General features: G+C 62.8%; 52 protein-coding genes (1 of these 52 running past the window's edge). 4 read left to right on the forward strand and 48 right to left on the reverse strand.

Annotated features, from left to right (window positions below):
• Positions 1–22: 22 nt before the first annotated feature.
• Complete coding sequence (locus EPO61_07215) at positions 23–712, forward strand: sensor histidine kinase (protein TAJ08695.1); 690 nt, start codon at positions 23–25, stop codon at positions 710–712.
• On the forward strand, positions 700–1,662 hold the full coding sequence (locus tag EPO61_07220) for a diguanylate cyclase (GenBank protein TAJ08696.1): 963 nt from the start codon (positions 700–702) through the stop codon (positions 1,660–1,662). The genes EPO61_07215 and EPO61_07220 overlap by 13 nt, the downstream gene beginning before the upstream one ends.
• A gap of 109 nt (positions 1,663–1,771) precedes the next feature.
• Here the strand turns inward: EPO61_07220 and EPO61_07225 are convergent, their stop codons facing one another.
• The 48 genes from EPO61_07225 to EPO61_07460 all read right to left on the reverse strand — a co-directional run bounded on the left by EPO61_07225 (position 1,772) and on the right by EPO61_07460 (position 53,404).
• Positions 1,772–2,212 carry a flagellar assembly protein FliW gene (locus EPO61_07225; protein ID TAJ08697.1) on the reverse strand — a complete coding sequence of 147 codons (441 nt, stop codon included), beginning with the start codon at positions 2,210–2,212 and terminating at the stop codon, positions 1,772–1,774.
• 48 nt (positions 2,213–2,260) lie between these two features.
• The gene (gene csrA / locus EPO61_07230; protein TAJ08698.1) at positions 2,261–2,512 is read right to left on the reverse strand and encodes a carbon storage regulator; all 252 of its coding nucleotides are present in this window, start codon (positions 2,510–2,512) and stop codon (positions 2,261–2,263) included.
• An 83-nt stretch (positions 2,513–2,595) separates the two neighbouring features.
• Positions 2,596–4,359 (reverse strand): hypothetical protein, encoded by a 1,764-nt coding sequence (locus EPO61_07235; GenBank protein TAJ08699.1) that lies wholly within the window; start codon positions 4,357–4,359, stop codon positions 2,596–2,598.
• A 6-nt stretch (positions 4,360–4,365) separates the two neighbouring features.
• Positions 4,366–6,375 (reverse strand): flagellar hook-associated protein FlgK, encoded by a 2,010-nt coding sequence (gene flgK, locus EPO61_07240; GenBank protein TAJ08700.1) that lies wholly within the window; start codon positions 6,373–6,375, stop codon positions 4,366–4,368.
• A gap of 3 nt (positions 6,376–6,378) precedes the next feature.
• Entirely contained in the window at positions 6,379–6,888 is a 510-nt protein-coding gene (locus EPO61_07245) for a flagellar protein FlgN (GenBank protein TAJ08701.1), read from the reverse strand.
• 111 nt (positions 6,889–6,999) lie between these two features.
• Positions 7,000–7,302 carry a flagellar biosynthesis anti-sigma factor FlgM gene (gene flgM, locus EPO61_07250; protein TAJ08702.1) on the reverse strand — a complete coding sequence of 101 codons (303 nt, stop codon included), beginning with the start codon at positions 7,300–7,302 and terminating at the stop codon, positions 7,000–7,002.
• 66 nt (positions 7,303–7,368) lie between these two features.
• Entirely contained in the window at positions 7,369–7,773 is a 405-nt protein-coding gene (locus EPO61_07255; GenBank protein ID TAJ08703.1) for a hypothetical protein, read from the reverse strand.
• A gap of 43 nt (positions 7,774–7,816) precedes the next feature.
• Positions 7,817–8,956: a flagellar basal body P-ring protein FlgI gene (locus EPO61_07260; GenBank protein TAJ08996.1), complete on the reverse strand. Its 1,140-nt coding sequence runs from the start codon at positions 8,954–8,956 to the stop codon at positions 7,817–7,819.
• A 72-nt stretch (positions 8,957–9,028) separates the two neighbouring features.
• Positions 9,029–9,787 carry a flagellar basal body L-ring protein FlgH gene (locus EPO61_07265; GenBank protein ID TAJ08704.1) on the reverse strand — a complete coding sequence of 253 codons (759 nt, stop codon included), beginning with the start codon at positions 9,785–9,787 and terminating at the stop codon, positions 9,029–9,031.
• A 41-nt stretch (positions 9,788–9,828) separates the two neighbouring features.
• Complete coding sequence (flgA, locus tag EPO61_07270) at positions 9,829–10,659, reverse strand: flagellar basal body P-ring formation protein FlgA (protein TAJ08705.1); 831 nt, start codon at positions 10,657–10,659, stop codon at positions 9,829–9,831.
• Positions 10,660–10,671: 12 nt separating this feature from the next.
• Positions 10,672–11,463 (reverse strand): flagellar basal-body rod protein FlgG, encoded by a 792-nt coding sequence (gene flgG, locus EPO61_07275; GenBank protein ID TAJ08706.1) that lies wholly within the window; start codon positions 11,461–11,463, stop codon positions 10,672–10,674.
• 92 nt (positions 11,464–11,555) lie between these two features.
• Positions 11,556–12,386: a flagellar basal-body rod protein FlgF gene (gene flgF, locus EPO61_07280; GenBank protein ID TAJ08707.1), complete on the reverse strand. Its 831-nt coding sequence runs from the start codon at positions 12,384–12,386 to the stop codon at positions 11,556–11,558.
• 208 nt (positions 12,387–12,594) lie between these two features.
• A complete protein-coding gene (locus EPO61_07285; protein TAJ08708.1) occupies positions 12,595–15,024 on the reverse strand; it encodes an EAL domain-containing protein in 2,430 nt (809 codons plus the stop codon).
• A gap of 314 nt (positions 15,025–15,338) precedes the next feature.
• On the reverse strand, positions 15,339–16,085 hold the full coding sequence (locus EPO61_07290) for a FliA/WhiG family RNA polymerase sigma factor (protein ID TAJ08709.1): 747 nt from the start codon (positions 16,083–16,085) through the stop codon (positions 15,339–15,341).
• 44 nt (positions 16,086–16,129) lie between these two features.
• Positions 16,130–17,026 (reverse strand): MinD/ParA family protein, encoded by an 897-nt coding sequence (locus EPO61_07295; protein ID TAJ08710.1) that lies wholly within the window; start codon positions 17,024–17,026, stop codon positions 16,130–16,132.
• A 77-nt stretch (positions 17,027–17,103) separates the two neighbouring features.
• Positions 17,104–18,591, reverse strand: coding sequence for a flagellar biosynthesis protein FlhF (gene flhF, locus EPO61_07300; protein ID TAJ08711.1), 1,488 nt, complete (start codon positions 18,589–18,591; stop codon positions 17,104–17,106).
• A 158-nt stretch (positions 18,592–18,749) separates the two neighbouring features.
• Positions 18,750–20,846 (reverse strand): flagellar biosynthesis protein FlhA, encoded by a 2,097-nt coding sequence (gene flhA / locus EPO61_07305; GenBank protein TAJ08712.1) that lies wholly within the window; start codon positions 20,844–20,846, stop codon positions 18,750–18,752.
• 31 nt (positions 20,847–20,877) lie between these two features.
• Positions 20,878–21,957 (reverse strand): flagellar biosynthesis protein FlhB, encoded by a 1,080-nt coding sequence (gene flhB, locus EPO61_07310; GenBank protein TAJ08713.1) that lies wholly within the window; start codon positions 21,955–21,957, stop codon positions 20,878–20,880.
• The gene (fliR, locus tag EPO61_07315) at positions 21,950–22,735 is read right to left on the reverse strand and encodes a flagellar biosynthetic protein FliR (protein TAJ08714.1); all 786 of its coding nucleotides are present in this window, start codon (positions 22,733–22,735) and stop codon (positions 21,950–21,952) included. The genes flhB and fliR overlap by 8 nt, the downstream gene beginning before the upstream one ends.
• Before the next feature lie 87 nt (positions 22,736–22,822).
• Positions 22,823–23,092, reverse strand: coding sequence for a flagellar biosynthesis protein FliQ (fliQ, locus tag EPO61_07320; GenBank protein TAJ08715.1), 270 nt, complete (start codon positions 23,090–23,092; stop codon positions 22,823–22,825).
• Positions 23,093–23,193: 101 nt separating this feature from the next.
• Positions 23,194–23,805 (reverse strand): flagellar biosynthesis protein FliP, encoded by a 612-nt coding sequence (gene fliP / locus EPO61_07325; protein ID TAJ08997.1) that lies wholly within the window; start codon positions 23,803–23,805, stop codon positions 23,194–23,196.
• A 158-nt stretch (positions 23,806–23,963) separates the two neighbouring features.
• Positions 23,964–24,353, reverse strand: a complete 390-nt coding sequence (locus tag EPO61_07330) for a hypothetical protein (protein TAJ08716.1) — start codon at positions 24,351–24,353, stop codon at positions 23,964–23,966.
• Between the two features lie 31 nt (positions 24,354–24,384).
• A complete protein-coding gene (fliN, locus tag EPO61_07335) occupies positions 24,385–24,723 on the reverse strand; it encodes a flagellar motor switch protein FliN (GenBank protein ID TAJ08717.1) in 339 nt (112 codons plus the stop codon).
• Positions 24,724–24,824: 101 nt separating this feature from the next.
• Positions 24,825–25,796: a flagellar motor switch protein FliM gene (gene fliM, locus EPO61_07340; GenBank protein ID TAJ08718.1), complete on the reverse strand. Its 972-nt coding sequence runs from the start codon at positions 25,794–25,796 to the stop codon at positions 24,825–24,827.
• Between the two features lie 64 nt (positions 25,797–25,860).
• Positions 25,861–26,436 carry a flagellar basal body-associated FliL family protein gene (locus tag EPO61_07345; protein TAJ08719.1) on the reverse strand — a complete coding sequence of 192 codons (576 nt, stop codon included), beginning with the start codon at positions 26,434–26,436 and terminating at the stop codon, positions 25,861–25,863.
• Between the two features lie 328 nt (positions 26,437–26,764).
• Positions 26,765–28,138, reverse strand: a complete 1,374-nt coding sequence (locus EPO61_07350; protein ID TAJ08720.1) for a flagellar hook protein FlgE — start codon at positions 28,136–28,138, stop codon at positions 26,765–26,767.
• Between the two features lie 66 nt (positions 28,139–28,204).
• Positions 28,205–29,503, reverse strand: a complete 1,299-nt coding sequence (locus EPO61_07355) for a flagellar hook protein FlgE (protein ID TAJ08721.1) — start codon at positions 29,501–29,503, stop codon at positions 28,205–28,207.
• Between the two features lie 28 nt (positions 29,504–29,531).
• Positions 29,532–30,248 (reverse strand): hypothetical protein, encoded by a 717-nt coding sequence (locus EPO61_07360; GenBank protein TAJ08722.1) that lies wholly within the window; start codon positions 30,246–30,248, stop codon positions 29,532–29,534.
• A gap of 24 nt (positions 30,249–30,272) precedes the next feature.
• On the reverse strand, positions 30,273–31,841 hold the full coding sequence (locus EPO61_07365) for a flagellar hook-length control protein FliK (GenBank protein ID TAJ08723.1): 1,569 nt from the start codon (positions 31,839–31,841) through the stop codon (positions 30,273–30,275).
• A gap of 458 nt (positions 31,842–32,299) precedes the next feature.
• Positions 32,300–32,875, reverse strand: coding sequence for a hypothetical protein (locus tag EPO61_07370; GenBank protein ID TAJ08724.1), 576 nt, complete (start codon positions 32,873–32,875; stop codon positions 32,300–32,302).
• 28 nt (positions 32,876–32,903) lie between these two features.
• The gene (locus EPO61_07375) at positions 32,904–33,380 is read right to left on the reverse strand and encodes a hypothetical protein (GenBank protein ID TAJ08998.1); all 477 of its coding nucleotides are present in this window, start codon (positions 33,378–33,380) and stop codon (positions 32,904–32,906) included.
• A complete protein-coding gene (locus EPO61_07380) occupies positions 33,338–34,657 on the reverse strand; it encodes a FliI/YscN family ATPase (GenBank protein TAJ08725.1) in 1,320 nt (439 codons plus the stop codon). Before EPO61_07380 ends, EPO61_07375 begins: the two co-directional genes overlap by 43 nt.
• 91 nt (positions 34,658–34,748) lie before the next feature.
• A complete protein-coding gene (locus tag EPO61_07385; GenBank protein ID TAJ08726.1) occupies positions 34,749–35,420 on the reverse strand; it encodes a hypothetical protein in 672 nt (223 codons plus the stop codon).
• Positions 35,357–36,361, reverse strand: a complete 1,005-nt coding sequence (gene fliG, locus EPO61_07390) for a flagellar motor switch protein FliG (protein ID TAJ08727.1) — start codon at positions 36,359–36,361, stop codon at positions 35,357–35,359. The genes EPO61_07385 and fliG overlap by 64 nt, the downstream gene beginning before the upstream one ends.
• Positions 36,358–37,962, reverse strand: coding sequence for a flagellar M-ring protein FliF (fliF, locus tag EPO61_07395; protein TAJ08728.1), 1,605 nt, complete (start codon positions 37,960–37,962; stop codon positions 36,358–36,360). The genes fliG and fliF overlap by 4 nt, the downstream gene beginning before the upstream one ends.
• 76 nt (positions 37,963–38,038) lie before the next feature.
• On the reverse strand, positions 38,039–38,341 hold the full coding sequence (gene fliE, locus EPO61_07400) for a flagellar hook-basal body complex protein FliE (protein ID TAJ08729.1): 303 nt from the start codon (positions 38,339–38,341) through the stop codon (positions 38,039–38,041).
• A gap of 105 nt (positions 38,342–38,446) precedes the next feature.
• On the reverse strand, positions 38,447–38,896 hold the full coding sequence (gene flgC, locus EPO61_07405; protein ID TAJ08730.1) for a flagellar basal body rod protein FlgC: 450 nt from the start codon (positions 38,894–38,896) through the stop codon (positions 38,447–38,449).
• 40 nt (positions 38,897–38,936) lie between these two features.
• Positions 38,937–39,137 (reverse strand): hypothetical protein, encoded by a 201-nt coding sequence (locus tag EPO61_07410; protein TAJ08731.1) that lies wholly within the window; start codon positions 39,135–39,137, stop codon positions 38,937–38,939.
• A 135-nt stretch (positions 39,138–39,272) separates the two neighbouring features.
• Positions 39,273–39,680 (reverse strand): flagellar basal body rod protein FlgB, encoded by a 408-nt coding sequence (gene flgB, locus EPO61_07415; GenBank protein ID TAJ08732.1) that lies wholly within the window; start codon positions 39,678–39,680, stop codon positions 39,273–39,275.
• 78 nt (positions 39,681–39,758) lie between these two features.
• Positions 39,759–41,327 (reverse strand): sigma-54-dependent Fis family transcriptional regulator, encoded by a 1,569-nt coding sequence (locus EPO61_07420; GenBank protein TAJ08733.1) that lies wholly within the window; start codon positions 41,325–41,327, stop codon positions 39,759–39,761.
• Positions 41,328–41,355: 28 nt separating this feature from the next.
• On the reverse strand, positions 41,356–42,684 hold the full coding sequence (locus EPO61_07425) for a PAS domain-containing protein (protein ID TAJ08734.1): 1,329 nt from the start codon (positions 42,682–42,684) through the stop codon (positions 41,356–41,358).
• A complete protein-coding gene (locus EPO61_07430; GenBank protein TAJ08735.1) occupies positions 42,614–44,731 on the reverse strand; it encodes a tetratricopeptide repeat protein in 2,118 nt (705 codons plus the stop codon). The genes EPO61_07425 and EPO61_07430 overlap by 71 nt, the downstream gene beginning before the upstream one ends.
• 457 nt (positions 44,732–45,188) lie before the next feature.
• Positions 45,189–46,604, reverse strand: a complete 1,416-nt coding sequence (locus EPO61_07435) for a sigma-54-dependent Fis family transcriptional regulator (GenBank protein TAJ08736.1) — start codon at positions 46,602–46,604, stop codon at positions 45,189–45,191.
• 636 nt (positions 46,605–47,240) lie between these two features.
• Positions 47,241–49,277 (reverse strand): hypothetical protein, encoded by a 2,037-nt coding sequence (locus EPO61_07440; protein ID TAJ08737.1) that lies wholly within the window; start codon positions 49,275–49,277, stop codon positions 47,241–47,243.
• Entirely contained in the window at positions 49,154–49,468 is a 315-nt protein-coding gene (locus EPO61_07445; protein ID TAJ08738.1) for a hypothetical protein, read from the reverse strand. The genes EPO61_07440 and EPO61_07445 overlap by 124 nt, the downstream gene beginning before the upstream one ends.
• Positions 49,469–49,493: 25 nt before the next feature.
• Complete coding sequence (locus EPO61_07450) at positions 49,494–51,308, reverse strand: flagellar hook-length control protein FliK (GenBank protein ID TAJ08739.1); 1,815 nt, start codon at positions 51,306–51,308, stop codon at positions 49,494–49,496.
• Positions 51,309–51,444: 136 nt separating this feature from the next.
• Positions 51,445–51,720 carry a hypothetical protein gene (locus tag EPO61_07455; protein ID TAJ08740.1) on the reverse strand — a complete coding sequence of 92 codons (276 nt, stop codon included), beginning with the start codon at positions 51,718–51,720 and terminating at the stop codon, positions 51,445–51,447.
• Positions 51,721–52,033: 313 nt separating this feature from the next.
• Positions 52,034–53,404: a caspase family protein gene (locus EPO61_07460; protein TAJ08999.1), complete on the reverse strand. Its 1,371-nt coding sequence runs from the start codon at positions 53,402–53,404 to the stop codon at positions 52,034–52,036.
• A gap of 604 nt (positions 53,405–54,008) precedes the next feature.
• On the opposite strand from EPO61_07460, the gene EPO61_07465 reads away from it, so the two are divergent.
• Both EPO61_07465 and EPO61_07470 read left to right on the forward strand, forming a co-directional pair.
• The gene (locus EPO61_07465) at positions 54,009–57,227 is read left to right on the forward strand and encodes an efflux RND transporter permease subunit (GenBank protein TAJ08741.1); all 3,219 of its coding nucleotides are present in this window, start codon (positions 54,009–54,011) and stop codon (positions 57,225–57,227) included.
• On the forward strand, positions 57,227–57,671 hold the start of the coding sequence (locus EPO61_07470; GenBank protein TAJ08742.1) for an efflux RND transporter periplasmic adaptor subunit. The gene runs 767 nt beyond the window's last position; 445 of the gene's 1,212 nt are visible here — the first part of the coding sequence; the start codon lies at positions 57,227–57,229; its stop codon lies beyond the right edge, outside the window. The genes EPO61_07465 and EPO61_07470 overlap by 1 nt, the downstream gene beginning before the upstream one ends.

A 57,671-nucleotide genomic window follows, 5' to 3' on the forward strand; every position in this document is an offset into this window, starting at 1 on the left:
ACGTGAAACATGTGAATGGGAAATGGCGAATCGCGAAGCGCAAGCCGGTTCGGACTCTGCGAACCGGTCCGGCTCACCGTTCACCGTTCACCGTTCACGGATTCCGATCATCGCCATGACCGCCAACAGCCTGCCGGGAGACCGGGAACGGTGCCTGGACGCAGGCATGGACGAGTACATGGCCAAACCCGTGACCCTCGACGGCCTGCGCACCCTCCTCGCGCGATGGCTCCCGCCGGAAGCCCCGGCGCACGACGCATCCGATGCGCACCTCGTCTCTCGTGACGCGCAGAACACTGGGCCTGCATCTTCGGACGTTTCACACAATACGCGTCACGAAAGCCGCGCGCCTGAGGGGCCGGTCTTCGATCGGGACGAAGCGCTGGCACGACTGGGCAATGACGCCGTGTTGCTCCAGGAAATGGCCCGCTTGTTCTTGCGACATTATCCCCGGACGATCACCGATCTCCAAGCCGCGCTGGCCAAGCCGGATTACGAGCAGGTGGCCAGGATCGCGCACCGGGTAAAAGGCATGGTCGGCAACTTTTGCGCCTGGCGCGCGTCCGGCCAGGCGGCGCAGGTCGAGGACCGGGGACGACAACAGGACCAAGAGGCGGCCGTACTGGCCTGCCGGGAGCTGGCCGATGAACTGATCGCGCTTGCCCGAGCCCTCACCGCGTTTCTTCAGGAGGCCGTCCCCTGCAAGTCCTGATCGCCGAAGACGATCCGATCTCGCGCCTGGCGCTCGACACCAAGCTCACGCAGTGGGGCTATCAGGTGGTCGGCTGCGCCGACGGCGAGGAGGCCGTCCGCGCCCTCCAGGGACCGTCTGCCCCGGAACTGGCGATCCTGGACTGGGACATGCCCGGCTTGAGCGGGCCGGATGTCTGCCGGGAAGTTCGGAAGCGACAACAGGAACCCTATCTTTATCTCATTATACTGACGGCGAAGGACGAGAAAGAAGATCTGATCGCCGCCCTGGAAGCCGGCGCGGACGAATACCTGCGCAAACCATTCGACCCGCAGGAACTGAAGGCGCGTCTTCGGACCGGCCAACGGATTCTGAATTTGCAACGGGAACTAATCGCCTCGCGGGAGACCCTCCGCGTCCAAGCCTCTCATGATGCCCTCACGGGCCTCTGGAACCGAGGCGCCATCCAGCGCATCCTGGAGCAGGAGTTCGACCGCGCGCAACGCACGGAGGCGCCGCTGGGGCTCGTACTGGGCGACCTGGATCTGTTCAAGCAAGTCAACGATACCTACGGGCACCTGGCCGGAGACACCGTGTTGCGGCAGGTGGCCGCCGCGTTGCAACAGTCCATGCGCGGGTACGACGCGGTGGGACGTTACGGGGGGGAGGAGTTCCTCGTCCTGCTGCCCGGCTGCGATCTTTCAAATGCCCGCCTGGCCGCGGAGCGGCTCAGAGCCTGCATCGAAGACCTGCCGATCGTGATCGAAGCGAGACCCGGCCGAAGTCAAACGATCCGCGTCACCATGAGTCTCGGCCTGGCAGTCTCGGCCCCGTCGCACCGGCCTGCCGATTCGGACGCCTTGATCTACGAAGCCGATTCCGCCCTCTACCGGCTGAAGGGGACCGACAGACGCAACCGAGTCGAGCTGTTTCTGCCGGAACTCACCGACAGTCCCTTGGCGAATCAATAAGCTGACACGTTGTCGCGAGTTAAAAAGTCTATAAAGTCGGAAAGTCTATCAAGTCTTGGGTCAAAGAACTTTTGGACTTTCAGACTTTCCAACTTTGCGACTCTTACGCTTAGGGGCAGGCCACCGGTTGGGCAAAGAGCGGGTAACGGGTTGGCAGTTCGTCGTGCAGGATGACTTGTTTGGCCTTCCGCGTCGGCTCATGAACGACGACCGGCGCCCTCAGGTTGGCCGTAATGTGGTCCGGATCGCCCGGCGGGACCGTCAACAACACGAACAAGATCAAGTCCTCGTCGGCCGGCGTCCCCAGGTCGGCCAGAGCGGCCGGTTCCATCGTCGCCTGGTAGTCCGGCTTGAACAAGCGCGGATCCATAATCACGAAGGCCAGGTCGCCTTCGTCCACCGACTGCAGCCACTTGAACGGCGCCTCCCGGTCGTGGTCCAGAATGATGTAGCGGGTGGACCGGGGAAATCCGATGATGCCGGACGGGAACCGAATGAGCACGTCCTCCCGGCATTCAAGCTCGCCGAACCGACTGGTCGTGATCTTCATGCGATGTCCAGTTGAGGCGGTGTGGACCTCAGGGGCCGGCACAAGGGTTCACACATGGTTTGTCTCCGCTCGGGCGGGAACGTTGAGCCGCTTCAAGGCCTCGGTCAAGACCGGCTGCGCCCGGGCGGCCTGTTTGTTCTCTTCGAGAATCTTCGCGTAGATTTCGTCGCGATGGACTTGGACGGCGCTGGGCGCCTCGATCCCCAGCCGAACCTGGCCGGCCTTCACTTCCAGCACCACCACCCGGATATCGGACCCGATGGTGATGCCTTCCCCTAACTTCCGTGTCAGGACCAGCATGGTCGCCCTCCTTGGCTCCCCGGTCTACGGTACACCAGCGTTATCGGTCGATCGGCGCCAAACTTGACCCCCTTGTCGCCTCGCTATTGAAGAAATTTGAGCAGTGAATTCTGGAAAATCAGACTGGCGATTTGCGACGTCGCCTGCAGCGACAGTTGCTGCTGCTGCAACTCGGAGAGCGCTTGCACCAAGTCGGTGTCCTGCTTGTCGGACAGAGACTTGGTGAGCAAATCTTTGAACTGCCCCAGGCTCGCGTTGGTCGCGTCCAGCCGATTCGTCAGCGCACCGATCTCCCCTTGCGCCTTCACCACTTGGGATGTCGCGGTCTCCGCGTCGGCATTACCCTGCTCGATGCCGCCCCTATAGCTCCCGTTCAACGCCGAGACCAGATTCTTGATGGAGGCAAACAGATCGATCGAGGCTCCCGTAAAGACCTGATTCCCCGGCAGGTTGGTCTTGACCGTCTGGTTGTCCCCGACCTCGATCGCCTGCAGCCCGGATGTCCCCTGGTACTGGACCCCGGTCTGGATGCGGAAGAGGTCGCCGGCGGCCGGCGCCGCCGAACCGTCCGTGATTTTAAGCTGCAATCCGTCGAACGTGATGGCACTGCCCGAGGTATAGGTCTGGCTCGCCAAGACGGTCTCGAAATTCGGCGCAACGGTGAACTTGTCGCCGCTCTTGGGGACCCCGCCGGACCCGTCCTTCAGCACCACGCGCAGTCCTTTGAAGTCGATATTGGCCCCGCTCGTGTAGGTGTTGCCGGCGGACAGGACGACACTCGTCGTCGTGTCCGTGATCTTATACTGGGTGTCGGAGGTGAACTCGATCTCGAAGGAGTCCGGGGTGACGGCCGAGGAATCCACGACACCGGCATCGGCCTTGACCGCGCCGCCGGTGTTCGCGCTGTTGGCCGACACGGCGATCGGCGCGGACACATTGTAGACATCGAAGGCCGTGGCCGACGTGAACTTGATCACGTAATCGTCGAGCGTGACCGCATTGGCGTCGCGCACGACTCCTTGTCCGATCAGCGCGCCGCCCGTGTTGCCGGTCGCCGCACTCGTCAGGGCCCGCAGCGCGAAGGGGGCCGCGCCGGTCGTCGTACTCCCCCCGTTGAACCCGAGCGCGCGCTGCCCCAACCCGCCGGTTACCAGGGCCGTGGATGCCGAGCCGGCGCTGTTGGACGTAATGACCAGATGATCCGTATCGAAAGTGACCGTCACGCTCTTGCCCGCCGCCGTCAACGTGGCGTCGGCGTTGATCTTGGTCTGCACCTGCGTGGCCAGGGCCGCGCCGGTGGCGTACGCCCCCGCCGTCAAGGTGATCGTCCCCGAGGCGGTTCCGTCCACCGAGACCGTCAGCGTATCGTTGCTTCCTCCCGTCACGGTCAACGGCACCGTGATCGCCACCCCGGTCGCCCGTCCGTGGGAGCCCGTCCCCGCGAAGAGCGCCTGGCCCCCGACTTCGGTGTTGGCCGTCTGCCGGAGCTGCTCGAAGATTTGCCGCGCCTCCTGCGCCCCGGTGGCCCGGTCGGAGGCAGAATTGGTGTCATCGCTGAGCTGGATGGCCAATTCTTTGATCCGAGCAAGCGATGACGTGACGCTGCCGAGCGTCGTATCCGCAGCGCCCAGACGTGAAGTCCCGTACTGGACATTGCGAATCCGCTGGTCGGCCGCTGCCAGGCCGGCCTTGTCCGCGATAATCTGTCCGAAGGGAGCGGGATCATCGGAGGGCTGCGTGACCTTCTTTTGTGAAGACACCTGGTCCTGCACCGCCAACGTTTTGGCTCGAATCCGTTGGAGATTGCTCATGACCACATCGAAGACTTGCAGCTCAGAGACACGCATAGTCGCTCACTGTTTGATGGTGACCAGGGTTTGCAGCAGTTCGTCGGTCATCTTGATCATGCGGGATGCCATCTCGAACATGCGTTGATACTTGAGCATATTGATCAGCTCTTCATCCATCGACACGCCGGACACTTCGCCGCGGAACACTTGCAGCTGATCCTGCAGGCCTTGTTGCGCGTTCAAGTCCCGATCCGCTCCTTGGGCGGACGTGCCGATGGAGGTGGCCGCCGCCTGGTACGCGCCGCTGAATGTGACGTTCCCCAAGCCCGCCATGGATTTGCTTTGCAAGGCGCTCAGGGCCAGCGCGTTGGTATTGTCGCCCGGGATGCCGCCCAGACTCGAGGCGGCCGCCACCTTATCCGCGCTCGTCAGCGAAACGGAGGCGTCCTCGGCGGCCCCCGTGTAGGCGTTGATCTTCAGCTTGTCGCCTGCGGTCGGCGTGCCGGCCACCGTCACCTGGATCCCGTCCAGCGTAAAGGTCGAGCCGGCGACGAAGGCTCCGCTGGTGGCGGTCGCCGTGCCGGCTGACAGGCCCAGCGAGGCCCGCGCATCGCTCCCGGCCCCCGGCGCCGCAAATGTCACGGCGGAGGTACTGGCCGTCGAGTCCGAGGTGACGATCAGCCGGCTGTTCGTCGGATCGTAGGTGACGGTGACGCTCTTGCCCGCCGCCGTCAGCGTCGCGTCCGCGTTGATCCTGGTCTGGACTTCGGTGGCCAGTTGCGCGCCGGTATAGGTGCCCGGCGTCAACGTAAGATCGCCCGAGGTGGTGCCGTCCACCGTGGCCTTGAACTTGTCGGCCGTCGCGGCCACGACGGTCAGCGGGACCGTCACGGCCGTCCCCGCATAATTGCCCTTGACGTTCGTCCCGGTCGTCGCATCCACCAGCGTATAGACAGGCCCGGCGGTGAACCGGATCTCGTAGTCGTGCAAGGTCAGGAGACTCGGGGCCGAGATCGACGAGGCGGACACGGAGGTCGTCCCGCTGTTCGTGCTGGGAATGGTCGAGCTGACCGACAGGGTGGAGAAGAAATCCTGCCCCGTCGATCCGTCCAGCCCGTATCCCTGCCGATGCTGCTGGTTCACTTCGGTCACCAACCCGGCGGCCAGTCGGTCCAGCGCCTGCAACTGGTTCGGGATAATCGTGTCCCTCGCATCCAGCAGTCCCTTGAGCTTCCCCCCCGTAATCAGACTGGTGATATCCTGCGTGGCGCTCGTCGAGCCCACGGCATAACGAACGTCCTGCATCCCGCCGTTGTCGCTCCGAGCCAGCCCGGACAAGGTGCGGGTCGTGCCCTTCTCCACCAGAACCTGTCCCCGCCCCACGAATATCGACACCTGCCCGGAGGCATCTTCGATCGACGAGAATCCGATCCGGTCGGCCAGATCGTTCAGCAGCCGTCCGCGCTGGTCTTTCAGGTCGTTGGCGTTTTGCTCCCTGATCGTCGCGTCGTTGATCTTGGCGTTCAGGTCTGCAATCTGCGTGGCCAGTCCGTTCACTTCCGTGATGGTCTGGCTGATCTGGGTATCCAGCGACTTGCGCTGCTCGTTGAGATTCGACGCGGTCTGCGCCATCTGTCCCGTGAGCGTCGCCGCCTTGGACAACAAGACACTCCGGGCCGTGACATCCGACGGGTTGGTGGCGACATCCTGCAGTGAGGAGAAGAAACCGTTCAGCGCGGCTCCGATCCCCTGGTCGTTGGAATCGCCGTACAGGCTTTGGACGCGGAACAACGCGCTCCGGTACGCCTGGTACCGGCCGAGCTTCTGATGGGAGGTATTTAACTGTCCATCCAACAGCTGGTCGACGGTGCGCCGGATCTCGGCCACGCGCACGCCGGTTCCCACCTGGCCCGGATTGCCGTCCTGGGGAACCGTTTCGGTCAACACCGCATCCTGCTTGGAATAGCCGGGCGTATTGACGTTCGCGACGTTTTGACCGATGACCGTCAAGGACTGTTGAGAAGCCTGTAAGGCGTTTCTGCCGATCTCGAAGAGCGTGCTGATCCCGGCCATCGCCTACCCTCTCCTCGCCAGCAGGGCCCCGCCGACGGGCTTGGCTTGCAGCATCCCGGCGTCGGAGTACAGCGGGGGCCCCAGCGGCGCCCCTTGTCGGATCGCCAGGGTATCTTCGACCAAGGCCAAAGAGCCGGCCACCAACAGGCGACTGATGTCGTTGGCATCGCGCGCATCCAGGATAGATCGGTTGAGCCGATCCTGCTGCCGCAGCAGCCGCCCGGCCGCTTCGGCGCCGATTCGGCCGGCAATCATGGTGAGGGTGACCGATTCGGAGGGCAGGCCCCAGTCGGCTGCGAGTTGCGCCACCAGGGTGGCTCGCTGTTCTTCCAGCTGACGCAATTCCGTCAGCAAGGCCAGCTTGCGCTGATTGGAAGCGGCCAGTTCGTCACTCGCCAACAGTCTGATGGCCTCCTGTTCCTGGCGGAACAGGGCCACAAGGCCGTCTACGCACCGTTGTTCGTGATCAAGAATCTCGCTGAGGCGTTGGATGGCGATCGAGATATCCGGCATCGTGCTCTCCCTCTCCGGGTCCGTTGAATATCCCTTGGGTGCGGATCGGCTCTCGCCGACGCGCGTGCCGACCGCACCCCCAAGGATCAGCCCGGATAAGGGAGAAAACGGTTACAGCACCGCGTCGGTCAAGACCTGTCGGATCAACGCGTCCCCGACCTTTCGGCCGCTGACATCGTACGTTCCGGCGTCCAGCGCCTGCCTGATCCCGGCGATCTGCTCAGCCTTGGTGTCTTCCGAGACGTTGACCAGCGAGGTGATCCGCTGGAGTTCCTTGGCATACTCGGAGATTTGCACCTGATCCTGCCGAGGTGCCGGTCCCGCCGACGGCTTGGTGGCCGATCGGTCGACATCCTGCGTTCCCAGCAAGAGAGCCGCCAGATCCTGCGCGCGCCCATGTCCTGAAATTTCCATCACTTAACCCCTCTCCACCGGTGAGGCCTTCCTTAGATCGTGACAGACCATCGCCTCCATGCCTCTTCACCGGCTCATTCCTGATATCGGCCGGGCCGATCCAAGACTTGAGAGGTTTTTTTGATTATCCACAGGTTGCTGCCCGGCTGCGTCCTCGAGGACCATAGCGCCGAAGCCTAGCCCTCCCCGCTCAGCCGCTAACCGCCCGATTTCCATGTCGTAAAAGTAATAAAAGTTCTCTCCCGCCTTATTCGGCAGGAATCCCTTCGGCACGGTGTCCCGCATCGTCTTCATTAAATAAGAAATGAAATAGGCGTCCAGCTCCTTGGCGGCCTGCTTGATTTCAGCCCCATTACGCTTGGATTTGTTCAGGGCCTTTTGGAGTCCCGAGGGCAGCCCGCCCGCCTCCTGGGCAAGCCCGGCATCCATCAGATTCTTGTCGAATGCGATCGGCAGGGGGGCGATTTGCATGGTCAATATCCTGATATTTATAGATGAACTATTGCGTTTAACTCTATATTATTTCTAAGTTTGCCTGGAGCGCACCAGCCGCCTTCAAGGCCGCCAAAATGGCGACCAGGTCCCTCGGGGTCACCCCTACGGCGTTGAGAGCCCGGACCACTTCGCCCAGCGTGACCGTCTCATCCACTTGCATCAGCCGAGCCGGGTCTTCCTGAACCTGGGTCTCCTGGTTCTTGATGACCTCCGTCTGCCCCGTGCTGTTCCCCAAGATGGACCCGTTCGGCTGCGATACGGAGACCGTATCCTTGACCGAGATGGTCAGGTTGCCGTGCGCGATCGCGCAGGTGGAGAGCCGGACATATTCGCCCAGCACGACCGTCCCGGTGCGCTCGTTCACCACCACCTTGGCCGGAACATCCACGGTCACGTCCAGCGCTTCCAGCATGGCGATGTACTGCACGACCCGCCCCTGAAAACTGGCGGGCACGGCGGCACGCACCTGGGTGGAGTTGATTGGCAGGGCCGTCCCCGGTCCCAGCATGCTGTCGATCGCATCCGCCAGCCGGATCGAGGTCGTAAAGTCCGCCTGTCGCAGCATGATCGCAACCGAGTCCCAGCTGTCGATGTTGAGCGCCAACTCCCTCTCCACGATGGCCCCGCTGGGCACCACCCCGGCCGCCTGGTGGTTCTTGGTCACCGTCGAACTTCCGCTGTTGGACCCGCCGCCCCCGCCCCCTCCGCCCAGAAACCCGCCGATGGAAATCGGCCCCTGCGCCACCGCGAAGACTTCCTGGTTCGGCGCCTTGAGCGGCGTCAGCAACAAGGTGCCCCCTTGCAAGCTCTTGGCATTGGCCATGGAGGACACGACGGCATCCAAGGTCATGCCCGGTTTGGCAAACGGCGGAAGCTTGGCCGTGACCATCACGGAGGCAATGTTCCTGGTCAGCAACTGGATGGGGTCGATGATTAGGTTGATCCCCATCTTGTTCAACATGGACATCATGGCCTGGATCGTGAACTGGCCGCCGATCACCTGATCGCCGGTCTGGCCCAAGCCGACCACGAGGCCATACCCCAACAGCTGGTTCTCCCGCACCCCGTCGATCGTCGCGATGTCCTTGACCCGCGCCGCCTCCGCGGAACCGGCGGTCAGGGCCGCGACGATCATCATGATGCTGACGATGACACGCATGTTCATGTTGTCTCCCGCGTCTCCCTGCCGGCTGCGTTCTGCTTTCCGCCTTCTGCCTTCCGCGCTCCGCCTTCAAAACGGATAGATATAATCAAGGACGCGCGTGAACCAGCCGGGCCGCTGCACTTCGTCCACGACGCCGAGCCCCGTATATTCGATCCTGGCGTCTGCGATCGACGACGAAAGCACCGTATTTCTCGTGTCCACGTCCACGCGACGGACCACGCCGCTGATCTTAAGCGTCTGCTTCTCGCTGTTCACCGTCACTTCCCGACGGCCTTCGATCCGCAAGTCCCCGTTCGGCATGAGTTCGGTGACGTGGGCGGACATGGTGCCGGTCAAGGTGTCGGCTCGATTGGTCGCGCCCTTCCCCGAGAACTTGTGCTTCGAACTGGCATCGATGCCCAACGAGTTGGCCTGAAATTTGTTCAAGACCATGGAGGGGAGCCCGATCGTATTGCCCGTCAAAGAGTTTTCCACCGCCGAGTCCCGTTCGGCGTTGGTGTCGGCGCTCTTGGACCCCTTGTGGCTTTCCTGAATCTTGATCGTCAGGATGTCTCCCACCCGCATCGCCCGCAAGTCTTCATATAAGTACGCCCGTCCGTTCTCCTCCTGCCACAGAGACCCGAGCGTCTTCGGCGGCGGCAACGGCGGGATCATAATCTGCGAGCTGATCGGCGGCGGACTGAAGCAGCCGGCCAATAAGCCCATTGCCACGCACACCGTGCCCACCCCACCCCAACGTCTTAACCGTGAGTCTTGGCCCATACCATCCCGCTTCATAAGGCGTACGGCGTGAGACGTACGGGGACGCACCGTTCGCCTGGTCATGCCCCTATCCCTCACGCCTCACCTTTCACGTTGCACGCCTTCTAAAATTCGACCCGGACCACGCCCGGCCCCACCACAATCCCGCGCACTTCCCGCTTGCTGTCCTGATTCAAGACCGTGACGGGCTGGCCCACATGACCGCTCATCTTGCTGGTCCCGCTGGCCTGGATCAGCAAGCCACCGTGCTTGAACTCAATCGTCACGTCTTCGCCTTTGTGGACGACTTCCGGAATGGCCAGCGAAGACATCCGCACGGGGGTTTCGGCCCGTATCGGCCGCGTCACGCGCTTGCCGACCGCCTGTTCCGCCTCGGTCAGAAAATCATGGCTCTCTCCCGGAAGCGGGAGCCTGGCGATGGTCAGATCCTCCGCCTCCAGGGTTTCCTGCGGCTGAACCGTCCGGGTCACGGTCACGACGTCGGCCAACACGGTGATCTCCGCCAACACGCGGAGCGCCCGCACTTCCCTGCCGTCCACGAGCAACGCCACGTCGAACAGGCGCCGCCCGAAATTTTCCAGCAGGCCCCGCCCCTTCACCCGGACTTCGAGGATACCCGGCGCCACCGTCACCGGCTCATCCACATTGAGGATCTGGACTTCCACTTCTTCGGCCTTGCCCTTCAAACGCCGTTCGAGGTAAGTCCGCACGGCCTGCCGGAGTTGCTCCGACGTCACCTCCTGTACCACCACCTTAGACGTGACTGCGGGCTTCGCGGGGGTCACGGATGCGGCCTTGGGCTTTCCCTCCGGCAGCGGCTTTTTGCCCTCCGCGCCCTCCGCCGGCCCTCCTGCGAACAGCACCGCCGCCGCGAGCAGAACGAGCCGGCGAACCGCCACGGGCTTGAGCGATGCGGGCTGCATACATGAGGTCATGGGCGTCTCTCCTTACCGCCGCACGTTATTGGCCATGGACATCATCTCATCGGCGGCCTGAATCGCTTTGGCGTTCACTTCATAGCTCCGCTGCGCGATGATCATCGACACCATTTCCTCCGCCAGGTTGACGTTGGAGCTCTCCAGATACCCCTGCTGGATCAAGCCGAAGCCGGTGGCGAATCCGCCCGTGCCTTGAATGGGAGGGCCGGAGGAGAAGCTGTTCAAGAACAAGTTGTTGCCCTGGGCGATCAACCCGGAGGGATTGTCGAAGCGGACGAGCTGGATCTGCCCGATCTGCGTGGCCTGCGTGACGCCCGGCAGCAGCACGGACACGGTGCCGTCCTGGGCAATGTCCACCTTGAGGGCCCCGGACGGGATCGTAATGACCGGGCTCAACTGATCGCCGTCCCCGCTGACCAAATTGCCGACATTGTCGCGCTTGAACGCCCCGTTGCGCGAATACATGATCGTCCCGTCCGGTCGCGTCACCTGGAAAAATCCGACGCCGTCGATCGCCAGGTCAAACTCGTTGTTGGTCTGCCGCATGTTGCCCTGGGCCCATTCTTTCGCCACCGTCGTCGTCCGCACTCCGCCGCCCACCTGGATGCCCACGGGATAAATGGAGACGTTGGACGAGTTGGTGCCGGGCATCCGCTGGATCTGGTAGAGGAGGTCGGCGAACTCCGCCCGGCTGCGCTTGAAGGCATTGGTGTTGACGTTGGCCAGATTGTTCGCGATCACGTCGATGTTGACTTGCTGCGCGGTCATTCCGGTGGCCGCCGTCCACATGGCACGAATCATCTTTTCCTCCCTGAGCGTATGGCGAATGGCTTATGGCTGATGGCTCGGAATCGGTCTCTTGCTGTCAGCCATTGGCTATCAGCTCTTTTCCGTTAGGTCGCCCGCCCCAGTTCCTGGATGGACGTCTCCGTCGTCTTGTCGAAGGTCATGAGCAGCTTTTGCGCTGATTCATAGCTGCGCATCACTTCGATGAGGCGGGCCATTTCCGCAAAGCTGTTGACGTTCGATTCCTCGATATGTCCGGACAGCAACGCGACGTCCTTCACCGGCTTGGGATTCTGTCCCGAAAAGAAGCCTCCGCCGACCTGCAGCGGCGGCTGGTTCTCGGGAAACTCCACCAGCTTGATCCGGGCCACCGTCGCATCGTCCACCTGGATGCGCCCGTCCGGCGCGACCTTGGCGTCGCCGGGCTTCAACACGATCGGCCCCTTGTCCCCCATGACCGCCGATCCGGCTTCCGTTACCAAGTGGCGCTTGTTATCGAGGTGAAAGGAGCCGTTCCGGGTATAGAGCACCCCGTGCGGGGTTTGCACTTCGAAAAATCCCTTGCCCTGGACGGCTAGGTCGAAGGGGTTGTCGGTTTTTTTCAGTTGCCCGCCGCCGAAGTTCGTCGCCAGATTGATCGACTGGACGAAGACCCGTTCGTTGGCTCCTTGCGGCAGCCCGCCCATCACCGGCTGCTGATCCGCGCCTGGGCCGAACGAGCCGGCCAGCCGACCCGCGGTCCCCAAGATGGACTGAAACACCGGCTCAACCCGTTTGAACCCGCCGGTTTTCAGGTTCGCGATGTTGTTCGACAGCACCTGAATCCGCTCTTCTTGAGCCAACGCGCCGGACAGGATGGGGTAAATGCCTCGGTTCATCTCATGGCCCTTGATGGATGGTGTCTGCGATGATCTCGCCTGAACAAAAGCAATAGCCATGCCATGCACAGGAGTTGAGGGAGAGGAGGCAAGATGCAATGGGGACGGCCCTTGGCAGAAAGCCGACGGCCCCCCGCCCCCGGTCTGCTCCGCATCGATAGGCAGAACTTGCCCGGACAGGCACTTCTGTCCCGTCAGGAAACTGGCGGAGGCTCCGACAATGACAGGAAAAAGACAAGGGAGGAAGGAGACGGGACGGTCGGTTCGGTCAGGCCGATGTCAGCGCATTGCCCTTGGAGGAATCCGGCGCGCGGCCGACGAGGCCCGGCTTCCAGGATTCCAGCAGCTGACCCAACGAGGCCGGCGCCAGCGCATGACTGAAATAATACCCCTGCATCTCGTTGCACCGTTGGGCCCTCAGAAAGGCCGCCTGGCCCTCGGTTTCCACGCCCTCCGCGACCACGTTGAGGTTCAGGCAATGGCCCAACGTAATGATCGCCTTGGTGATCGACGCATCGTTGGCATTGGTGGCGATGTCGCGCACGAAGGACTGGTCGATTTTCAACGTATTGATCGGGAGCCGCTTCAGATACCCCAACGACGAGTACTCCGCGCCGAAATCGTCGATCGAGAGCCGGATCCCCATTGCGTGCAAGGCCTTCAGCATGGCGATGGTGCCTTCCGCATCTTGGATCAACAGGCTCTCGGTCAGCTCCAATTCGAGACTGCGGGGATCCAGCCCGGTTTCCCACAGGACCCGGGCGACCGTTTCCACGAGATTCTTCTGCTGGAACTGACGCCGCGACAGATTCACGGCCACCCGAAGATGCGGGAACCCGCCATCCTGCCAGGCCTTGATTTGCGCGCAGGCGGTCCGCAGCACCCACTCGCCCAGCGGCACGATCAAGCCCGTTTCTTCCGCCAGTGGAATGAACTTGTCCGGCGACAGCATGCCTCGCTCCGGGTGCTGCCAGCGGACCAACGCCTCCACCCCCACCATGGTCCCGACCCGGAAATCCACCAGGGGCTGGTAATGCAGCACGAACTCCTGCCGCTGGAGCGCATGGCGCAAACCCGTTTCCAGCGTCAACCGTTCGAACGACCGGGTATTCATTTCGGCCGCATAAAACCGGAAGACTCCGCCCTCCTCCTTGGCCGAGTACATGGCGGTATCGGCGCTCTTGATCAGCGCATCCCGGTCTTCGTGGTCGGTCGGATAGAGGGCGATCCCGACGCTCCCGGCCACAAAGACCTCGTGCCCGTCCAGCATCACCGGGACCGCCACGACGTCCAGGACCTTCTGCGCGATGCGGGCCGCATCCTCGGCGCCGGTAAGATCTTCGAGGATCACGGTAAACTCGTCCCCGCCCAGTCGGGACACCGTGTCCGTCGCGCGGACGCAGCCGCTCAGACGGATGGCAATGGTTTTCAAGAGAATGTCCCCGACCCCGTGGCCCAACGAATCGTTGACCAGCTTGAACCGATCCAGGTCCAGGAACAAGACCGCCACGAGACGGTCCGTGCGGCGGGCCCTGGCCAAGGCTTGCATGAGCAAATCCATAAACAGGCGGCGATTGGGCAGTCCGGTCAAGGGATCGTAGTAGGCCAGATCGTCCAACCGCTGTTCGGCCAGCTTCCGTTGCGCGATGTCCCGCAGCAACCGACGGGATGCCCATAATCCGAATCCGGTCAGCGGTACGATGAGCAGGAGCCCCATGCCGCCCACCGCCCAGACCAACCGGTTGATCGGCGCGTAGACTTGGTCGCGATCCCGCGGCACCAGGACCGTCCAGTCGAATCCGAGAAAGCTCCGGTAACTGGGGGTCCGCGCATAGCCGGTCACCACGGGACTCAACCGGCGGTAATGAGATTCCTCGACAAACCCCTGTGCGCCTGGCTCGCCCATCGCGGCCCGGACGACGGACGGGACCTTCAAGTCGAGCAGATTGCCGGCCGGCTGATCGTGCCGTGCCTGGTCTCCGGACTCGCTTAAAATCACACCGTTCTGATCCACGAGCAGCCAGTGCAACGCTTCGCCGTCCCGGCTCCCGTATCGAACGTTGCCCCCTTCGTCGATGATTGCGCGCAAACGGTCCAGGGCCACCAAGCCGGCCACCACCCCCAGGAACTCGCCGTCCTGCCCGCTCACCGGCGCGGAAAAGGTGACCCCGATGAGCCCGCCGCCCCCGGGGGCCTGTTGCGCGCGGCCCAGATGCACATGCTCCGTCTCGCTCACGGCGAGGAACCAGTCTTCCCCGCTCATGTCCCGGCCTCGTAATATCTCACGGCTGGCCGCCACCACGCGCCCCTGCGCATCGGTCAGACTCAACCAGGCGTAATTGTCGGAGACCTCCTGGTAGCGGCGCAGAACACCGGACTGCGCGTCCGGAGTTCCGTTCCTCAGCACCGCGTGGTCGGCCAGTGCGCGGATGTCCACGTAGCGCTCGAACAACAGGCTGTCGAGGCGATCCGCAACGTCTGCCGCCGTGCCGGCCAACGCCGCCCCCCGTTCCTGGGTCATCGCCTGGCGCAAGGAGAACAGGGCATAGAGGCCCACCCCCAGCCCGACGACAAAACAAAGAATCAGAGCAAGCGGCAAGGCAACGCCATACCACTCGGACGGCACCGCTGCCGGTTCACGACCTGCCTGGGGACGTTGGGGCGCTACGTCGGATGAGAACCCCTTCGATGACTCCAATCGCGCGCTCCTCTTCTTTCAGGCAACCGGCTCCTCCGCCCTCGCGCGGGCCAGACATCGCCCTCGCCCGGACAGACGGAACCCGTGGCAACGGACCCATCCCGGGCCACGCCGCCGCCCTCTCCGCAAATTCTTATTGAATGTCAGACTTCTTGTCGGTATCCGCAGGCGATTCCTAAAGAAGGGATGGGATACGGGCAGGGAACGGCCGGTAACCGGCAGGAACGAGCAGCGAGGAGAACGATGAATGCTGACGGCTGAACGGAGAGCACTGCTCCCTATTCATCGTTCATCATTCTACATTCATCATTCTGTTAGAGCACCGACTGTAGTTTGGCCTTCAGGCGGAGAATCGCCTTGGCATGAATCTGACAGACGCGGGACTCGGTCACCTTGAGCAGCCCGCCGATCTCTTTCATCGTCAGTTCCTCATAGTAATACAGGGTCAGGACCAGTCGTTCTTTTTCCGCCAACTGTTCGATCGCCTTGCCGATGATCTCGCGGATGTTGTCGTTGATCACCGTCGAGAGGGGATCCGGATGCTGCCGGTCGACCAGCATCCGCAGAATGCCGTGTCCGTCGGTTTCCTGCGAGCCCAGGTCCTGAATGCTCAGCAACACGGCGCCCTGGGATCGGGTGAGAAAATCGTCCAGTTCGGCCAGCGACAGACCCAAGGCTTTCGCGACTTCCTCGTCCGTCGGCGGGCGGCCGTGTTTTTTCTGCAGCTCCACGTGAGTCTTCTGCAAGAGTCCGATCCGTTCGTGCACGGAACGAGGCACCCAATCCATGGAGCGAATCTCATCCAGCATCGCGCCGCGAATCCGGAATTCCGCATAGGTTTTGAACTTCGCCTCGCGCGACGGGTCATACTTCTCCAGCGCGTCCATCAACCCGATCACCCCCACCGAAATCAGATCGTCGGCATCTAGGTGCGCCGGCAATCGGAACGCCAAACGATGGGCCATGGCCTTGATGATCGGGGCGAATTCGCGGATCACCCGCTCGCGCTCCGCCTCCGAAGCGACGGCTTTCGAAGCTTTGGAATCGAGGACTGGGTTCATGGCGATTCTCCTTCACTTCCCCGGAAACGTCCGGTTCATCCGTCTCAACCCTGGCTGATCAGGCTCTGCAGAAAAAACTGCACGGAGCCTTTGGGCGACTCGGCCACCCGCCACTGCGCCACCGTGCCGGCCAACCGTTGGAACTCCCGGCTGGCCGGAGCCTGGGGAAACAGGTCCAGCACGGCCCGTTGCCGGCGCACGGCCATCGGCACATAGTCGTCCGCGGGAATGGCTCCGACATAGTCGATGGAGATGTTCAGAAACCGGTCCGCGACCAAACCGATCTTCCGATACACCTCCGGTCCTTCCTCCCGGCGACGGACCATGTTCACCAACAAGCGAAAGCGTTTTTCGCTGAACCGGTTGGACAGGACTTTCATCAGGGCATAGGCATCCGTGATCGAGGTCGGCTCCGGGGACGCCACCACCATGATCTCCTGGGCCGCCACGGCGAAAAACAGGACATTGGACGAAATGCCGGCGCCCGTGTCGATCAGCAGCACATCCACGTCCTGCGCCAGCCGGTCGAATTCGTCCCGCAAGAGCTGCTGCTGGTCCGACGTCAACGCGGTCAGATCCTGGATTCCGGAGCTGGCCGGGAGAATTTGCACACCGGCCGGGCCCGTGAGGATGATCTCGTCCAAGCGCTTTTCCCCGGCCAGCACGTGCGCCAGGGTATAGGCCGGCACCAGCCCCAACAGCACGTCCAGGTTGGCCAATCCCAAATCCGCGTCCAATACCATGACCCGCTTGCCGGTCTGGGCCATAGCCAGGGCCAGATTCGCCACGACGTTCGTCTTGCCGACGCCGCCCTTCCCGCTGGTCACCGCAATGACCTGGACTCCCGAAGAACGATTCCGCCGTTCTTCGCACAACACGTCGCCCGCCAGCTCCCGCAACTTGGTCGCCTGATCCACGTGGTCCTCCGTTCTACTCGTCATTCGCATCTCGTCTCTCAAAAAACGTATCTCGTATCTCGTGAAGCGTCGTTCGCAGGAAGGCCATCTTTCTTCACGCTTCACGCTTCACGCTTCACGCCGCTCGCCGCCGGCTTCAACTCCCCATCCAGCAGCAGGTCCGCCACACGCTCCGGCCTGGCAACGTCCAGGTCTTCGGGGACGCGCTGGCCTGTGCTGAGATAGGAAAGGGGCAAGCCCGTCCGCCCCATCAGATCGAAGATTCCACCGAAACCGCTCGTTTCGTCCAGCTTGGTGAAGAGCAGCCGATCGATGGGAAGCCCCGCATACCGTATCGCGCCGTCTTTCAAATCCCGCTCCCGGGTCGTGGCGGAGAGCACCAGGTGCGTCTCCAACGGATGATCCAAGGCGATCAACCGGCGCAGCTCTTCTATGCCCGCCTCGTCCCGCGGGCTCCGCCCGGCCGTGTCGATCAGGATCAGCTCCGCCTTGCTTCGTTTGCGAATGCAGTCCAGCGCTTCCTGTTTGGTCAGCGCCACATCCATGGTCACCCCGAGCACGTTGGCGTACATCCGCAGATGTTCCACCGCCGCCACACGATAGGTATCCAAGGTAATCAGGGCCACAGACCGTTTCTCCTTGAGGCGATACTGGGCCGCCAGCTTGGCGATCGTGGTGGTCTTGCCCACGCCGGTCGGTCCGGTAAAGATGACGGTCTTCTTCCAGTCTCCCAACCCCAACAGGGGGCCGCTGACTTTCACCTCCTGTGTCAGCACCCGGTGCAACGCCTGCCGGATCGCCGACTCGGACCGCAGGTCCGTCGGCTGCAACCGGCGCTGCGCCTCCGCAACCAGGCGGCTCGCCTGCTCCGGCTCCAAACCGGCCCTGAGAAAATGTTGCTGCCATGCGGCCAGCTGACCGGACGGAGGGGAAAGCGCCGGCTCCGTCTCCAGACGAGGCCGGCCCTGCAGCGAGGACTCCACGAGCCGCCGGAGCCCTTGCACCTCTTCCTGTATCCGTGCCCATTCCGCACGGCCCCCCGATCCCTGCGCCGCAGCCCGGCCCGGCGGCGCAGCCTGGGAACGCCCCTGGCTCTGCGCCTGGTGGTCCGGAAACGGCATGTCCGGTTCGCACTCCTCCTGCATCTGGCTGCTGAGCGCCGCCTCAAATCGAGTGTCCCGGTCCGGTTCGTCCCAGTGCCGGACCGGATCCGCCTGACGCGGCGGCTGCGCCTGACGCGTGGACGCCTGACGGCGCGGCGCCTCTTCGCGGGGAGGCTCCCAGGGTACGATCCGACGGACGGCTCCGCCCTGCACCCCCTGACGCGGCACCGCAGCCGACTGCTGGCGCTCGCGCGACGAGACGTCGGGCACGCGCTTGCTCGAGCCGCCGGACCGGTTCCGTAGGGGCAGGGCCTTCGCATCCACCGCGGCCGCGACCTCGACCATGGGCCGCCCGAAAATCCCGAAGACGCCGCTGCCCTTCCGGATTTGTTTGCTGGACAGGATCACGGCATCGGGCCCCAATTCTTCCTTGATGGACCGGATGGCATCGCTCATCGTCAGGGCCTGAAACGTCTTGATCTTCATGCGGTCTCCTCCCCCGCGTCGCGTAAACCGTGCACGGTGAAACGTGAATGGTGAATTTCCTCGGCCGCGCCGCCTTCCCCGCTACTGCTTACTGTTCACCATTGACCTTTCACGGTTTACTGTTCGCCTTTCACTATTCACCATTCACCGTTCACCATCTAGGCCGCTTCTTCGCCGGCCCGGACCGTTTCCAACGCCTGCACCCGTGCCGCGCCGTCGATCTCGTTCAGCGCCAGGATGGGCACCGTCGGCAGAACCCGTTCAGTCAGCCGCCGCAAGTGCCGGCGCAACGTCGGGGAGCAGAGAATGACCGGCTGCTGCCCTTTGGCCAGCACTCGCTCCACCGCCTGCTTGAGCAACGTCAACAGTTTCTGGGCAATGCCCGGCTCCATTCCCCACTGTCCCTGTTGCGCCGCCGCCGCGACCTGCTCCGCCAGCTTGCGGTCCAGGCGCGGGTCCAGGCTGATGACCGGGAGCATTCCCTCTTGCGTCAAATACTGCCGGGTGATCGTGCGGCCCAACGCCTGCCGGGCGGCCTCCGTCAGACTGTCCGGGTCCTTCGTCACCCCGGCCTGATCCGCCACGGCCTCCAGGATCGTGCGCAGGTCGCGGACCGGCACGCGTTCGCGCAGCAGGTTCGCCAAAATGCGCACGACCGTGCCGAGCGGCAGAAGATTGGGGATCAGTTCTTCAACGAGCTTGGGATGCGTCTTCACGAGTTCATCCAGCAGGGCCTGCGCCTCCTGGCGTCCGATCAATTCATGCGCGTGGCGCTTGATGACCTCCGAGAGGTGCGTGGCAATGGCGGAGCTGGTATCCACCACCGTGTAGCCGGCCATCTGGGCCTGTTCGCGGGCCGGCTCCGCCACCCACAGGGCCGGCAGCCCGAACGCCGGCTCCTTCGTGGGAATGCCCTGGACCGCGCCCCGCTGGGCGGTCCCCGGATCGATCGCCAGCACGTGCCCCGGCAGGACTTCGCCGCGCACGAGTTCGACCCCTTTCAAGAGAATCGCGTATTCGTTCGGCCGCAGTTGCAGGTTGTCCCGGATATGAATGGGCGGGACCAGGAATCCCATGTCCGACGCCGTCTGGCGACGGAGCCCCTTGATGCGCTCCAGCAAGGCTCCGCCCTGCTCCCCGTCCACCATGCCGATCAGGCCGTACCCGACCTGCACTTCCATCAGGTCCAGCGGCGTCACTTGCGGAACGGCATCCGCCTGTTTCGCCGGCACCTCGGCGGCGGTCGCCGCCAGCACGGTGGCCCGCTCGCGCTGCTGCTGGGTCAATTCGTACGCCAGCCACCCGACCAGCCCCCCCAGCGCGATGAACGCCAGATGCGGCAGGCCCGGCACGAGGCCCATCCCCACCAGGATCACCGACGCCGTGGCGAACACCTTGGGGGACACCAGGATCTGGTTCGCGATGTCCTGGCCCAGATCCGACTCGGAGGCGGCCCGGGTCACGATCATGCCGGCGGCCGTCGAAATGATGAGGGCCGGCACCTGGGCCACCAGCCCTTCGCCGACCGTCAGGAGCGTATACACCTGGGCCGCCGCGGCCAGACTCATGCTCTGCTGCAACACCCCGATCGTCAAACCGCCGATGATGTTCACCAGGATGATGACCACCGCGGCGATGGCGTCGCCCCGGACGAACTTGCTGGCCCCGTCCATGGCCCCGTAGAAGTCCGCTTCTTCCGCGATTTCTTTCCGGCGGCGGCGGGCTTCCGACTCATTGATGAGCCCGGCGTTCAGATCGGCGTCGATGCTCATCTGCTTGCCCGGCATCGCGTCGAGGGTGAAGCGCGCGGCGACCTCGGCGATGCGGCCGGCGCCCTTCGTCACAACGACGAAGTTGATGATCACGAGAATCGTGAAGACGACCAGGCCGACCGTGTAATTGCCGCCCACGACGAAATTGCCGAAGGCCCGGATCACCTCGCCGGCCGCCGCCGCGCCTTCGTTCCCGTGGAGCAGGATCAGGCGGGTCGAAGCGATGTTCAGCGAGAGCCGCAGCAGCGTCACCAGCAACAAGACGGACGGGAACACGGAAAACTCCAACGGCTTGCGTACTTGCATCCCGACCAGCAGGACGATGATCGCCAATGTGATGTTGAAGGAGAGCAGCAGGTCCAGGGCGAACCGGGGCAGAGGCAGCAGCATGATCATCAGAATGCCCACCACCGACACCGACATCACCACGTCGGGATATTTCCCGATATTGATGCCTGTCATGGTCTGTTGCTGTGCGCTCATGCCGGCCATGTCCCCATCGTCCCCATTGTGATTACAGCGCCCGCTTCCCGCGGGCGCGGTAGACCAACGCCAGAATCTCCGCCACCGCCCGATACAGGTCCGACGGCACGGCTCCGCCGATTTCGACCATCTTGAACAGCGTCCGCGCCACGAACTTGTTCTCGACCACCCGGACCCCGTGCTCGGCCGCCACCTTCTTGATCTGCTCGGCGATGAAGCCGGCGCCTTTGGCGACGACGATCGGGGCCGCCATGCTCTGGAAGTCGTACCGCAACGCCACCGCCAAGTGTGTTGGATTCGTAATCACCACATCCGCCTTCGGGACCGCCGCCATCATCCGGTTTCTCGCCATCTGTCGTTGCAAGCTGCGTACCCGCGACTTCAGCAACGGATCGCCTTCCGTCTCTCGATGCTCCTGCTTGATCTCCTCCTTGGTCATCCGGAGGCTCCGCTCCCACTCAAACCGTTGATACCCATAGTCGGCGGCCGCCATCACCGCGACGGTCAACCCGATCCAGAGCGTCATCTTGTACGCCAGCCCGCCGGCCATCCCGAGCACGCCGGCCAGGTCGTACTGCACGAGCTGCGGCAGGCCGCCAATTTCATGGCGGATCGCCATGACACCGACCCAGGCGATGACGGTGATTTTCAGCACGGACTTGCCCAGTTCCACGACGGACCGCAACGACAACAGCCGCCCGAATCCCGCGATCGGGTCCAGGCGGCTCGGATCCGCTTGCAGGCCGTCGGGCTTCCAGAGAAAGCCGGTTTGAGCCACGTAAGAGGAGACCCCGAGGACCGTCACCGCGCCCAGGAGCGGGAGCACCAGGCCCAGGGCATCCATGCCGACTTTCACCATGAGGGCCTGGACGGCTGTCTGGGACAACTGGCCGTGCAGGCCGGGATCCATCGCCAGCGTGAGCCATTCCCTCATCAACCGGGTCAGACTCGCCAGGGCCGGCCCGATCAGCCAGTAGAGCACCGTGAGCGCCCCCAGCAGGGTGACCGCCATCGGGACATCCCGGCTGATCGCCACCTGCCCCTTCTTGCGGCTCTCCTCTTTGCGACGCGCGGTCGCCTGTTCGGTCCGGCTGCCATCCTGCTCAGCCATGGCCCAGCATCCTCATGAGATCGCGAAGCAGATCTTCCAGGCGGATGAATTCGGATTCGTACAGACTGAACGTGAACGGGAGCCCGGCGCCCATGACCAGCAGCCCGGCCGTAATCGTCAGGGGTTGGCTCAACAGGAACACGTTCATTTGCGTGACCGACCGACCGATGACCGCCATACCCAGGTTGACCAGCAGCATCGTGACCATCACGGGCGCGGCCAACTTCAGGGCGATCAGAAACATGCCCTGGGAGAGACGAACGATGTCCTGCATCACATTCTCCGACAGGCTCGCGCCGAACGGCACCACCAGATCGAAGCTGCTCGCCACCGCCTGGACCAAGATAAAATGCGCGTTCAACGACAAAAAGATCAGCGAAGCCAGGAGCGTATAGAGGTGGCTGATGAGCGGCGATGAGTGGGACGTCGAGGGGTCCAAGAGCTGCGCCATCCCGAGCCCCATCTGGGTGCTCATCATGTCGCCCGCCAACTCGATCCCCGCAAAGAGCAGACTGAGGGCCATCCCGATCACCAGGCCGACCAGAAACTCGGCCCCCAACCCCAGCGTCATGCGCAGGGGATCCTCCGGCAGGTCCGGCACCCGCACGACCGGCAGCAAGGCCAGCCCCAGGGCCAGCGCCACCCCCACCTTGACCGTCGGGGGCACCGAGCGGCTGCCGATGATGGGCATCACGGCCAGGATGCCCCCGATCCGCACCAGCACCACCAGCAGATGTTGAAACTGGGGCAAGGCGATGTGGAGGATGTGGGGCATCATCAATGATGAACGATGAATGATGAGTGATGAACGGCGGAGGGCCGCATTCTACCGTTTATCGTTCTGCCTTCTGCATGCATCGTTTCCTCAGTAGGCGTAGTCCGGAATGCTCGTCAGAATGCCGGTCATGAAGCTGATCAGCACGCTCAACATCCACGGAAAAAACAGCAACGCCACCACGAACACCGCCAGGATTTTCGGCGCAAAGGTCAACGTGGCCTCGTTGATCTGGGTCATGGCCTGAAACACGCTCACCAGCAGCCCAACCGCCAGGCTCAAGCCCAGCATCGGAGCCGAGACTAGCAACGTGGTCTCGATCGCCCGCCGCCCCAGCTCCACCACGATATCCGGATTCATGTCTTCTCCTTAAGAGCTAATGGCTGATGGCTTATAGCCGGAAGCGACGCTGTCTTTCTTCTTGCCATCGGCCATTCGCTATTCGCCGTATGCTCCCGTCCTCAATGGAAACTCTTCACCATCGAGCCGACGACCAAATACCATCCGTCCGCCAGCACGAAGAGAATCAGTTTGAACGGGAGCGAGATCATGACGGGCGGCAGCAGCATCATGCCCATCGACATCAGGACGCTCGCGACCACCATGTCCACGATCAGAAACGGAATGTAGACCAGAAAGCCGATCTGGAAGGCGATCCGTAGTTCGCTCAGGATGAATGACGGGATGATCACGTGCGTCGGCACATCCTCGACCGACTTGGGTTTCGGCAGCTTGGCCAAGTCGATGAACAGGGCCAGGTCTTTGTCCCGGACCTGCTTGAGCATGAAGGCGCGGATCGGCGCCAGTCCCCGCTTCAAGGCCTCCTCTTGCGTGATCTGCTCGGCGAACAGGGGCTGCAGCGCGTCCCCATAGACGGATTGCCAGACCGGCGTCATCACGAAGAACGTCAGGAACAGGGCCAGGCTGATCAGGACCTGATTGGGCGGCACCTGCTGAGTGCCCAACGCCTGGCGCAGAAACGACAGCACGATCACGATGCGCGTGAAGGAGGTCACCATGATGAGCATGGCCGGGGCCAGGGAGAGGACCGTCAGCAAACCCAGGATCTGCATGACCACCGAGGTCTGGCCCTTGGCTCCGCCCCCGAGGTCGATAGTGATGGCCGGGCCCTCGGCCCAGAGTTCGACAGCCCAGGCGAGCAGCAGCACGGCCAGGCCAAGCGCCAGCGGGAATTTCAGGCGGCGGACCAGGGAGAGCCGATCCGTCCGTCTCACGGAGACACCTCGCGGATCGCCGGGCCGGCGCCCCGCTTGGCCAGCACCAGCCGGACCTGCTCCGGGTCGCTGACCCGGCCCAGCGACACCAAGCTGTCCGCCGTGGACCCGACGATCAGTAAGTCGCCGGCGACGGACACCAACGCCACGCTTTTCTTGGGTCCCAGATAACCGGTGCCCAGCACCTGCACCAAGGGCGTCTCGGCTCCGCCCATCATGCGACCTCCCAGCCAACGCCGGGCCGCCAGCGCCAGCAGCATCATGAGCCCCAGCACCGCCGCCAAGGCCGACACCGTTCGGATGAGACTTTCCCAGAAATCCACGTCACTCCTTCGGAAATGCTGAACGATGCATGTCGGACTGAAGGTCCGTCGTTCATCACTCATCGCGCATCATTCATCATTGCCCCTTCGCGCATCACGCCAGTTGCTGAATCCGCTCGGTCGCACTCACGACATCGGTCAACCGGATCCCGAATTTCTCGTTCACCACCACCACTTCTCCCCGTGCGACCAGCTTGTTGTTGACGAGCACTTCCATCGGCTCCCCCGCCAGCTTGTCCAGCTCGATGACCGACCCCTGACCCAGCTGCAGCAACTCGCGGACCAGCATCCTCGTGCTGCCGAGCTGCACCGAAACCTGCATCGGAATGTCGAGAATGAAATCGATGCCGTTGGCCGTGGCCGTGCCGCCTCTCGGCTCCGCCGAGGACAGGGCCGGCGCGGATCCCTGTTGAACGACCTCCTGATTTCCCATACCCCGCTCCTCCTACTCGACGACCGTTGCTTGCAGAATGAGCACCGCCGACCGGCCTGAATCCGAACCACTCATCGTTCCGCAATCATCATTCATCATTGCTACGACAGGACCCGGCTGACACGGAACGCCTGGTTGCCCTTCATCACCACCGCCCCGCCTTCCAGCTTGGGCAGGCCTTCGACGAAACACCGGATCGGATCGCCCGGGCTCTGTTCCAACATCAGCACGTCGCCCGGACTGAAGTTCAGCACGTCCCGCACCCGTATGCGGGCCGTCCCAAGCTGGACCGTCGCCTGCACTTCGCACTCCTTCAACTGCTCCGTGAACCGATTCATCCAGGGCGATTCATTCGCGAGGTGCTCGGAGATGAACCCGGAGCAGAGCTTTTCCTTGATCGGTTCGAGCATCGAGTAGGGATAGACCAGGAACAGGGCGCGCATGCTCTCTTCGATCTGCACTTGCAACTTGATCACGACGACGATTTCCGACGCCGCGACCACCATCGCAAACTGCGGGTTGCTCTCCGACCGGACGTGCTGAATCTTGAACGGATGGACCGGCCCCCAGGCCTTCTGGAGATCCCCGAAGGCCAGGCCGACGATCGTCTTGATGATGCGTTGCTGGATGAGGGTGAAGTCCCGTCCTTCCGGCTTGACGTGCGTCTGCTCGTTGCCGCCGAAAAAATGGTCCACGAGCAAATAGACGAGCATGGCATCCATCACCAGCAGCCCATGGCCCCGGAGCCCGTCCACGTGGAAGATGTTCAGCGAGGACGGCATCGGAAACTTTTTGACGACCTCCCCGAACTTGACGATCTGCGTGGATTCGATGGTGAAGTCGATCACCTTGCGCAACGCATTCGCCCAGGAGAGCGCCGCCAGCCGGATGAACCGGTCGTTGATCATGTCCAGGGTGGGCATCCGGCCCCGGATGATCCGTTCCTGGTTCAGCAAGTCGTAGCTCTGGGTCCCCGTGGGCGGCGCCTCCTCCTTGGGCGTCGTATCGACGTCCCCGGAAACCACCCCGTTGAGCAGCGCATCGACTTCGTCTTGGCTGAGAATTTTTTCCATTTTTAGCTCTTAGCTGTCAGCTTCCGGATCATGGCTGAACGCTGATGGCTGTTTGCTTCTTCACTTACTGGACGACGAACTCGGTGAAATAGGCGGTCTTCACGCCGCTCTTCGGCAGAGCGCTGTTCACACGGTTGATGATCTCGTCGCGGAGCTGAAATTTGCCTTGGGTAGTGCGGAGGCTGGCGACGTCCTTGCTCGTCAACAGGATCAGGATGGCGTCCCGCACCTGCGGCAGGCGTGCGGCGATCTCATCCTTGCTCTCCGGCCGGTCCAGGTCCAGTTTCACGGTCAGCTTCAGATAGCGGACCTCCGCATCGGCCAGGTTCACAATGAACGGATCCAAGTCGAAGATCGCCGCCGGAGCGCCTTTCTCCCCCCCCGCCTTGGCGGCATCGCCTCCATGTCCGGCTTCACTTCCGTGCCCGGCTGACGATGCGCTTCCATGCGCCTCCGCCGCCGCCGGAGCCTGCCCCTGTCCGCTGAGCTTGAGCACGGCAAAGGCTCCCCCGAGTCCGAGCAACAGCGCGCCCAAGCCGATCATGATCAACATCTTCATAGACGTGCCCTTGCTCGGGGCAGCAGGCTTTGCGTCTTTGTCTGCCGGTGCATTTGCTGCTGATGCGTCTGCCATAGCCATACCCTTTCGATTAAGGAGTGGATTCCGTGGCTGGGACCTGTGCAATGGGTGTGCCACGTCCGGATGGACCGCCCCGGGCCCAGACCGACCGCCAGTATCCGCCTGGAGCGAGTATTATTAAGCAGTTCGAGTCGATGGAAGCGCCGACAAGGTCGCTCCGAGAGCCGGACCGGAGCCAGGCGGTTGACAACGTCAGTTAGCTGACGGGTACCGCTAACAGCCCCGGCCGTCAGCCTAAAAGAAAGCGGCCGGCAGAATCGTATCCGCCAGCCGCTCGGGTTCGTACCGAAGACTCGGGAACTGGTGGCTGAAAGCCGCCTGCGGCTCCTTACCGCTTGATGTTCACCAGTTCCTGCAGGATCTCGTCGGACGTCGTGATCATGCGGGAATTGGCTTGGAATCCGCGCTGGGCGCTGATCATGCCGATGAACTCCTCGCCCAGGTCCACGTTGGACAGTTCCAGGGAATTGGAGGCCACCTTCCCCAACCCGGCGCTGTCGGGGGTCGCCTTAAGCGGCTGCCCGGAATCCGCCGTTTCCGCATAGAGGTTCTTGCCTGACCGGATGAGCCCGACCGGGTCCGGGAACTTGGCCAGGGTCACCTGTGCCAAAGTCCGGATCTGGCCGTTGGAGAACCGCCCGCTGATCGTCCCCTTGCTGTCCACCAGGAACGCTTGCAGCGAACCCGCCCCGTATCCATCCTGCGTCTGGTTGACCAGCGCAGAGGCGGCGCCGAACTGGGTGGTACCGTCCAAGCCGGTCTGGCCGGAATCGGTCGTCAAACTGGTACCAAAGTCGAACGTGACCGGCTGACTGGCCGCGGCGCCCGCGAAACTCATGGTGGCCAAACCAGCCGATGCCCCGGCCGACCCCGCCAGGGTCCCCGTGTCGTATTTCGTCACCACGCTCTCGGTATCCAGCGCCCCGCTCGTGGTAAACGTCAGCGACCCGGACGCGATTTTCACGATTCCCAAGGTACTGTTGATGTTGCCCGCGATATAAGTACCCGCCGCCACGCCGGCGGTCACCTCACTGGAGTTCCCGATCACATTGTAGGTCCAGGTGTTGGCGGCCGTCCGCGTATAATAGGTAGTAAGCAAGTGACTCTTCCCCAACGAGTCGAACACGGTCAGGGACGTCGAGAAGTTGGACGTGCCCGTAGGATCGGCGAGGCTGAAGGCGGAGGTGGTCGCATCGGCCTGCAGGTTGACCGAAGTCGTGACCTTCGTCGTCTTGTTGGGGGAAGCCGTCGTGCTGGGCAGCGCAATATTATCGATCGACCCGGTAATCTGTCCGTTGGTGTCCGCCTGGTAGCCTTGCAGGAACAGGCCGTTGGGATTCACCACCCGGTTCTGCGAGTCCAGCCGAAACTGTCCCGCTCTGGAATAGAAGGTGCCGCCTTGGGCATCCTTCAAGGTGAAGAAGCCGTTCCCGTCCACGGCCATGTCCAATGCGTTTCCGGACGTCACCAACGAACCTTGCGTGAAGTTGGCCTGGATGCTGGTCAAGGCGACGCCGATGCCGGTCTGAACCGAGCCCGAGCCGCCGCCCAACGACGAACTCACCAGGTCCGCAAACGTCGCGCGGCTGGACTTGAATCCGACCGTGCCCTGGTTGGCGATGTTGTTGCCGATCACCGACAGGAGATTGCCGTTGGCGTTGAGCCCGCTGACGCCCGAAAATAACGACGACAGAATGCCCATGTGTTGATCCCTCCGTTGCTGACGCCGGCGGCGGTTTCACGCCGACGGACATTGACCCTGCGTTTCCTACCGTTTGAGCCCCACAAGAAGCTGCACGATTTCATCGGTGGTCTTGATCGCCTGCGAGCTGGCTTGGAACCCGAACTGGGCGGCCATCATGTCCACGAAATTGTCGGTCACTTCCACGTTGGAGAGCTCGAGCGTATTGGCCCGCACCTGCCCGACCGACGCCTGCCCCGCCAACACGGCGCTGCCCGGCTTGACCGTGGTCGCTGCGCCGGATGCCTGCGAGGCGGCGAATAGGCCCTTTTCCATCTGGGTTAATCCCGAGGGAGCCTCGAAGCTTGCCAGCGCCACTTGGGCCACCGTTTGATGCTGTTGGTTGGAGAAGTTCCCGATAATGCGGCCGTTCTCGCCCAGGGTGAGCGTATCCAGCCGCCCCAAGTTGTACCCGTCCTGAGACTGGCTGAAGATCGCCGACGTCATGGCATACTGCGTGGTCCCGGTGAAATCCAATTTCACGGATTGGGAGAGGCTCGTGGCCGGGGTGCCGGGGGTTCCATCGGCGGCAGCCGGGGTGCCGGGAATCGGAACCGCCACCGTGACGGTTTGCTTGGCTCCGGAGGTCATGGTCCCGCTCGTATCGAAGGTCATCTCTCCTGCGTCGGCAGCCTCCCCGTCATCGACCTGCACGTGGATATCCCAAGTATTGTCGTCGGTTTTCACAAAGTATGCTGTCAGGGTGTGAGCCACATCGCCCGCGTCCGTCCGCGAATCGAAAAACTTGTCGCTGACGGAAAAATTGTACGTCGTGGCATCCTCGGCATCGAAGGCAGCCGTGGGCGCCGTGGACGAAGAATCCAGGTTCAGAGTCATGGCCGCTTTCGAGGTTGCCTTGGCCTTCATCTCGGTCGCCAGCGCCACCTCGCCCAGGGTGTCGCTGATAACGCCATTCTCATCAGGCAGATACCCCTGCAACACGTGCCCGGTTGCGTCGGTAATCTTGTCGCTGGTCAGCCCGGCCTGGATTTTGAACTGGCCGGCCCTGGTGTAGAAGCTGTTGCCGCCAAAATCCTTCACCACAAAAAACCCGTTCCCGTCGATCGCCCAGTCCATGGGATTGTTGGAGGAGGCCAATGGCCCTTGCGCAAAGTTCACCTGGGGCTTGGACACGGCCACACCCATCCCATCCTCTCCGTGACCGCCTCCGGCCAGTAATCCGCCCACCAGTTCGGCAAACCGAGGCTGGGACGATTTGAACGCCACGGTATTCATGTTGGCAATGTTGTTGCCGATACCCGCCAACCACTGGCTGTTGGCGTTCAGACCGCTCATGCCCACGAAGAAGGTCGAAAAAGTGTCCATGGTCAGATGTCCTCCGCCCTGCTCCGTTCTAATAGACTTCCAGCACGTTCTTCGGATCGACCTGCTGATTGCCGATCAGCAGCATGGGGTTGTTGGAGTCGTTTTTCACACCGGTGACCGTGGCAATGGTGACCGGAGTGGCCGTGACGGCATGCCCGGCGCTGTCCTTGGCCGATACGGAGAACCCGTAGGTTCCCGGAGCCACCTGGACCCCGTTCTGATCCGTCCCATCCCAGGCCACCTGTTGATTGCCGGCACTTTGGTTGCTCGAACCAATCGTCCGGATCACCTGGTTGCTGGCGTTCAGAATATTCACCAGAACGGAAGCCGCATCCCCCGCCAACGTGTACCTGACCGATGCGGGGCCATTCCCGAGCTGAACCGTCGCGCCGCTCAACTTGACCTCGTGTCCCAGCAGAGAGACGAGACCGACCTGTTTGGCGCCCTGGAGATCGCTATTGTTCTGCTGCATGAGCGTCACCAACTGGTTGCTCGCCTCGAGTTGGCTGAACTGCGCGAGCTGGGCGACGAAGGCTTCGTTATCCATCGGCTTCATCGGGTCCTGGTTCTTCAACTGCGCGATCATCAGGTTCAGAAAATCCGCTTGGCCCAGCGCTTTGGGGCCGCTGACGATGGGAGTGCCGGAGTCGGTCGTGGCCTGGCCGCCTGAGGCGCTCGTGGAATTGGTCACCGAGTTGAGCGCATCGGCCAGCGAAGGCGATTGAGTCGAGGCGACTGACGACATGATGGTTATCCTTTCTCGTCCATCCTAGGCGAAGACATTCAACGTGCGGCGCTCCAAGACTCCGCTAAGCGCCCCATGACCATAACCGGACCATTGCTCCACCCGGGGTTCCATCGGCAGCGGCTGGGTTGCCTGAGGCCCCGGCTGTCGGCGTCCCTGATCCGCCTGATCTCCCTGGGCTCCGGCAAACCATCCGGGGCCGGACTGCCCGCGGCCCTGGGGATCCACGTCCACCTGGAACTCGCCCATCTCCAGCCCCGACGCTTTGAGGCCCACGGCCAGTTGGTCCTGCCTGGCGACCAGGAAATCCCGCACTTCGACCTGTCCCGTCGTGACCTTGGCATGCACCGTCTGGTCGGCCAGGACCACGCGAACCTGGACCCCGCCGAGATCCGGCCGCTCGACTTCCAGGCGCAAGGATTGGACCGAAGGCACGGCGGCCGGCTCTGCCGGAAGAGCAGCCACGGGAGTCGGAACGACGACCTTGGCCGCTCCGTCAATGTGTCCCGTCCGGCCATCACCCGTGCCGACACCAAGCCGCTCGGCTCCGGTCACCAGCTGGGGCGACTGGGGCTCTTTCTGGCCCTTGCCTGGTTCCTTACTCTTGTCAGTCTGCATGGAGGCGGCGAGTTGGCGCGCCTGCTCGGTCATTGCCCGGTTCTGAAGACCGGTTTGCGACGACGGCGCGGCGGCATCGGGGGTCGCATCGAGTTCGGATGGAGCCTGGATCGGCTGGCCTGCGCCAGCCGCAATCGGCCCAGGGTCCTTTTCCTGCCCGGTCCCGTTGAGTTGCGGAGCCGGGGCTGACGGCTCGGGCTGCGAGGGAATCCGCTCTGGCTCTGCGGCTATCGGACCTCCCACAGATAGGTGTGAGGCTTCCGCCGGCCCGATCTTATTGACGAGTTCGAGTTGCACCTGCGGCTCTTTTGCCACCGCTTCGGCAACGTTCTGCTGTTGGGGGACCTCGGCCTGGCGGTTGGAGGCATCGTTCGGCTGAGTCTGAGAACCCACGTTTTGCAGCAGGGCCTGCGTCATCGTCGCTGCTTGATTGGTGAGTGTCGGCTGATTCACGTTCGTTGGGCTTGCTTGACCGGCCGGCTCCGTCATCGCCGCCATCCCGACTTGGCCGGCCATTGTTAAGGCAGTCCCCGCCGCAACCGTAGGCATCTGGTCGGATCCAGAAGGGGGCACGAGGGCGGACGTTGCCTGCCCGGCCTGGCTAAGCTGCAACGACTGGAGCGACAGGGTCTCACCGGGGCTCGAGGCGCCAGGCTGCGCCGAGTCAGATTGGCCATCGACAGCAGCTTGCCCACCCTGTCCTGCCTGGACTGCAACCAACGCCGAAGCTTGCAGGGCCAATGCCATCTGCAGGGGAGACAAGGAGGCCATCGAGGCAGGGGGGTCGGCCTTCGGAGAAGCAGCATCGGCGGAATCGGTCACGGCATCCACATGCTCCCCGGCCTGCGTCAGCACCTTTCCGAAGGAGGTCTCGCCGGAATGCCCCTCAGACTTCGGCACGTCCGCAACAGCCTGGCCGGAAGCCTTCACCCCGTCGTTGCCGGTCGAGACAGAGATGAGAAGACCAGCGTTCACCGAATCCCTCCATTCCTTGAATCGTGCGCCCGGCAAGACCAGGCGCCGCCCGTTCTAGTTCAAGCCCTGTGCCAAACTTCCCTTCCCATCGGCCGCGCAAAAAGCTCAGCAAAATCAACACCTCCACGGGCAAGCCCAGAAAACAACCCCTCTACTAGGTAAATGTTGCAGGGAACGCGGCAAGAACGAGCCGGGCGAACGGGGCTGGGGCGACAAGAAGAGATGCGGCGCACGTTCGTGAAGCGTATCTCATGAATCGTGAAGGGTGACGGGCACAGGCGACACGGAGACGCGGGGACACGGAGACATGGAGATCGCCGCGTCACCCCCCCTCCGCGTCGCCACGTCGGGCGCCTCGCGCCTCACATACGACGCTTCACGAGATACGTTTTTTTGAGAGACGAGTGACAGGGGACGAGCGGTGCGAGAACGAAGCAGGAGGCCTTTTTCAACTCCTACTACGGCTGTTTGGGAATCAACTGTTCGGTCAGCTTGGCGGCTTTGACGGGTGGAATCTGGGCCAGGATCGCACCCGCCGTTTTCCCTTTGAGCAAGCGGAGCAATTCCAGGGCCCTGGCATTGGGCATCTTCTCGATCCGCGCCGCCGCCTCTTCGGCGGGCATCGTCTCGTACATCTTCGCGAGTCTGGCTTGATCGGCCTTGCGCGTCTCATCATCCACTTTGCCCTGCTTCTGGGCTCCGGCGGCTTTCTGTTCCTCGGCATTTTTGCGCGCCTTCTCGGCCAGCTTCACGGCCTGCTCATGGCGCACCAGAATCTCCTCGATTTCGCCCTTGAGCGAGGCGAGGCGCGTCTCGGCCACTCGCAGCGCTTCCTCCTTTTTGTCCAGCGCTTGTTTGCGCCGGCCGAGCATCTCCAAAATCTCCCGGGGAACCCCGATCGCGGGACCCTGCACGGGGCCGGTTAATTCGGCGGGCGGCGGCTCAGTGGGGGGCTCGGTTTTGCCGGCAGACGCGAGCGCGACCGCCGGGACCCACACGGTCCACAGGACCGCCTGTACGGCCAGTGTCCTCATGGCACACCCCGCCCTCATCGCCATCCTCTCACCCCTTCCGGCCACCCCTGCGATACCGGACCGCCGCCGCTTCGTCCATCGCCCGCTGCTCGCGCCGGCCTTCCTCCCCCCGACGCAGGCGGGCCTCCTGCGCTTCCAACAGTTCCAGCTGTTTCTTGTCGCGCGACATCTCCAGCACCTCGCGCATTTTCTCGCTTCGCAGACGATGCGCTTCCTCCACGACGGCTTGCGCGCGCCGAATCGCGTCCGCGAGCGCCTCCCAAGCTTCGTATCGCCCGACCACCTCGTCGGCCGTCAACCCGGCCTTGGCATCCGTCAGATAGCTGCGGGCACCCTCGTCCGCCGCCGCCCGGACCAGGGCCAGGCTCTCCTCGGCCGCACGGAGCCGTTGATCGAGGCTTGCCAACTCGAGGCGCAGCCCCTCTTCCAACTGGCCGCGATAATTTTTCAGGACCGTCAGGTTCACCGGAGCGCCTCCGCCAGCTTCAACAGGCCGACGACCGATTCGCCCAACGCGGCTTTGTCGTTGACTTCCTGCCGCAGGTAGGCCGTGATCGCGCCGTGCTGGTTCACCGCCCGATCCAACTTCGGATTCGCGCCCGGTTTGTACGCCCCAAGATTGATCAGGTCCTCCGAACGGCGATAGGTCGCCAACGCCTCCATGACGGTCCTGCCCGCGGCGTAATGCTCGGGCACCGCCACGTCCCGCATGACTCGGCTGGTGCTCTGCAAGACGTCGATGGCGGGAAATTGGTTGCGGGCGGCCAAGTCTCGGGACAAGACGATGTGCCCGTCCAGAATGGAGCGGGCGGCGTCGGCGATCGGGTCGGACAAGTCGTCGCCTTCCACGAGCACCGTATAGAGGCCGGTAATCGAACCCGTCCCCTGGCAGGTGCCGGCCCGCTCCAGCAGCTTCGGCATCAGCGTAAACACGGAAGGCGTGTAGCCCTTGGTGGTCGGCGGTTCGCCGATCGCCAGCCCGACCTCGCGCTGCCCGTGGGCAAAGCGGGTCAGCGAGTCCATCATGAGCAAAACGTGCTTCCCGCAATCCCGGAAATATTCCGCGATCGCGGTGGCGAGAAACGCGCCGCGCAGGCGCACCAGCGGCGGCTGGTCCGACGTCGCCACGATCACCACCGACCGCTTGAGGCCGGCGGCCTGAAGGTCCCGCTCCAGAAACTCGTTGACCTCGCGCCCCCGTTCACCGATCAGCGCGATCACATTCACGTCGGCGCCCGTGTACCGGCTCAGCATGCCCAACAGCACGCTTTTCCCCACGCCCGACCCGGCGAAGATCCCCACCTTCTGGCCGCGGCCGCAGGTGAGAAAGCCGTTGATCGCCCGGACGCCCAGATCCAGCGGATGGGTAATGCGCCGCCGGTGCATCGGATTGAGAGGAGCGGCATAGAGCGGATACTCCGACTCCGCCGAAACCGGCCCCTTTCCGTCCAGCGGCAGGCCCAGCCCGTCCAGCACACGGCCCAGCAGAGCCGGGCCGACCGGCGCCGAGGCCGTGCGGCCCTGCATGATCAGGTGGCTCCCGGGGCCGATTCCGCGCATCTCGCCCAGCGGCATCAGCAACACGCGCTGGTCCCGGAAGCCGACCGCCTCCGCCATGATTTTGCCCGTCCCGTCTTCGCGCACGATCTCGCACAATTCGCCGATCGAATTCATCGGCCCGTAGCCTTCGACCACAAGTCCCACCGCCTGGGTCACCCGCCCCCGGACCGCGATCGAGTCCAGGTCCGCGATTTGCTCGAGCCGTTCGGTCAGGTTCAGCATAAGCGTCCCCGGATAAGAAGCCAACGGCTGTCAGCCATCAGCTTCCGATTCAAGCTGAGAGCTGAGGGCTGAATGCTGAGAGCCAAGCGCGTCATGTTTTGATCGTCTGCCGCAACGCCTCGGCGATACGGGCCAGTTGCACCTCGATCCGGGCATCCACCACACGGGAGGGGGTCTCGACCAGACACCCGCCCGAGGAGATACGCGGGTCCGCCTCGACCTGGAGCGTCATCCGCCCCTCGAAGGACGTGGCGATCGCCTCACGCGCCTCCTCCAGGAGCAAAGCGTCTCCCGGATTGACCAGCACTTTCATGGGTCCGCCCTCGCGCACCTTCGCCAGCGCTTCCCGGACCTGCGCCACGACGGCCTCGCGCAGCCCGTCGCCCTGTTCCCGCAGCACCTTCCGCACAATCGCCAGCGCCAGCGCCGCGATCGGCTCCTCCGCATCCTTGAACCACAAATCGCGGGTCAGCCGCAGTTCCTGGACGAGCGCGCTCAACAACTGACATTGCCGCTCCAGTAAATCCGCCGCTTCGGCCCTGGCCCGTTGCGTCCCCTCGGCCACCCCCCGCTCGTAGGCGGACTTTTCGCGGGACTCGCGGTCGTAGGCGCCGGGGCTGGCCGGCGCCGGCTCCAACTGGTAACTCTTGGCCGACTCGGCATCGGCGGTTTTTAAAATCCGGGCAAAGTCCTGCGCGATCACACCATCTCCTCCCCTTGACCGGCAATCACGATCCGGCCCTCCGCTTCCAGCTTCCGGCAGAGTTTCAGGATATTCTGTTGGGTCTTCTCCACTTCGCTGACCTTGACCGGCCCGCGGGTCTCCATGTCTTCCTTGAGCGTCTCGGCAGCACGGCTGGACATATTTCGCAGGAATTTATCGCGCACCTCCTGTCCGGCTCCGCGAAGCGCCAGCGGGAGTTCCTCCTTGCTGATTTCCTTCATGAGTTCCTGAATCCCGCGATCGTCCACCTTCACGAGGTCGTCGAAGACGAACATCAGGGACCGGATGCTCTCGGCCAGTTCCGGGTCCTTTTCGGAGAGTTTGCCCATGATGTTGCCTTCCATCGCCTTGTCGAGCCGTCCCATGATGTCGGCCACCACCTTGGTTCCTCCGACGCTGCAGCCCCGGGTCTTGGTGCCGCCCTTGAAGGCTTCCTGCAGGACGTCGCTCAGATGCTGGAGCACTTCCGGCTGGATCTCTTCGATTGTCCCCAGCCGCAAGGTCACGTCCGCCTGCATGAAATCCGGCAAATGGGCGAGGATCTGGCTGGCCTGATCCGGATCGAGGTGGGCCAGAATCACCGCGACCGTCTGCGGGTGCTCGATCTTGATCATCTGGGCCACCGTCTTGGGCTCCAGCCACTTCAAGGATTCGAGTCCCGGGTACGAGGTATTGGTCAGGGTTTCCAGGATGCGCTCGGCCTTGTCGGACCCCAGCGCTTTGGTGAGTACGCTCTTGATGTATTCCTTGCCCTCGAAGCCGACGTCGCCGTTGGAGGCCGCCGCCTGGAATTCCACGATGACCGCGGATTCCTCCTCCCGCGAAATGTTCGAGATGGCGCTCATGTGCGAGCCGATCTTGCGGATGTCTTTGGGATCGAGGTGCCGCATGACCTCCGCGGCGGCATCCTCGCCGATCGCCCGCAACAAAATCGCCGCTTTTTCTTCCCCGCTCAGATTCGTGGCCATGGCGTGGCTCATTCAGCGGGGCTCTTCAGCCATTGTTTGACGATGAGCGCGGTGGACTGCGGATTGCCTCTGGCCATATCCACGATCTGGGTCCGTGGCGCGCCGCCCAAGGACGACTCCAACTGGCCAACCGTCATGGGGAGCGCCGGCTGCATACCCTGGGGCATGGCCAGTTGGCCCTCGGCTGCCAGCAGCGGCGCGCCCTGCGGCGCCGTCAACACGCCCATCAAGGGCCGGACGACGAAGAACAGAATCAGGAGGAACAGGACGCCCGCCACCCCGTAGCGGACGTAGGGCGCCCAGACGGCGGCGGACGGGAGCCCCGCCGTGGCGATCGCGCCGGGGCCCTCTTCCGTCTCCTCGCCCCCGAAGGGCACGTTGACCACTTCAACTTGATCCTGCCGTTCCGCCGAATAGCCCATGGCTTTCTTGACGATTTCTTCGATCTGCCTCATTTCGGCATCCGCCCGCGGCACATACTTGCGCTTGGCCTCGCCGATTCCCTCTTTGGCCCCCTCGCCGGCCTTCGCCGCCTCGTAGGTCCCGTCCACCAGCACCGCGACGGACAGTTTTTTGATGGTGCCCGTCGGTTCGATGATCCGCGACACCGTCCGGCTGATCTCGTAGTTCAGGGTCTCGTTCTTCGTCTGCGTGCTGTTGCTGCTGCTCTGGACCGGCTGCGCCTGCTGACCCGACGGCACGTTCGACCCGACGCCCGGCACCCCGCCGGCCTGCCCGCTGGTGCCGTTGGCTTTTTCCTGGTTGCGCTGTTCGCTCCGCACCACCTGCCCATTGGGATCGAACCGCTCCTCCGTCAGTTCCACCTGCCGGAAATCCAGGACGCTCGACACCCGGACCACCGCCTTGCTCGCCCCGACGATCCGTTCGAGCATGGTCTGGATGCGGGTCTCGATATCCTTCTCGATCGACCGCTGATACTCCAGCTGCGACCCGGAGAGCCGCGTCGGCCCGTCATCCGACGCCTCCGACAACATCCGGCCGTGCCCGTCCACCACGGTCACATGCTGCGGTTGCAACCCTTCCACGCTGCTGGCGACGAGATGCACGACCCCCTGCACCTGCGCCTTGCTCAACGATCCGCTGCGCTTCAGCGACAGCACCACCGAGGCCCGGGGCTTGTCCTGTTCGGAACTGAAGAGGCGGCGCTCCGGCACCGCCAGGTGGACCCTGGCCCGTTCCACTTCCGGCATCTGCGCGATCGTCCGCGCCAGCTCTCCCTGCAACGCCCGGCGATAGTTCAACTTCTGGACGAACTCGGACATGCCGACCGTGGTGCGGTCGAAGATCTCGAAACCCACGCCCCCGCCGTGCGGCAACCCCTGGCCGGCCAGTTGAAGGCGCAGGTCGTGGACTTGGGCGCTCGGCACGAGAATCGACCCGCCGCCGGCCCCCACTTCGTAGGGCACCTTGGATTCCTTGAGTTTCTCGACGATGGCCCCGGCATCCTCCTGCGTCAAGTTGGCGAACAGGACTAGCATGTCCGGCTGCTGACTCCAGAGCCCCACGGCCACCAATCCGGCGACTCCTGCGGCCAACACGAGGAGAATCGCAAACCGTCGCCCCACCGGCAGGTCGTTGAATTTTCCGAGCATAGCACCAACCCTTTCACAGACGAGAGGCTGTCAGCTCTCAGCTATCAGCCCGAAGCTGAAGGCTGAAGGCGAGTCGCTACACCTGCATCCGCTGAATTTCCTCATACGCGGTCACGATCTTGTTGCGAAGTTGCATCATGAGATGAAACGACACGTCGGCCTTTTGCAGCGCGATCATGGTCTGGTGCACGTTCTGGTTCTCGCCCGTTGCCATTTTCTCCACGGCCTGGGTGGCTTCTACTTGCACTTCGTTGACCTTGGCGATCGCATCTTTCAGCGTGCCCATGAAGCCGGTCGCCGCCGCACCGGCCGGCCCTGTGGAGCCGACTCCCGGCGCGCCGGGCAGAGGGATGCTTGGTGAAATGCGGATGTCGTCCATCGTTCGCTCCTAAAAGTTTGAATGATGAATGCTGCGTGCTGAACGCAAGAAGGGCGCTTCTCTTGTCACCTTCATCATTCCTCGCTCATCGTTCATACGTTCCTTCTACCGTCCGATCTCCAGCGCCCGGTTCCACATGGTCCGGGCCGTGCTGATCGCCTGCACGTTGGCTTCATAGGCGCGGGAGGCCGAAATCATGTTGACCATCTCCTCCATCACGTTCACGTTCGGCATCTGCACGAACCCCTGGGCATCGGCATCCGGATGCTGGGGATCATGGATGGCCTTGCCCGGCTTCTGATCTTCGATAATCCGGGCCACCCGCACTCCTTGCAGCGGTTGTGCATGAGGATCGAGTCCCGCCTTAAGCAAGGCGCCGGAGAACTTCGGAACGATCGGCGAGGCCTGGAATACGACGTCGTGGCGCTTGTAGGGACCGCCCTGCTCGGTATGCGTGGACTGCGCGTTCGCCAGATTGCTGGCGATGACGTTCAACCGGTGGCGCTGGGCATCCAGCGCGGACACGGAAATGGCAAGCGTATCGTTGATATCCATTGGCTTAGACTCCCTTGTTCTTCGTTCCGTCGACGGCGCGTCAGGTTCCCGAGGAGACCGGTTGCATCTCCACGGTCTCCGCTCCCCGCGCTTCCTGCAACAGGCGGCCGCGCCACTGGAGAGACCGGCGGCCCTCGGACCCGCCGGCGGTCTGCGGTTGGCCGGCGGCCACGCGGACCACCCAGCGACTACCCGCCGGTCCCGGCCGGCCCGACCTGACCGAGCGATTCGGTCGGGTCACCCATTCCCACCATTGCGCGCAATCCTCACAATAGGCAGCGGCAATCTCTCGAGTCTGCGTTGTCGCAAGGATAATCCCGCCACATTGCGGACATCTCATCGCGCACCTCCCAACAGGATGTTGCACAATATCGTGCTATCGCACGTCCCGAATCGCATCCAACAACTGCCGGAAGCGCATCGACAGCATCGTCGCCGACGCATTGTAGTTGATTGCGTTGTCGCCCAGCTTGGCCATCTCCATGTCAAGATTGACGGAGTTCGCATCCAACGGCAGCTCGGGCGAGGGCAATTCGACGAGCTTGCCCTGCACCCGTCCCCCCGCCTGCCCCTGGCTTCCCAGGTGACGGGTATCCGTGACCGCCATCTGAGCGCCTGACTTGCCATGGGTGGCCGCGGCCAAGGCATCGAGAAATTGCAGTTCTTTGGCCCGGTACCCCGGCGTTTCTTCGTTGGCAACGTTGGAGGCGATCACGCGGTGCCGAGCGGCGCGGAGATCCAGGTTTTGCTCCAACAGCTGCATGGTCTTATCGAAGATCTGCATGCTCGCCCCCCATTTTTGAGCCGCAGGTGTGTACTGCAAACCCCGTACCCGATGCCGTTTTCATGACGTCACGACCCGTCATGCTGCAGGAAGGGCCTGGCTCGGAGCCTGCGCGGTTCCGTCACACAAGAGGGAACTGGGCAACTCTTGCCGACCGTCTTCCGAGGACCCGACCCCGGCCGCCGTCGGTTCCCCTTGCTGCCGGTATTCACGCAACTTGTTGCGCAGCGTCCTGATGCTGATGCCCAACACTTTGGCTGCGTGGGTTCGATTTCCGTTCATTTTGGCGAGGGTCTTAAAAATCAGCTCGCGCTCCATCTCCCATAAGGACCCTTCGTTTGCAACATCCACCGCGCCGAACGCGCCGCCTGACGGAGCCGGCGGCAACGTCGCCTGAGAGGCTGCATTGGAACTGCCGACCGCCGGCGTCACCTGACTGACGCCGGCGCCCTGGCTCTCGTCAAACTGGAAATGTTCGGGCTGAATCGTGCCGGCGGACGCCATGAGCACCGCCCGCTCCACGACATTCTCGAGTTCGCGGACGTTGCCTTTCCAGGGCCGCGCACAAATCACCGCCGCCGCAGCCTCCGATAGGACGGGTACCGGCAACCCGTTGCGGGCCGCGGCCGCCTCCACAAAGTGTCGGGCCAGGACCGGAATGTCAGGCCGGCGTTCCCGGAGGGGGGGCAGCAAGATCGGGAACACGTTCAGCCGGTAATAAAGGTCTTCGCGAAAACGCCCCCGGTCCACCTCGGCCCGCAAGGACCGATTCGTCGTCGCGATCACCCGGATGTCCACGTGCACCGGCTCGCGCCCGCCGATCCGGTCCACTTCCCGCTCCTGCAGCACGCGGAGGAGCTTGGCCTGCAACCCCAGATCCATCTCGCTGATTTCATCCAGCAGGAGCGTGCCGGTATGGGCCATTTCGAATTTGCCCAGCTTCCGTACTAGCGCGCCGGTAAAGGCGCCCCGTTCGTGTCCGAAGAGCTCGCTTTCCAGCAACCCGTCCGGCAAGGCCGCGCAGTTGACCGCGATGAACGGACGGTGGGCGCGCGGGCTCCGGCTGTGGATGAACCGCGCCAGCAATTCCTTGCCGGTGCCGCTCTCCCCGTGGATCAGCACGGTGGCCTGGCTCATGGCCACCACCTCGGCCATGCCCAGCAGCCGCACCATGCCCGGATCCTCGGTGAGGATCGAGCGAGCAGGCCACCGTCCGGCCTCCTGGCCCGGCGCAGGGTCGGCCCCCGCTTCTTCCAATCGGGCCAGCACCCGTTCAAGCGCCTCGGTAGCAAAGGGTTTGAGGAGATAATCGCTGGCTCCGTGCTTCATGGCTTCCACCGCGGTCTCCACCGTGCCATAGGCGGTCATCACCACAACAGCCGTGCCCGGCGACCGTTTTTTAATTTCCTTGAGGACCTCGATGCCGCCCAAACGTGGCATCTTCATGTCGGTCAGTACCAGCCAGGGCTTGCACTGCGCGAGCCGTTCGATCGCCTCCCGGCCGTCGACGGCGTGGGAGACGCCGAACCCGTTGCGGCGCAAGGACTCCGTCAAAGCCAGCCGCATGGACGGCTCGTCATCCACGACCAGAACCGACCGGGCTTCGCGGCTCCCCGCACAGGAGCGCTGCGTTGACATCCCTAACATGGTGCCTCCTCTCGAAAGATAAGAGCTGTCAGCTCTCAGTCATCAGCTTCTTCTCCGAGGCTGATCGCTGAAAGCTGACGGCCGACGGCTCTGCATTCTCCGGCTGCGGCAAAATCACCGAAAACGTACTGCCGCGCCCGACGTCGCTCTCGACTTCCACCCGCCCACGATGTCCTTCGACGATGGCATGCACGATCGCCAGCCCCAGCCCGGTTCCTTCCTCCTTGGTGGTAAAGAAGGGGTCGAAAAGGCGCGAGCGATGATCGGGCCGGATGCCGTCCCCCTGGTCCGACACCGACAGACGCACGACCGGCTGCCCACTGGCCGCCTCCTTGTCCGGTCCGGCCTTCAGCGTGAGCACGCCGCCGCCCGGCATGGCCTGCGCGGCGTTGAGAATCAGATTGACCAGTACCTGCTTGAGCTGCCCCCCGTCGCACCAGAGGGTCGGTATCGCCGGGTCCAGATAAACCTGCACCGCCATGTTGCCGCGCAGGGTCGCGTGCTGCGCCAGCGCCAACGCCTCCTGGACCAGCAGGTCCGTCCGATGCCAACCGGCTTTCGGACCATTCGGCTTCGTGCAGACAAGCAGGTTGGACAAGAGCCGGTCCATGGCTTCGACCGCCTTCGAGATATGCTCGGCATATTGGCGGCGCTCCGGATCGTCCCGCAAATCCCTCCTGAGCAGGGAGGCAAAGAGTTCCACGCTGCCGAGCGGGTTCCGAATTTCATGCGCGATACGCCCCACCATTTCGCCCATCGAGGCCAGCCGGTCCCGCCGCTGCAGCCGCTCTTCGAGCCGCCGGACCGCCGAAATGTCGTGCAGGAGGAGGATCGCGCCGGTCGCCTCTCCCGCGCTGTTCCGCAACACGGCCCGTGACAAGGACAGAGGGATGCCGTTCGGCGCGATCGGGTGCCCGCCTCCGTCGGGCAGGTACTCCGCCAGCACCGCCGAGATCGGCCGCCCGAACAGCCGGTTCCGCGACAGCCCCAGCAGCATCTCCGCGGAGCGGTTGCAGCGGACGATCGCCCCGGTCCCGTCGGCCACGATCACGCCCGTCGTCAGCGATTCCAGAATCGCCGAGAGATGGCTCCGCATCTCTTCATTCTCTTTGAGGTTGAGGCGAAGCGCCTCATTGCTGGCCGCCAGTTCCAGGTCCATCCGCTCCAGCCGCGCGGTCAGGGTCTGGTAGGACTCCTGAAGCGTCGTCGCCGCCTGATCGAAACTCCGGAAGGCATCTTGCAGCAGGTCGAGTTCGCAGGCGCCAGCAGGACCGTGCTCTGCCATCTTACGACCCTCCCGTCTTCGTCGCCGCCAGATCCGCCTGCATCGAGGCGGCCAGACGAGCGAGCAGTTCATCGGTCGTCAATTGATTCAACTCCTTGAGCAGCTTGCGCGCCTCCGGCCGGTGGCCTTGAGTACGCCACACTCTGGCCAACTGGATGCGGATCCAGTCGGTCTGGGCGGCATCGGGCGAGGCGCGCAAGGCCTGCCAGTAACGGGTGACGGCGTCGTCATACCGCCGGGATGCTTGCAACAAGTCCGCGTACTGGATCAGCGCGGCCACGCCGGACTGGCGCCCTAGCACTCCGGCCCGCTCCATGTCCGCATAGATGCGCAGCGCCTCGTCGGCTTGGCCGATGTCCACCAGCGCCTGGGCCAACATGACCCGGGCTTCCTGGCGGGCCGGATCGACGGGAAAGAGCGCAAGCCAGCGACGGAGGACACGCACCACCGTCTCGTCGTTCCTGAGTCCATGGTGGACACGGGCGAGACTCAGCAGGGCTTCGGCCCTCCGATGCCCCAAGGGATGTTGCAATCGGTATCGTTCGAACACTTGACGGGCCGCCACGAAATCGTCCTGATCCAGATAGGCTTGTCCCAGGTGAAACAGGGCCTCTTCCCGGGTCGGCCCGTCGGTCGACACGCGAAGCAAGTACTGGCAGAGCCGCACCGCCTCGGACGTGAACCCGATGCGACGATACACCGCGACCGCCTGCAGAATGGTATCCTGGTCGGCGAAAATCAGTTCATCCGGTCCCCAGAGCGGATAAAACAAGGTAATGCTTTGTAGGTCGTCCGCATGCTTGAGCGCCTCTTTGAGCTGGGGCAGAAGCAACACCGAAAGGCGACGCCCCGCTGCGGTCGGCCAGGGATCGTCGGCCACCCGCCCCGTCCGCAAGACCAACTCGCGGTACGCAGCCATCGCCCGCGCCTGATCCGGCAGGGCTTCGTAATGTTCGCCGAGGCGAAAGAGCGCCTCACTTCCGGCTACGTCGTCCGCCTTCGCATCCGCCACCTCACGGAGCGCCTTGCCGCGCTGCGTCGCATCCAAATTCGGGGTCGGACCGATCTGGAACAGCGCCTCCACGCTGGACCGGACTAGATGTTGCGCATCGCCGGTCGCCTGCTCGAGTCCCAATTCCGCCAGCCGCACCAGCCCGAGACTGGCCCCCGGCGTATCGGGATACCGGGTGATCGCCTCCGCGTAGAACCGGACTGCGCGCGCGGGAGTCCCCTGATGATGGAAGGCATCCCCGATCGTCACAAGGGCCAGCGGCGCCTGCGCCGACCGTGGATAAAGGTTGTAGAACAGCATCGCCCACCGGCTGACCTGGCCCCACTGTCCGGCTCGCCGGGCATTTTCGATCGCGTGCAGGAGGGACAGCGGACGCCCTTTGAAAAACTCAGGCCATTGCCGATCGACCGTTTCATAGAGCGGCTGTGCGGACGGAAACTGTTGCTTGGCATGCAGGAGGTCCGCCAGCGCAAGCGTGCCGTACCGGCGGATTTCGTCATCGGTTGACTGCCCGCTGAGGCGTTTGAGAATGCGCTCGGCCTCCGGCCAACGTTGTTCGGCCCCATAGGTGGCTGCGAGCCCCAACCAGGCTCGATCTGCGTCTGCTCCCACCGACAAGGCGGCCGCACCTTGCTCGTAGGCCGCCTGCGCCTCTACTCGCATGTCCATGCCAGCGTAGAGGTCGCCGATGCGCCAGTACGCACGTTCGGCGTTGGAAGTTTGTGGAAAATCGCGGATGATCCGGCGATAGGCGTCAATTGCAGCCTGCCCTCGTTGCTCCGTCGGAGGGCCTGCGACAAACAGCTCTGCGAGGAAGGCTTGTGTCGTATCGGCCAGGGGACTCTCTGGCTCCTGCGCCAGAAGTTGATGAAAGGAGGCTTCGGCCTCAGGCCAAGCCTGTCTGGTATACGCCATCAGACCCTGCACGAACAGCGGGCTGGTCGGCCCATCCCGTCGGCGATCATACCGAGGCCCGGCATCGGGCAGATCGGGAAACCAAGGCACCAACGGAACCGGGGCCGCCGTTTCCGAAGAGCCGACGGCCTGATCCGACTGCACTCCCTTCTGCCGAGGCTGAGGCAAGGGAGCCGTTTCCTGCTTCGGCACCTCCGGTGCCGTTGACTTGGCTGGGTCGTGCGACTCTGGCTCAGCGGAAGGCCCAGACCCAAACGACGGCGAGGCCCCCGGGATTCCCAGGAGAGCCGCGGCGACCACAATATGCACCAGTGAAGGATGCGGTTCCACGAACCCTAGGCTCAGCAACTTCTATGCCGGTGAGTGCGGGCAAATGCGGAACAGGAAGCGCTGAAGTTTTGAAGGGTTAGCTGCGCGGATTTCGAGAGTCCAGCGCCCTGGTCAAGGCAGAAGTCAATTCAACGGATGGATGGAAGCATTGTTGTCAACGAGTTGACGGCACTATTAAATAGGAAATGATGAACGAGGAATGATGAATGGAGGGAAACGCAAGAGAAGTGATGCAGGGTGAGCGTACAACGATGAGAGGTCGCTTTCCTTACTGCATCATTTATCCCTCATCGTTCATCGTTGGGCTGCAATATCCGGCTCAGGCACAGGGCACTCCGGCGACTTTCGTTTCGAGCCCCTTGCGTTTCAGTTTCTCCACCAGAGTCGTCCGGTTGAGATGGAGGAGCTGGGCCGCCTTGCTGGTTACCCCGTTCGTCTGTCTCAACGCCTCAAGAATCAAGCGATTCTCGTATTGCTCCAGCTCTTTCACGAGATCCACACCGGACCCGTTGAAGTCCACCGGGCCGTCTGTTGGCCGTGCACAGGATGGAACCGGTCGGGACTGGCGAATCTTCTCCGGGAGGTCCGCCACGGTGAGAGTGCCGGTTTTCTTCAAGATTGTCAGCCGTTCGATCAAATTTTCCAGCTCCCGGATATTCCCCGGCCATCCATATTGTGACAACGTTTCCACTGCGGCCCCATCCATGTCGCATACCGTCGTGCCCTTGGCTTCGTTAAACTGTCTCAGAAAATGATCGATCAGGAGAGGCACGTCTGCCCGACGGTCGCGCAACGGCGGCATCATCACGGGAATCACGTTCAGCCGATAGTAGAGGTCCTGCCGGAAACGCTTTTCATGAACCGCCGACTCCAGATCTTGATTCGTCGCGGAGATGATGCGCACATCCACCCGGACGGTCTTGCTTCCGCCCACTCGCTCAAAGGCCCGTTCCTGCAAGGCGCGTAATAGTTTCACCTGCAAGGGTTGGCTCATTTCCCCCACTTCGTCGAGGAACAGGGTCCCGCCGTGCGCCAGTTCGAACCGTCCCATCCGGGTCGTAATCGCACCGGTGAACGCGCCCTTTTCATGTCCGAACAATTCCGATTCGAGTAAATTCTCGGGAATGGCCCCGCAATTCACAGGCACGAAGGGCCGATCCCGCCGCAAGCTATTGTAATGAAGCATGCGCGCGACCAATTCCTTGCCGGTCCCGCTTTCCCCTTGGATCAACACCGTACTGTCGCTATCAGCCACCTTGTCGATGAAGTCGTGCAGTTCCCGCATGGCTTCACTGGTTCCGACCATGGACTTGGTGCGGAATTTTTCCCGGACCGCCTTTCGCAATAGCAGATTCTCCTGGCGAAGTTGTTGAAATTCCAAAGCCTTGCGAATGGCCATGGAAACGGCATCGAACTGGACGGGCTTGGTAATGAAATCATAGGCCCCGGCTTTCATGGCTTTCACTGCCTGTTCGATCGTGCCGTAGCCGGTCATGACGATACAGGCAATCTGAGCGTTGACTTGCATCACACGCTCCAGGATTTCCAGCCCATCCATGCCCGGCAGCCGCAGGTCCGTCAGCACCACCTGAGTCGGTTCGTCTTTGGCCGCTTGGACGGCAGCGTGGCCATCAGCCACAGCCGTCACCTGATATCCCTCCTCCACTAAAAAGTCACGCAAGGTCTCACGGACCGCCGATTCGTCATCCACGATAACGATGTGCGCGTGGCTCATGGGGCTCCCTTCTTCCCTAGGAAAGCATGAGGGCAGATCGAACCGTCAACAACTTGACACCAACTGATCGGTTGACACCCATTACGGCCGGTTGAGTCATGGGGATTATCTGATTCCATCTCCGAGGGTGAAACGCGGCGGCTGCGAGAAAACATTCTACGGGTATCATTGAATCTCCGAGCTCTGGCAAGCTCTTGAGTCTTCATGACCACCGTGGGAGGGTAACAGAGTTGATGAAAAGAAAAATCCCGCGCATGATGCCTCTCTACTTCTCTGCCGTCAAGACCCTATTTTTTGAAGGAGAGGGATGTGCAGATGTCATGCCTAAATGCTATGCCCAACTCTCCATGAGGCGCACCTTCAACACCTGAGCGAGCCCAGTCGCACTCTTCAATTTTCAATATCAATTCTTCCTCCAAAGACACAAGCAGTTATGATGGGCAATGAGAAATCAAATTGGAAGAGATTAGGCCGGAACGCTGGATGGTTATCGAGACATCAACAGGAAATTAACATTTACCCACACAATCCACCGCGTCAAAATTTTTAACATGAAACAACGGTCGATTTGCGAAGAGACACTCGGATGAGGCACAGACGAGGGCCGTCGTGCAACGCAAGAGTAAATGGGCGTGCTTACTGAGGACTCTGTGCAGCCGCAGGAAACGGACGAGTGCCGCCTTGTTGCTCAGACACACCGACCGCGCCGATCAAGTTAAGCGCCGGCACATCTTTGATCAGCCTGAACTGGATGCGAAGCTTGAGCAGATGCGACTCGCGAGCGCCTTTGATCTCAGGGACTTGCGACTGATTGGCCTGGACAGATCCATCCTTGGATCGTCCAGCCCCATCGTCCGGACGGGTGGCGGCCCACAGTTGGACCGCTTGTCTCACCGACGAGACAGCCACTTGATCGAATTCCACATCCCCCGACAGCTTCGCCAGGCGAAGCCCCTCCAACAGACCGGGACTCTCACGGTCCATCATGGCCGTGACGACTGCGGTCCGCTCGTTGCCTGGCAAGTAGCCGCGCCCCCATCCGCGCTCCGTGATCGGCGGACTCCAGGCCTGTTCCAACTCTGTCCGCAAGGCCTGGATCCCGGCTCCCTCCGGCTCCGTTACCGGCAAGCCAGGCCTGGGCCGGTTCCGGCCTGGTTCCGGCTTCCCCTCGTCCGGATCGGACACTTCCAACCGCAGCGTCATACGCTCATGCGGGACGGCATCAACCGTGACCTTCGCTCCGCGGACCCCCGCCACTTGTTCGGGCGTCAACCCCATAAACCGCGCTTCAGAGGCTAAGACCAATTCACTGGCAATCCGAACCCGCTGTTCATCCAGCGGCGACACCCAGGTTCCCAATTGCCAAGCGCGCCAATTTGAATAGATTGCAATGGTCCGTCCTTCCGAGGAAAGGAGCCGAAGATATATCCGGCGAGGACTGCCGAGTTGTTTGGTAAACTCACGGTTCAGGTCTGGGCGAGACGACAACAGGACATCCATCCCGGCACCCTCCGACCTCCCAGCCGGACCGCCAGGCTTGCGTTGGATTATTCCTCCCAAAGCCTGCGTGGATTCCACCAAGGCGTCTACGGCGGACGCGGCCAACCGGAAGCGGACCGGCACTCGAAGCAGTACCGACCCATCGGGAGCCAGTTCGGACCGAACCGCCCCGACCTCCGCGTCGAGACCGGACCCGGTCAACCGCTCCACCAACCGGCTGACCATACGCCGATCCCCACCGACCGCGCCATCCGCCTGGCTCGTCCGGAGCAAGTCCGCCCCGGAGAGGCTTTTGACGGTCTTGGCATAGTTGGCACGAGCGGATGGATTCGAGGGGTCGGCGGCCACGGCCCGTTCGAATTCTTCCAATGCCTGGAACAGTTTGCCCTCTCGGCTGTGTAATTCCCCCGCATCGTTGGCTTTGGCCGCTTGCACCAGATTCTGGCCCTCCCCCTCCGCAACCGCCCGATGTCCGCCGGCGGGAATGAGTTCGACGACCTTCGCCACAAGGGTCCTGGCCGTGGAGGACACGTCGCTCGCAGGCCCTTGGGCGCTGGCCGTGCCCAGGATGATTCCCTGCTCGACGCCCATCAACTGGGCATCGATGCGCACCTGGCCGTCGACGTGGCTGACGCTGCCGCTCACAAGAACCGTGGCTCCGGTCATACGTCCGACTCGAACGGTCGACTCATCCGCCACCCGGCCGGACAGTTGAAAGGCCTGCTCCCGAAAAACCTCTTCGAGTCGCTCGCGCTGCACCACCACCAGGGAAGGGTTCCGGGCGAATTCCGCGACGAGCATGTCCACCATGCCCTTGCTCAGCCAGGCCAGGTCCGGAACCTTCGTCCGATCCTCGAAATAGAGCACGGACAGGACCAGCGACGAAGGAAACTTGGCGCCGGCCGCAGCCTGGGCCGTGGCGGATGGCGCCGCGCCGGACTGGGATTTGCCCGCTGCGCCGGGAACCGATGAAGCAGGCGGTCCAGAATGCGTCGCGCAGGATGCCTGAGCCAGCAACAAGACCGACAGCACCGCCGGCAAGAGGATCCTCATCCAACATGCTCCTTCCAATCTTGTGCAGACGCCGGATGATCCGCCTTCCACTGCTCGTTCAATCCATAGAGGAAAAAGAGGATTTCGGCCACGGCCTGGTACAACTCCGACGGAATACATTGGTCCAAGTCCAATTGCATGAGCAGCTCGACGAGGTCCCGGTCTTCTTTAATGGGCACCCCGGCGCGGCGCGCTTCGCGAATGATCTGCTCGGCCAACTCCCCGCGCCCCTGGGCCGTCACCCGCGGCGACGGCCGCTCGGACGGCAGATATTCCAGCGCCACAGCGGATTGACGTCGTGATGGTGGCACCCTTCCTCCTCGACATGCGACGTGATCAGGCTTTTCTACTCACCAGGCTGACGCGTGGCACCGCACGGGCCCGCACATCGTCTCCCCGTACCTGTTGCGGCTCGCCCACATCTGCCGCCAGCACATCCACCTGATAGCCCTTGGCGGACAAAGACGTATTCAAGGCCGGCAGATAGCCGGCCACCCGCTGCCGCACTTCCGGATGATCCAGCAAGAATCGCGCCGAGAGCCGCTTGCCGGTCAGCAACGTATCCACCCGGAGCGCGCCGAGACCGTCCAACTCGAGAAGTGTGACCACATTATAAGAACGTGCCTGGTCCTGGCTCCCTCTTCCACCTGCAGTCCGTTCCTCCACATAGATCCGCGCCTGTCCCCCGTTGGCGAAGGGAAGCTCGAAGAGAATCGGCTGGCCCGCCTGCCCATTGAGCACAGCCAGGACCTGCGTCCGCTCAATGAGCGTCAACACCTGCTGCGCGTCCCGAATCCAGCCGCCCCTGCCCGATCCCTCCGGTTCACTGTTCCCGGATAAAGAGGATGCGCCGGACGGCTTGGCCGACTCATCATCCTGACCGACCAATCCGGCCTGGGCAAGGGAGGGCAATCTCGCGGGCAGGGCCACCGGTCCCCCCTTCCCCGCTTGGGGCTGGCTATCGGTACGCAAGCCCGCCTCTCCCTGAGGCGTAGCAGGTTGGGACTGAGAGTTCTGGCCTGCCGTCGCCGACAACTGCGCCTCGGGGTCCTGCGCATGCCCGGGTAAGGCCTGGACAGGCACAGGATCTGCCGAGGACTTTTCTGGCCCGGTGGTCGGCGACTGGAGGGGCAGCAGAGGCAAGACAGACACAGGCCGCTCGGCTTGCAACAGGACCTCCGCCTCAGCCTGAGACGGAGAGGAAAGTCCTTCCGTCGCACGAACAGCAGCCCGCTGATCCGATGGAAAAGACTCCGATCCCGTCACCTCTTGTCGGCCTGCGGCATTGGAGAAGGGCACCGGTGCCTGGCCTCGGACCAAGGCCACATCGTAGAGAGGAGAGGCCGGCACCGCCGTGAAGGGCGTCGGCCCAACCGATCGTTCAGGCGGAACAGCAGCAGGAGAGGAAGACAGCGCCTCAGGCCCATCCTGGGCGACCTCCGCAAGCAAGGTCATGAGCAAGGCCTTGAGGTTCGGCGCCGCGCCTTGCCCGGTCACCGTGCCGGTCCGGCCCCAGTCAGCCAGGAGGGTTGACTCGTGCTGGACACCCAGCGCGAGCAGGGCACCGCGGATACGATCGCCGGCCAATGGCCCATCAAGTTGTTCGGGAGCGACCAGGATCTGCTGCGCCAGCGCCTGAAACCGGGCGAGCGATTGCGGCGCAAGATCCCTGCGCTCGGCGGCCGCCGTGAGCGACGCAGCCAGTTTCGCCAGACCGGAAGCCAGCGGCTCATCCGTTGGCAAGAGTGTTTTCAGAAGCGCGGCAATCTGAGTGGACTGAACGGCCTGAGTGCCCTGAGCGGCCGCACCAAGCCCTCCGAGGCTGATCGCAGCCGCCCGATCGGCGGCAAGGGCACCCGCCTGGATCGCGGACGAAATCTGCCGCGGCTGATCCAACCGCAACAGGACCTGCCCGTCCCGCAACTCGACGTGGGCCTCCACCACCTGCCCCACGGATAAACTCCCGACCAGGGAGGCAGCGCGGAGCGTAACGCCTTTGAGCAGGAGCAACAACGAGCCGTCGTCCTGGACGTTCAGGACCGTGGCCCGGACCGCTTCGCCAGGTGTCAGCAACGATTCCAGGCTCGTCCGGTCAACGGACCGAAGCAGGTCGGATAGAATCAGCGAAGGTTGAACAGAAAGTGGCAGCATGGTCGAGCAGGCCGTGAAGTGCCATCACGGTATCGGCTGCTCGACCGAAAAACTTGAGAGGGGGAAACGATTCAGGCAGGTCCATATATGGTGGTGTCGGAACGAAAACTGGAACGAACAGCTCGGGATAAGGCAGCTAGTTCTTAGCGTCCCCCAGCGGCCCTCCAAGCACCTTCGCCTGCCAGTCGGCCAAGGCATGAACCAGTTCATGGGCCAGGTCGGCCCGCCGCTTCTTGATCGGTCGGGACTTATCCAGATAAATCGTCTGGTCTTCGACCACCCAACTCGCCATCACCCCGTTTCCGAGATGTTCTTCCAATTCCTTCCGAGGAACCTGCTTAATCATCACCCGATAACCAAAAGGCAAATCCACATGTTCGGGGATCGGATGTCGTTTGAGCGAGCGCAGCATCGTGGGCCATGGTCCTTCTGTGAGAACGCCGGGCGGCGGCGAGAGTCAATCGACAATTCCTATGCGTTGATTGTTGCCGCACCGGCCTCGAGAGTCAAGGGCGCGCTAAGTCGCTGTTTTCATTGCCCCGGATTCAAACATAGCACAACCCCATCCTTGGCTGCAGCGCAAGCACCTTTCAGGAGAGAACGGCAAAGCAAATTCCAAACAGTAGGGAAGAGGGTATGACCGTTTTTCTCAACTGCGCGGAATTTGGCGTGGAGCCAGGACTCGAACCGGGACGCCCCGTTCGGAGCATCCGCATGTGGCTTCGTCAGGGCTTGGGACGCTCAAGCAATCGGACGCCGCGCTTGAGGAGTTCGGGGCTTTCCAGCAGTTGAGGGACTTGCTCGTTATTGAATTCCCGCCTGGCAGTACGCTCCACCAGCGGCTTCACATAATCGAAAAGCTCGTTCAATCCAATATCGCCGCTTTGGCCCCGGTCCGCTTCACCGCGTAACCCTTTGAGCAGGAAATAGGTCAAGAGCCCGTGCTTCTTTTCATCGTAGGTACTGGAGACTTGCTCGCCCGAACTCGCGGCAAGCACCGCCGTCTTTCCGCCGGCCAGGACCGGATTCTCGATAGACAGCACCATCGGCCTCATCCCTTTGGCAATCACCGACCGGCCGCCCGCACCGGAGAAACAGGAATCGAGCACCACGACGATTTCCTTCGCCGGCAGCTTGCCCAGACGATCATAGAGCCGATCCAGGGGATAGGCGGTCTGTTCCACAAAGCTCGGGTCACCGTCATAGGGCACCAGATAGGCTTTTCCCGTTTTCGGATTGGGCGCTCCGTGCCCTGAGAAATAGACAAAGACCGAGTCTCCCTTTTCGACCCGATTCGGCAGCCAGCCCTCGAAATACTTTTCCAGGTCCGTCTTCGCTGCGTTGTCGTTCAGCAGCAGAGCGATGTTTTCCTCGGGATAGCCCAAGACCTTGCTCAGATAGTCCGCCATCACGCGGGCATCGTTGGCCGCATAGTCGGCTTGGGGAAGCTTCTTCCTGTATTGCTCGATGCCAATGACCACGGCATGACGATTCTTGCTTGTTTTGACGCCGCCAACGGGAGGACTATCAAGATCAGAGCTGCCCGCGAAGGGCGGCGCCGCGGATGCGGGCAGTGGTTGACTAACGACCCCACTTGGTTCCCGCCTGATGGATCGGGCGTACTGACGCAGCTTGGCTGAATTGGTCATCGAACCGGCCATCTCTCGAAAGAGTCCGGCCATAAGATATTGAAAGCCCTGCCCGGCTTCGCCTGGAAAGTGAGAGTTCACTGCCATATTCCCGTAGAGGATCCGGCGTGCCGCATGGAACGGCGTTTCCTTCAGCAGCACTGTCCCCTCGCGATCGGTGACCGTCGCCGTCAGATCAACAGACGCATAGAAGTCCGGGCTGCCATTGGCGGTGACAAAGGCACCGATGATAATGACGTACAAGATCGCCGTTTCGACGTCATGGCAGTCTTGCGTAAAGCCGATCCGCGGAGCGGTCAATTCGATGTAGAGGTCATAGTGGCCGGCAGCCGACGCCTTGTCCGTGACCAGATCGACGCTTTCAAAGCCCTGCGCCAGAGTCACCACACCGGCCTTGGCTAAGGCCTCTTGAGGAAAGAGTGTGACCGAGGCTGAGCTGGCGTACATCGGACAAGAAAAGACCGGGCTCGTGACAGGCTGTCGAAACGACTCGGGGACGATCAGCGCAACCCTGAGGGGCAGCGGTTGGACCTCATCGGGCAGTGGCAGCCTGGTATTCTCTGCGCTTGTCGCTTGGAAATTGAGGGTCGAGCAGGCGGCCAATACCAGGGCAACGGCCAGAACCGATATGCAGCCGGTGGCACGGGAGACTTGCTGGCCGAGAATCATGATGATCCTCCAACCCGGTGAGGGAATAAGCGAAGTCTAGGGAATCCAACAGGAGAAAGCAAGGAAAGGCACACACAGGTGGAACGCGTCTACGTCGCCATGCCGTACCCCTATTTACAAGTATTGATGACCCGGCGGGAATCCCGCAGGAGCGGTTCCGCGCCGGCAGTCCGGACCGGTCTCAAGGGTTCGAGGGCACAGCCCCCGCAATAAATCGCGTACTTTCTGCCTTGTCTGCCTGTATTACTGTATTATATTGGGGCTTTACGGCCGACATGGCAGCAAGGAACTTGCCTCCACTCGGCAACCGACCTTAAAAAGGTTTTTAGGTGCGCTCCATTCGCGTGCAAGAACAGCAACCGGCTCTTGGCGGGCTTCGCGTATGAACCAGATTGTCCTCATCGCCCTGCGAAGGCCGTACACCTTCGTCGTGCTGGCGATCCTCATCGTGCTATTCGGAGTCATGTCGGTCAGCAAGTCGCCGACCGACGTTTTTCCGAACATCAAGATCCCCGTTATCTCCGTCGTCTGGTCGTACGGCGGCCTGCTGCCGGCCGACGTCTCCGGGCGCATCACGTTCTACTTCGAGCGCGCCCTGACCTCGACGGTCGAGGGCATCAAGCATATCGTGAGCCATTCCTACTACGGCAGCAGCATCGTCAGCATCTTCCTTCAGGACGGAGTCAATCTGGCCGGCGCCGAGGCCGAGGTCACGGCGATCGCGCAGACGGTGGTCAAGTCGCTGCCGCCGGACATTTCGCCGCCCATGATCATGCGTCTGGAAGCCTCCTCCGTGCCGGTGGCCATGCTGCAAGTCACCTCCGACACGATGACGCCGGCGGAGCTTTATAACCTGTCCGTCATGCAAATCCGTCCCCTGCTGGTGACGATCCCCGGGGCGATCCTTCCGGCCCCCTATGGGGGCAACCCTGTCATGCTGCTGGTTTCCCTCGATCAGCAGAAACTGCTCGCCCGGCAGCTCACCGCGACGGACGTTCACAAAGCCTTCGGGCATCAGAACATCGTGCTGCCGGCGGGCGACCAGAAGATCAAGGCGACCGATTGGATGGTCCAGACGAACGCGACGCCGATGCAGGTCGAGGATTTCAACAATATCCCGATCAAGCGGGAAGGCAACGCCTTCATCTACATGCGCGATGTCGCCGACGTGCGCCTGGCCGGCCCGCCGCAAACCAACGCCGTCCTGGTAGACGGCAAACAAGCCGTCCTGATCGTGGTCATGAAGAGCGGCGAGGCCTCCACCCTGGACGTGGTGGACGGGATCAAGAAAGCGATCCCGCGCATTGAAAAGATCGTGCCGCCCGGGGTGAAGATCAAAATCCTCAACGACGCCTCGATCTTCGTCAAGGATGCGATCACGGACGTGGTGCAGGAAATGGCGACGGCCGCCGCGCTGACCGGGCTCATCGTGCTGCTGCTGCTCGGCTCGTGGCGGGCGACGGTCATCGTCGCCACCTCGATCCCGCTGGCCATCCTGACCTCCATCATCGGCCTGCACGTGATCGGCGAGTCGATGAATCTCATGACGTTGGGCGGATTGGCGCTCGCGGTCGGCATTCTGGTCGACGATGCGACCGTGATGATCGAGAACATCGACACCCATCTTGCCATGGGCAAGCCGCTGGAGACCGCGATCATCGATGCCGCCAACCAGATCGTCATCCCGACGCTCGTCGCCACGCTCTGCATCGCCATCGTCTGGTTCCCGCTCTTCCAATTGAGCGGCGTGTCCGGCTATTTGTTCATGCCGATGGCGGAGGCGATCATCTTCGCGATGCTGGCCTCGTTCATCCTGTCGCGCACGCTGGTGCCGACCATGGCCAAATATATTCTTGAGGAGCACAAGGCGCCGCACGAACACGAGCACGGTGAGCCGTCCGAGGGGCAGCCCGAAGCGGAGAGCGTACAGAGCCCGTCGGGCTTCTTTGCCCGCTTCCAGCAAGGCTTTGAGCGCGGCTTCGAGCGTTTCCGTGAGCGCTACAACGGTTTACTCGAACAGGTGGTTGCCCAGCGCGGCGCCTTCGTCGGAGTCTGTCTGGCGATCGCGATTGCCTCCCTCGTCCTCTACTATTTCAACGGCCGCGAATTCTTTCCCGAGACCAAGGCCGGGTCGATGCAGATGCACATGCGGGCGCCGATCGGCACGCGCATCGAGGTGTCCGGGCGCCTGGCGTCCCTCGTCTCCAACGACATCACGCAGATGCTGCCCGGCCAGGTCGAGGGCATCGTCAGCAATTGCGGCCTGCCGGTCGGCCCGCACAACCTCGCCTTCATCCCGACTCCGACGATTGGGTCGCAGGATTGCGACCTGACGATCGACTTGAAGAGCGAAAAGTCGCCGGTCTGGGAGTATCGGCGCATCCTCCGCAAGGGCCTGAAAGAGCGCTATCCCGGCACCGAGTTCACGTTCCAGCCGGCCGACCTGACCGCGAAGATTCTCAACTTCGGCTCCCCCTCGCCGATCGACGTGCAGATCAGCGGCATGGAGATGAACGAGAACTACGAGTTCACGCGCAAGCTGGCGGGCCGGCTGCGCCAGATTCCCGGCGCCAGCGACGTGGCGATTCAGCAAACGATGCGCACGCCGACCCTGTTCGTCGAGGGCAACCGCACCTTCGGACTCGGCATCAACCTGTCCGAGAAGGACATCGCCACCAATCTGCTCCTGACGACGTCCGGCAGCAAACAGGTGGACCAGCAATATTGGCTCGATCACAAGACCGGCATGACTTACCAGGTCAATATCTATACGCCGCAGCCGCAGCTCACGAGAATCCAGGATCTGTTGACCGTTCCGGTCGATCGGGGCGATTTCGGCGCGTCCGGCAGGAAACCGCAACTGCTCGGCAACGTGACCACGCTGTCGGCGGTCGGCACGCCGGGCGTGGTCACGCATTCGGACATCATGCCGCTGTTCGACCTCTATGTGTCCGCGGAGGGACGCGACCTCGGCGGCGTGCTGGAGGACGTCAAGAAGGCGGTCAAGGAGATGGAGCCGGAGCTGCCCCGCAGCGCGACGCTCGACATCCACGGCCAGGCGGAAACGATGCACGACGCCTATGTGGAGCTGCTCGCCGGCTTGGTCCTGGCCATCATTTTGGTCTATCTCCTGATCGTCGTGAACTTCCAGTCCTGGCTCGATCCCTTCATCATCATCACCGCCCTGCCCGGCGCATTGGCGGGCATCGCCTGGTCGTTGTTCCTGACCCACACGAACATCTCCGTGCCGGCGCTCACGGGCGCCATCATGACGATGGGCACCGCGACCGCCAATTCGATCCTGGTCGTGTCCTATGCCCGCGAGCGGCTCGAAGCGCATAGCGACGCGCTGCTGGCCGCGGTCGAGGCGGGAAAGGCCCGCATCCGTCCGGTGCTCATGACCGCCTCGGCCATGATCATCGGCATGCTGCCGATGTCCATGGGCAATTCTCCGAATGCGCCGCTGGGCCGCGCCGTCATCGGCGGATTGACGGTCGCAACCGTGTTCACGCTATTGTTCGTGCCGTGCGTATATGCCATCATCTACAGCAGACGAACCGTGGCGAGCGGCGCGCCGCTCGCCGATGAGGACCGCGCGTAATGTCCATGAATCTCAACGGAAGACGCCTCGCGCTCGCAGCCATCATGATGGTCGGTCTGTACCTCGGCTATCGGATCTATGAGAGCCGGCTCGACGCCGCCGCGCTGCGCGACGAGACGCTTGAAGGCGCCGTCCCGACCGTGGCCGTGATCCATGCCAAACCGTCTGCGCCGACCGAGACCATTACCCTCCCCGGCAACGTTGCGGCCTGGTTTTTGGCGCCGATCTACGCGCAGGTCTCCGGCTATGTGAAGATGTGGCACAAGGATTACGGAGCTCAGGTGAAGACAGGCGACGTCCTCGCCGAAATCAACGCCCCGGCTCTCGACGCCCAATACGAGCAGGCCAAGGCGGATCTGGAAGCGGAGCGCGCCAAATACACGCTCGCCGAGGTGACGGCGAAACGCTGGATCGCGATGCGCAAATCGCATGCGGTCTCCGAGC

It is taken from the genome of Nitrospirota bacterium, from assembly GCA_004296885.1.
In the GTDB taxonomy this organism is placed as follows: Bacteria; Nitrospirota; Nitrospiria; order Nitrospirales; family Nitrospiraceae; genus SYGV01.

What these genes read in the sequence shown, in the direction of transcription:
- EPO61_07215 (TAJ08695.1), top strand. Translation starts at nt 23, where the DNA reads ATGGCGAATCGCGAAGCGCAAGCCGGTTCGGACTCTGCGAACCGGTCC.
- EPO61_07225 (TAJ08697.1), bottom strand. Translation starts at nt 2,212, where the DNA reads ATGAAGATCACGACCAGTCGGTTCGGCGAGCTTGAATGCCGGGAGGAC.
- csrA (TAJ08698.1), bottom strand. Translation starts at nt 2,512, where the DNA reads ATGCTGGTCCTGACACGGAAGTTAGGGGAAGGCATCACCATCGGGTCC.
- EPO61_07235 (TAJ08699.1), bottom strand. Translation starts at nt 4,359, where the DNA reads ATGCGTGTCTCTGAGCTGCAAGTCTTCGATGTGGTCATGAGCAATCTC.
- flgK (TAJ08700.1), bottom strand. Translation starts at nt 6,375, where the DNA reads ATGGCCGGGATCAGCACGCTCTTCGAGATCGGCAGAAACGCCTTACAG.
- EPO61_07245 (TAJ08701.1), bottom strand. Translation starts at nt 6,888, where the DNA reads ATGCCGGATATCTCGATCGCCATCCAACGCCTCAGCGAGATTCTTGAT.
- flgM (TAJ08702.1), bottom strand. Translation starts at nt 7,302, where the DNA reads ATGGAAATTTCAGGACATGGGCGCGCGCAGGATCTGGCGGCTCTCTTG.
- EPO61_07255 (TAJ08703.1), bottom strand. Translation starts at nt 7,773, where the DNA reads ATGCAAATCGCCCCCCTGCCGATCGCATTCGACAAGAATCTGATGGAT.
- EPO61_07260 (TAJ08996.1), bottom strand. Translation starts at nt 8,956, where the DNA reads ATGCGTGTCATCGTCAGCATCATGATGATCGTCGCGGCCCTGACCGCC.
- EPO61_07265 (TAJ08704.1), bottom strand. Translation starts at nt 9,787, where the DNA reads ATGACCAGGCGAACGGTGCGTCCCCGTACGTCTCACGCCGTACGCCTT.
- flgA (TAJ08705.1), bottom strand. Translation starts at nt 10,659, where the DNA reads ATGACCTCATGTATGCAGCCCGCATCGCTCAAGCCCGTGGCGGTTCGC.
- flgG (TAJ08706.1), bottom strand. Translation starts at nt 11,463, where the DNA reads ATGATTCGTGCCATGTGGACGGCGGCCACCGGAATGACCGCGCAGCAA.
- flgF (TAJ08707.1), bottom strand. Translation starts at nt 12,386, where the DNA reads ATGGCTATTGCTTTTGTTCAGGCGAGATCATCGCAGACACCATCCATC.
- EPO61_07290 (TAJ08709.1), bottom strand. Translation starts at nt 16,085, where the DNA reads ATGAACCCAGTCCTCGATTCCAAAGCTTCGAAAGCCGTCGCTTCGGAG.
- EPO61_07295 (TAJ08710.1), bottom strand. Translation starts at nt 17,026, where the DNA reads ATGACGAGTAGAACGGAGGACCACGTGGATCAGGCGACCAAGTTGCGG.
- flhF (TAJ08711.1), bottom strand. Translation starts at nt 18,591, where the DNA reads ATGAAGATCAAGACGTTTCAGGCCCTGACGATGAGCGATGCCATCCGG.
- flhA (TAJ08712.1), bottom strand. Translation starts at nt 20,846, where the DNA reads ATGAGCGCACAGCAACAGACCATGACAGGCATCAATATCGGGAAATAT.
- flhB (TAJ08713.1), bottom strand. Translation starts at nt 21,957, where the DNA reads ATGGCTGAGCAGGATGGCAGCCGGACCGAACAGGCGACCGCGCGTCGC.
- fliR (TAJ08714.1), bottom strand. Translation starts at nt 22,735, where the DNA reads ATGATGCCCCACATCCTCCACATCGCCTTGCCCCAGTTTCAACATCTG.
- fliQ (TAJ08715.1), bottom strand. Translation starts at nt 23,092, where the DNA reads ATGAATCCGGATATCGTGGTGGAGCTGGGGCGGCGGGCGATCGAGACC.
- fliP (TAJ08997.1), bottom strand. Translation starts at nt 23,805, where the DNA reads ATGCAGATCCTGGGTTTGCTGACGGTCCTCTCCCTGGCCCCGGCCATG.
- EPO61_07330 (TAJ08716.1), bottom strand. Translation starts at nt 24,353, where the DNA reads ATGAGTGATGAACGACGGACCTTCAGTCCGACATGCATCGTTCAGCAT.
- fliN (TAJ08717.1), bottom strand. Translation starts at nt 24,723, where the DNA reads ATGGGAAATCAGGAGGTCGTTCAACAGGGATCCGCGCCGGCCCTGTCC.
- fliM (TAJ08718.1), bottom strand. Translation starts at nt 25,796, where the DNA reads ATGGAAAAAATTCTCAGCCAAGACGAAGTCGATGCGCTGCTCAACGGG.
- EPO61_07345 (TAJ08719.1), bottom strand. Translation starts at nt 26,436, where the DNA reads ATGGCTATGGCAGACGCATCAGCAGCAAATGCACCGGCAGACAAAGAC.
- EPO61_07350 (TAJ08720.1), bottom strand. Translation starts at nt 28,138, where the DNA reads ATGGGCATTCTGTCGTCGTTATTTTCGGGCGTCAGCGGGCTCAACGCC.
- EPO61_07355 (TAJ08721.1), bottom strand. Translation starts at nt 29,503, where the DNA reads ATGGACACTTTTTCGACCTTCTTCGTGGGCATGAGCGGTCTGAACGCC.
- EPO61_07360 (TAJ08722.1), bottom strand. Translation starts at nt 30,248, where the DNA reads ATGTCGTCAGTCGCCTCGACTCAATCGCCTTCGCTGGCCGATGCGCTC.
- EPO61_07370 (TAJ08724.1), bottom strand. Translation starts at nt 32,875, where the DNA reads ATGAGGACACTGGCCGTACAGGCGGTCCTGTGGACCGTGTGGGTCCCG.
- EPO61_07380 (TAJ08725.1), bottom strand. Translation starts at nt 34,657, where the DNA reads ATGCTGAACCTGACCGAACGGCTCGAGCAAATCGCGGACCTGGACTCG.
- fliG (TAJ08727.1), bottom strand. Translation starts at nt 36,361, where the DNA reads ATGAGCCACGCCATGGCCACGAATCTGAGCGGGGAAGAAAAAGCGGCG.
- fliF (TAJ08728.1), bottom strand. Translation starts at nt 37,962, where the DNA reads ATGCTCGGAAAATTCAACGACCTGCCGGTGGGGCGACGGTTTGCGATT.
- fliE (TAJ08729.1), bottom strand. Translation starts at nt 38,341, where the DNA reads ATGGACGACATCCGCATTTCACCAAGCATCCCTCTGCCCGGCGCGCCG.
- flgC (TAJ08730.1), bottom strand. Translation starts at nt 38,896, where the DNA reads ATGGATATCAACGATACGCTTGCCATTTCCGTGTCCGCGCTGGATGCC.
- flgB (TAJ08732.1), bottom strand. Translation starts at nt 39,680, where the DNA reads ATGCAGATCTTCGATAAGACCATGCAGCTGTTGGAGCAAAACCTGGAT.
- EPO61_07420 (TAJ08733.1), bottom strand. Translation starts at nt 41,327, where the DNA reads ATGTTAGGGATGTCAACGCAGCGCTCCTGTGCGGGGAGCCGCGAAGCC.
- EPO61_07425 (TAJ08734.1), bottom strand. Translation starts at nt 42,684, where the DNA reads ATGAACTGCTCGCTCGTCTGGCCGCCTCGATGCAGGCGGATCTGGCGG.
- EPO61_07435 (TAJ08736.1), bottom strand. Translation starts at nt 46,604, where the DNA reads ATGAGCCACGCGCACATCGTTATCGTGGATGACGAATCGGCGGTCCGT.
- EPO61_07440 (TAJ08737.1), bottom strand. Translation starts at nt 49,277, where the DNA reads ATGTATTCCGTCGGAGTTGTACCAGGCCGTGGCCGAAATCCTCTTTTT.
- EPO61_07450 (TAJ08739.1), bottom strand. Translation starts at nt 51,308, where the DNA reads ATGCTGCCACTTTCTGTTCAACCTTCGCTGATTCTATCCGACCTGCTT.
- EPO61_07455 (TAJ08740.1), bottom strand. Translation starts at nt 51,720, where the DNA reads ATGCTGCGCTCGCTCAAACGACATCCGATCCCCGAACATGTGGATTTG.
- EPO61_07460 (TAJ08999.1), bottom strand. Translation starts at nt 53,404, where the DNA reads ATGTACGCCAGCTCAGCCTCGGTCACACTCTTTCCTCAAGAGGCCTTA.
- EPO61_07465 (TAJ08741.1), top strand. Translation starts at nt 54,009, where the DNA reads ATGAACCAGATTGTCCTCATCGCCCTGCGAAGGCCGTACACCTTCGTC.